This window comes from Cryobacterium sp. 10C3 (assembly GCF_034314285.1).
Lineage (GTDB): Bacteria > Actinomycetota > Actinomycetes > Actinomycetales > Microbacteriaceae > Cryobacterium > Cryobacterium glucosi.
The window spans coordinates 342536-400206 of the sequence record NZ_JAVIWF010000002.1; the positions used below are offsets into that span (position 1 = coordinate 342536).

Sequence of the window (57671 nt, forward strand, 5' to 3'; positions counted from 1 at the left end):
AACGCACCGCCTCGGCGACGCGCTCGTCGCTCTTCAGCACCCCGGCATCCGTGAAGGCGGCCAACTGGGCGGCGAGCTCTGCCGCCGACCGCGGCGGGTTCTGCACTCCCACCAGCTCGCCGGCCTTCGCCCACTCGCGCACGTACCCGTCAGCGCCACCCGGGATGCTGCCTCCCCACAGCTTGTGGGACTCGAGGAAGGCATCCGTGAAGACGATGTGCACCCAGGAGAGCAGCTCGGCGTCCCCGGCGGCGTAGGGCCGCGAGACTCCCGCCGCATCGAGGTAGGTGCCCGTCACCCGGTCGTGGAAACGCCCGACCCGCGTCGACTCGTCGGTCGCGACGGTCGTGTCGGCGAAGGTGACCGTCACGAGCCACTGGATCGTTCCGGAGAGGCGCCCGAGCGGGTCCTCCCGGTACCGCGACCAGTCGTGCACCCCGGCCATCGCGCCCGGGTGCAGGGTCTGCATCAGCAGCGCGCGGATCCCGGCGACCATCGTCGCCATCCCGCCGTGCACCGCCCACGCGGCCGACCCCGGTCCGAAGAAACCGGCGTCCTCGCCGAGTTCCATCTTCTCCACCCACGAGGGCCGTCCCTCGGAGTTCCCGGACAGCGTCGAGAGGAGATGCGACCGCCAGCTGTCCGTGAACCTGCCCATACCCGAGGTTAACCGGCGCCGGCTGGGCATCCGCCCCGAACCGCGGGCACGGCAGGGGCGCACGGGCACTAGGTTCGAGGGAACAGGTGACCCCGAACGCAGCCCGCACTACGCAGCCCCGCACTACGCAGCCCCGCACTACGCAGCCCCGCACTACGCAGCCCCGCACATCGAGGAGAGCACATGAAGATCGAGAACATCGAATTGCGCAGGGTGCGCCTGCCGCTCGTCAGCCCGTTCCGTACCTCCTTCGGCTCGGTGTCCGAGCGCGAGGCCCTCCTCGTGCACGTGAGAACGGCGGATTCCGAGGGCTGGGCCGAATGCGCCGCGGAGGCCGAGCCCCTCTACAGTTCGGAGTTCCTCGACGGCTGCGAACTCGTGATCCGCGACCACCTCGCCCCGCGGCTGAACGCGGCCGGCGAACGCCTCACCGCCGAGCGGGTCGCACCGGCGCTCGCCGCGGTCAAGGGCACCGGATGTCGAAGGCCGCCCTCGAGACCGCGATCCTCGACGCCCAGCTCCGCACCTCGGGAGTCTCGTTCGGGGCTACCTCGGAGCGGTGAGCGACCTCGTCCCCGCCGGGGTCTCCGTCGGGATCATGGACTCGATCGACCGGCTCCTCGCCGCCGTCGAGGGCTACCTCGACGAGGGGTACCTCCGGATCAAGCTCAAGATCGAGCCGGGCTGGGATCTCGCCCCCGTGCGTGCCGTGCGCGAGCGCTTCGGGCCCGACGTGCTGCTCCAGGTCGACGCGAACACCGCATACACACTCGCTGACGCCCGCCACCTCGCCAGGCTCGACCCCTTCGACCTGCTCCTGATCGAACAGCCGCTCGCAGAAGACGACATGCTCGGGCACGCCGCCCTCGCGACCCTCATCCAGACCCCGGTCTGCCTCGATGAATCGATCGAGTCGGCCAGGGACGCCGCCGCAGCGATCACCCTCGGCGCGTGCAGCATCATCAACGTCAAGCCCTCCCGGGTCGGCGGCTACCTCGAGGCCAGGCGGATCCACGACGTCGCGGCCGCCCACGGCGTTCCGGTCTGGTGCGGCGGCATGCTCGAGACCGGCATCGGCCGGGCGGCGAACGTGGCGCTCGCCGGGCTGCCCAACTTCGTTCTTCCGGGGACACCTCCGCCTCGAGCCGCTACTACGCCCAGGACCTGACGAAGCCGTTCGTGCTCGAGGACGGCCACCTCCGGGTTCCGACCGGGCCGGGCATCGGCGTGGAGGTGCTGCCCGACGTGCTCCACGACCTCACCGTGTCGAGTTCGGACATCCGTTTCTGATCCAGCGGCACGAGAAGTCCTCGACCTGCGCGGTCAGGCGGAGTAGCGTGAAATCGGTGGCGGGTCCACTGCCCCAGAAGTCGGAGTCGCCATGTCCTCGCTCTCGAACTACGGGCAGGTGATCGCGGCCACGACTGTGGCGCTCCAGTCGATGCTCGCCGGGTCGCCCTTCGGACTGAACGTGACGGCGCGCAGCCTCGACGTCGCACGCACCGGGGTCACCGGGTCGTCGATCAACCTGTTCCTCTACAGCGACAGCCTGATCAGCTATCGCGAGGCGAGCGCACAGCATGGGCCCAGCCGGGTCATCGCGGAGTTGCGCTATCTCGTGAGCGCCTTCGCGGCCGACATCGAGGACACCGACGCGGCAAGCCACCGCGACTTCGGCACCGCACAGGCCGCGATCGAACGGCATCCGGTACTCACGGTTCCCGTGACGTCGAGCGAGAAACTCCAGGTCTGGCTCACCCCTCTCCGCTCACGACCGAGGTGCTCACCTCGCTCTGGCAGGCATCCGCCGCCCCCTGCGCGTTTCGTTCGCGGTGATGGCGTCATTCACACTCGACACGACGGAACGGGTCACGAAGCTCGGAACGATCCGGGACGTCGTGAAGCTCGCGGGCGCCGGGGCGATCGCCGTGTTCAGCGGCACGGATGCCGGTGCGAAGGCCGCGGCGGCGGCATCCGCTGCGAGCGAGCTCGGCAAGGCCCTCGTCACCGTCGGGCTCGACAGTGTCGTCGCGTCGTCCCCCGAGGAGACCGATGCGACGCTCGATCGGCTGTTCGAACGGGTGAAAGAAGAGGGCGCCGTACTCCTGGTCGACAACGCCGACGCCGTCTTCGGCGTGCGCCCCGAGGAACTCGACCCCGACGACCCGTACGCCGCGATCGACGTGGGAGCGGTGCTCGACCGGCTCGGGAACGCCCCGAGCGTCGTGATCATCGCGCTCACGGATCTCTCCGGCGACGAGCTCGCCGATCGCGCCCGGGTCGAGGTGCGGTTCCCCGCTCGCTGAAGCCCCGCTTACGCTGAGGGAATGCCCTCGTTCCGGATCACCATGACCATCGGCAGCCTGCAACCCGGGGTCGCCCCCGACTCCGTCCTGCCCGCTGCTGCGGCCGCCGCGGCCGAGCTCACGACCGTCGAGGCGTCCGACCTGGCCGTCGTGGCCGGTTCGGCGCGCGCGACCGTGCGCTTCACCGCGGACGATACGGCCTCAGCGGTCCGAATCGGCGCGCACACCCTCGCGGGCACCCGCGTCCGCGCGGGAGTGATCACGTGGCAGGTCACCGAGCGCGTCCACGGCCGCTGGCTGCCCGTCCACTGACCCCGCTAGATCAGGGTGCGGAGCGCATCCTCGACCGTCAGCCCGAGGCGCGCTGCGTGTGCGGTGAGCCGGGCGTGCTGCTCTGCGGTGAGCGTGAGGGAGACCTCATGCGCGGCGGCGGGGTCTGTCGCGTCGTCGAACGAGAACAACTCCGGATGCGCCGCGCGCGCAGGCGGAGCCGCAACGGCCCGGCGCACGGCCGGCTTCTGCTCTCGCGAGCCGGCACCGGCTGCAGGGCCGACCGCAGGAACCGCAGGGGCCTTCTGGGCCGCCGGTGCAGCAGGGGTGCCGGCGCGCACGAACCCGGGACCCTTCGGGATCGGCCCACCGCGCTGGTACGCCTCGGAGACGGCCCTGGCCCGGGCATCCGCTGCCTCGTTGAGCGGGTGGTTCGCGTGTCCCTTGACCCATTCGAACCGGTAGCGACGGCCCGCGAGCGCCGCGTCGATCTCCTGGAGCAACTCGAGGTTCAGCACCGGCTTGCCGTCGGCCTTGCGCCAGCCCTTGGCCTTCCAGCCGCGCATCCACTTGGTCACCGAGTTGATCACGTACTGGCTGTCGCACAGCACGAGGAGGTCCTCGTCGAGGTGCGCGGTCGCGCGGAAGAGCTCGAGGACGGCCTTGAGCTCGCCCTGGTTGTTGGTGGCGTGCTTCCAGCCGCCGGCGTCCCAGCAGGAGTCGTCGACGTACCAGGCCCAGCCGGCCGGTCCCGGGTTGCCGAGGGCCGAACCGTCGGCGGCAGCGGTGATGGTCATGGTGGCCTCTCCTCGGGGAGCGGTCTCGCTCCCCGGTGTTCTTCCCTATTTTCGCATTGACCGGGTGGAGCTAGCCGACGACGCAGTGCCCGGGCTCGACGGAGTCTGTGAGTGATGCGGCCTCTGCGGCGACGGGGGTGACGGACTCCATCGCGAGGGCGTAGCCGATGTTGGCGGTGACCGTCGACTTCGCGAAGACGACGCCGACGACCTTGCCGTCCTGATTGAGCAGCGGCCCGCCGGACTCGCCGTGCTGGATGTCCGCCGCGAGCGTGTAGATCGACCGGGAGGTCGGATTGTCGCCGTAGATGTCACCGACGACAGCCGGTGCGACCGCGACGACCTCCGCGGGTCCGGTTTCGAACGGTCCGCCGTACGGATAGCCGTCGCTCACGGCCAGGCTTCCCGTCGCGAGGTCCGCACCGAGGCCGAGAGGTTCGGCATCGAGCCCAGCGACGGCGATGACGGCGAGGTCGGCCGCCGGGTCGAAGTACACGACGGTTCCCGCGCGGGCCGTGCCGTCAGCCGACTCGACGACGGGCTCTGAGACGCCCGCGACGACGTGCGCGTTGGTCAGCACCCGGCCCGGCGCGATGACGAAGCCGCTCCCGGACTGGTTCTGCCCGCAGGCATATGCCGTCCCGACGATCTTGAGCACGGAATCCTGCGCGGCGAGCAGTTCGGCGCTCGTGCCGGTGACGACGGGAACCGTGGGCACCGGCCCGTTGAAGGCCTCGATGACCCGAGGGATGCCCTCGGTGACGACCATCGCACGCAGCTGGGCGAGGAAGGCCTTGACCGGATCGGGCGTGAGCGAGTCGATCGACCGCACCACCGTCGACGAGGCGATCGCGGGCGACAGGACCGGCACCCCGAGCGACCCGATGCTGAAGGCGAGCATCGACACGATGCTCGCTGCGACGACGACGGCGATGCCGGCGCCGAACACCCGGTCGACGACGAGCAGCCGTCTTCGGGCCGCTCGGGGACGGAGCACCCTGCCGAGGGTTCCGCCGATCGACAGGCCGCCGAGCAGGAGGACGGCGGCGGTGGCGAGGGTCGCTGCGGTGCGCCACTCCGCTGCAGGCACCCAGGCTCCGACGAGCGGAACGAGGAAGTATGCGGCGATACCGCCGGCGACGAGGCCGGCGATGCCGCTCAGGCTGCCGATCAGGCCGCTGCGGTAGCCGGAGACGACATAGCCCAGCAGGAGCAGGACGAGGAGGACGTCCACGATGGTCGAAATGGGCATAGCTCCAAGACTACGTGGGGAGTTATGCACAGGTTGCGTTCCTTGCGCGAGTTATGCACCGATCCCCAGCGAGCGCACCCGGGGAGGGAACGCCCCGGGAGAGTGTCCGCATGACACCGACCATCGTGAAGACCAAGGAAGCCCACGACTTCCTCGCCCTCGTGCCACAGCTCGCCGGGTTCCAGCCCGAGCGCAGCGTGGTCCTCGTCGCCTTCCGCGGCAACCGCACCTGCGGAGCCCTGCGCTTCAACCTGCCGGAACCCGACCTCGCACGCACGGTCCTCCGCCGCGTCGCGACCACTCTCGTCGGCACGCTGTGCAAGATCGAGGGGGTGGACGCCGTCGTACCCGTCCTCTACACCGACGAACGGTTCGCGGACGTGCCGGGCATCCCCGGTGAGCGCTTCGCGGAAATCCTGGGCCGCCGGGCCGAACTGTCCGGCTTCCTCGTCCGGGATTCCCTGTGCGTCGCCGCAGACGGCTGGGGTTCCTATCTCGACCCCGCCTGCCCGGCGGGCGGGCGGCCGCTGTCCGAGATCGCGGAGTCCCCGGTGAACCGCGACCTGCCGCCGGAGGCCCGGCGTGAACTCGGGCACCTCGTGAGCCGGGCCGACCTGCCGAAGGTCGACCTCGCGCTCCGGGACCGCTGCGCCAGGAGGCTGACCCGGTACGAATGCCTCGGGTCCCAGGTTCCCGACGCGCCCGACCTGCCCGAACTCGTGGCCATGGTCGGGGACATCCTCGACCCGGTGTCGACAACGGAGGCCGCGCTCGAACGGGACCCCTCCGCTCTCGACGCCGAACAGGCAGCAACCCTGCTGTTCCTGCTGAAGAGCCCGGCCCGGCGCGACCAGGTCATGCTGCAGATCGCGTTCGGCGAGGAGATCGGGCGGGTGACGCACGAACTGAACGAACGGTATGCCGCGATCCAGCGCGAGACCGGCCGCAGCATGGACGACATCGTCGCAGAGGAGCAGGCCGGATCCGGCGCAACAGGGGACCTCGCGCAGACCGGCGACCTTATGCTCGGATCCGTCTCGCAACGTCCTGACCCTGAACGGATCGAACGCGGTATCGACCTCCTGAAGACACTGGTCGCGCTAGCTCCGAAACGGGTGCGCCCCGCGCCACTGTGCATGCTCGCCTGGCTGTCGTGGGCGCTCGGGCGCAGCTCGGTCGCCGGGATCTTCATCGACCAGGCCCTGGCGATCGACCCGGAATACGGCATGGCCAGGCTGCTGCTCACCGTCGTCTCCGCCGGGCACCTGCCCGAGTGGGCGTTCGCGGTGCCGGCGGAGGACGCCGGTGACACCTGATCGACCACGCGAGCGGCACTGCGGGGTCGAACGCGGGTGCTCCGCCGTTCCGCCGGTGGTGCACCACAAGCGAAACGGCGGAACCCCAGCGCTCGGTGTCCTGCCCGCGACTCCTACAGGTACTTCGGGGCCTCCGCGAGCACACCGTAGAGGATGTCGCCGATCTCGCGGAACTCGGACGGACCGATGGTCAGCGGGGGAGCGAGCTGCACGACGGGGTCGCCGCGGTCGTCGGCGCGGCAGTACAGCCCGGCGGAGTAGAGCGCCTTGGACAGGTAGCCGCGAAGCAGGCGTTCGGATTCCTCGTCGCTGAACGTCTCCTTCGTGCCCTTGTCCTTGACGAGTTCGATCCCGAAGAAGTAGCCCTCGCCGCGCACGTCGCCGACGATCGGCAGCGCGAGCAGCTTCTCGAGCTCGGCGCGGAAGATCGGCGAGTTCGTGCGGACGTTCTCGTTGAGCCCTTCTTCCTCGAAGATGTCGAGGTTAGCGAGCGCGACCGCGGAGGAGACCGGGTGCCCGCCGAAGGTATAGCCGTGATAGAACGTCGTGTCGCCGTGCTTGAACGGCTCGTAGATGCGGTCGGAGACGATCGTCGCGCCGATCGGCGAGTAACCGCTCGTCATGCCCTTCGCGCAGGTGATCATGTCCGGTTCGATGCCGAAGGTCGTCGAGGCGAACATGTTCCCGATCCGGCCGAACGCGGTGATGACCTCGTCGGCGACGAGGAGCACGTCGTACTTGTCGCAGATCTCGCGCACGCGCTTGAAGTAGCCGGGGGCGGCGGGAAGCATCCGCCGGAGTTCTGCACGGGCTCGAGGAACACGGCCGCGACCGTCTCAGGCCCCTCGAACTGGATCATCTCCTCGATCCGGTTCGCTGCCCAGAGGCCGAACTTCTCGATGTCGTCGCCGAAGCCGGAGCCCATCTCGTCCGCCCGGTAGAAGTTCGTGTTGGGCACCCGGAGGCCACCTGGGGTGACCGGTTCGAACATTTCCTTCATCGCGGGGATACCCGTGATCGCGAGGGCTCCCTGCGGCGTGCCGTGATAGGCGACATTGCGGGAGATGACCTTGTGCTTGGTCGGGCGGCCCTGAAGCTTCCAGTAGTACTTGGCGAGCTTGAACGCGGTCTCGACGGCCTCGCCGCCACCTGTCGAATAGAAGACGCGGTTGAGGTCGCCGGGAGCGAACGAAGCGAGCCGGTCGGCCAGCTCGATCGCGTTCGGGTGCGCGTACGACCAGATCGGGAAGAACGCGAGTTCCTCCGCCTGCTTGGCGGCCGCCTGGGCGAGGCGCTTGCGCCCGTGCCCGGCATTGACCGTGAAGAGGCCGCTCAGGCCGTCGATGTACTTCTTTCCGTTCGAGTCCCAGATGTGGTGTCCGAGGCCCTTCGTGATGATCGGAACGCCCGCGCCGGATTCGACGACCGACTGGCGTGAGAAATGCATCCAGAGGTGGTCCTTGGCCTTCTGCTGCATGGCCGCGTTCTCGGCGTCCGTGTAGACGGTGGGCCCGGTATCCTCCGGCGTAGCGGCGGCATCCGCACCGGTCGCGTCAGCGCTGACGACCGCGGGCGAAGCGGGAACGGATTCGAGCAAGGGTTCTGAGAGTGTCATTTTTTACCGTGTTCCCCAGTTGTAGAACTGTTTGTGGAGTTTGAGATAGACGAATGTTTCAGTGGACCTGACCCCGTCGAGGTTGCGGATCTGGGAGTTGAGCAGGTCGAGGAGTTCATCGTCGTCCTCGCAGACGACCTCGACGAGGATGTCGAAGGAGCCTGCTGTCAGCACGACGTAGTCAACGGCCGGCATCGCGGCGAGCAGTTCCGCCAGTATCCGGGTGTCTCCCGAGGCACGGATGCCGATCATGGCCTGGCGGAAGAAACCGAGCTGCATCGGGTCGGTGACGGCCACGACCTGCATGACCCCGCCATCCGTGAGCTTCTGCACCCGCTGGCGCACGGCGGCCTCGCTGAGTCCGACGGCCTTGCCGATCTCCGCGTACGACCGGCGCCCGTCGACCTGCAGCTGCTCGATGATTTTCTTCGAGACGTCATCGAGGGGTACCGGCTTGCCCGGCGTGGTACGTCCGTTTGCGACCATCCAGCGATTATGCCAGCGAGACCCTGCCCCGGCAAGCGATTCCGCAGCTTTTTACGGCAAATGCTGCGGATTCCATATCTCGGAGGGTTTTGCCGGTGCGTGGGGTCTCCCCGCGCCGCACGGCGGATCCGCGTACTCGGGATACGGTGAAGATCCTACGAGGACGAAGGGAGTCCCATGGACCCAGAGTGGATGTTCGTGGCCGGCCGCTCCTTCGTCGCCGCGGTCCCAACCGACGCGCCCCGTGGCCTCGTCACGGCGCTCTCGAGCAGGGCCGGAGACGCCAGCGTCTCGGCAGAGGCCCTCGTCGGACTGTTGCCGCTCGGTGGCTCCGATGCACTCGAGTCCTTCGCGCTCGTGATCCGTGCAGCAGCGGATGAGTCCGCCGTGACCGTCGTCGTGCGCGGACAGATCGCCGTCGACGTGTTTTCGGTCGGCGGATCACGACGCTTCACCGACCAGGGCATCCGGCCCTGGAACCTCGCCGATTTCTCCGCAGTGACCGTCGTCGTGATCGGTTCCCCGGACACGGCGGCACCCGCCGCCGTACCCGCTGGAAGCGGAACCGGGAACGAACAGGGCACAGTGGTCGGCCGGACGGCGCGCTGGTCGCCAGGCGGCCTGGCGGCAGATACGGACGACACCGCGATGCGCCTGCCGAATGACACGGTGATCCGCAGGCCGGACGACACGGTGATCCGCGGGGTGGACGACACGGTGATCCGCAGGCCGGACGACACGGTGATCCGCGGGGCCGGTGACACCGTGATCCGCCAGCTCGAGGACACCGAGGAGACCGAGGACACCGAGGACACCGAGGACACCGATGACACCGAGGACACCGAGGACACCGCGACCGGCGCAGCCCTCCGTCCGCCACTCGCCCGGTTCCGGCTGTCCGACGGCCGTGAGTTCCCTCTCGACCGTCCATATCGGCTGGGCAGGCGCCCTGCACAGCCGCGCATCCCCGTCGGGCCGGGCATCACTCTCGTGGCCGTCATCTCTGCCGGCTCGCTCGTGTCCGCGACCCACGTCGACATCCGGCAGGTGGGGGACGTCATCGTCGTCACTGACGCGGGCTCCCGGAACGGCACCATCGTGGTCTCCGCGGACGGGCGCAGGGAGCGGCTCCGTCCCGGCGATTCCCGAACTGTGCCTCCTGGTACGAGAATAGACATCGGGGACGATAACATCATCGAGATCATCCCGGCGAGCGGCACCGAGTCGGCTCCGTATTTCCCAGCACATCGTGGAAGGCACCACCCGTGACCCAGATTGGTCAAGGCTCAGGCGGATTCGAGGTCGCTTTCCCCTCGGTGAAGAAGACGGTCTCGCTCGCGTGGGCCGCACTCACCGACACCGGGCATCGCCGCGAAGTCAATGAAGACAGCCTGATATCCGCGCCGCCCATATTCGCGGTCGCAGACGGCATGGGCGGGCATTCCGCCGGCGACGTCGCGAGCGCGGCCGTCGTGCACCGGCTCGCCGAACTTGCCGGGCGGGACTCGCCGCAGAATGCGGCCATCAACGCGGCACTCGGCCTCGCGGTCACGGACATGGCGTCCGGTGTCGGCGTGACCGACCTCGGCACCGGGACCACCGTGACGGGAGCCGCACTCACCCTCGTGTCCGGCGCTCCCCAGTGGGTCGTCTTCAACATCGGCGACTCCCGGGTCTACCTGCTCACCTCCGGTGTGCTCGAACAGATCACCATCGACCATTCCGTCGTGCAGGAACTCGTCGACGCCGGCCGGATCACCCGCGACGAAGCGGATGTCCACCCGCACGGCAATATCATCACCCGCGCCGTCGGGTTCCACGAGGCGCCGATCCCCGACTACCGTGTGCTGCCTGTGCACCCGGGGATGCGCCTCCTGATCTGCTCTGACGGGTTGACCAAGGAACTCACCGCATACGGCATCCGGCATTTCCTGATCTCGAACCCGGACCCGGACGACGCCGCGAAGGCGCTCGTCGAGGCCGCGCTCGAGAACGGCGGTCGTGACAACGTGACGGTGATCGTCCTCGACGTCCTCGATATCGAAGACAGCGAAGACAGCGAAGACCGTGAAGAGGACATGGGAACCGGCGGCCCGTCCGCCTCGCAGGACGCCGACACCGGCCCGCTCGACATCGGCCATCTCGACACGCACTGATTTCGACACCCCCTGAGTTGGGGGAGCACTATCCCGGACACGTGCGGGGCAACTGCCTAAACTTGAGTGACGCCAGTCGTGATACCCGTTCGATGCGCGTTCACGGACCAGTCCAGGGACCATTGGCGAGAGCGAGACGGGGAGGCCGCGATGCAGCGACGATTACCGTCGACGCCCCCGAACCTGCCGGGGTTCTCCTACCTCCGGGTGCTCGGCTCCGGAGGCTTCGCCGACGTCTTCCTCTACCAGCAGGACCTTCCGCGCCGACGAGGTCGCGGTCAAGGTGCTCCTCGCCGAGGTCGTCAACGACCAGGTCCGGCAGCTGTTCCAGGCCGAGGCCAACCTGATGGCCTCGCTGAGCTCGCACCCGTCGATCCTGACCGTTTTCCAGGCCGGCGTCTCGGCCGACGGACGCCCATACCTCGTGATGGAACAGTGCTCTCCCGCGCTCAGCCAGCGCTACCGCACAGAGCCTCTCGGCGTCCCTGAAATGCTCCAGGTCGGCATCACCATCGCGAACGCCGTCCAGGCCGCGCACCAGGCCGGCATGCTGCACCGGGACCTCAAGCCCTCGAACATCCTCGTCACCCGCTACGGGCATGCCGTTCTCGGCGACTTCGGCATCGCGGCCACGGTGAGCGAGGCCAGAAACGTCGAAGCGGTCGGGCTGTCCATCCCCTGGTCCGCTCCGGAAGTCCTCCTCGACGAGGTCTCCGGCTCCGTCGCCTCCGAGGTCTGGTCCCTCGGCGCCACCCTGTACTCGTTCCTCGCCGGTCATTCGCCGTTCGAGATTCCCGGTGCCGAGAACAGCTCTGCCCAACTCATCTCCCGCATCAACAAGGCCAGGGTCCCGGCGATCGGCCGGGCGGATGTCCCGGGCAGGCTCGAGCTCATCCTCCAGCGCGCGATGTCCCGGCGTCCGGAGTCGCGCCAGGGCAGCATGCTCGAGCTCATCAGGGAGCTGCAGTCCGTCGAGGCCGAACTGGGCCTCCTCCCCACCCGGCTCGAGGTCGCCGACGAGAACTGGGCCGCTGAGAACGGCGTCGACGACGACGACCGCACCCGCATCTCGGCCGTGAATTCGATCAATGCGTATCAGGAGCCGCGCCGCCGCCGGGTGCATCAGGCGCCACGAGGGCGCCGTTCGGCGGCCGGCGCGCTCGCCGACACCTCCGGCGCGCGCAGCCCCTCTGGTTTCGACGGTTCGGCGGGGACTGCGGGCAGCGCGGGCACGGCCAGGGGCAGGTCCCGCGGCACAGCCAGGGGCTCGGTGTCGGGGGGCTGGCGGCGTTCGGTGCTCGTCTGGGCGCTCGTCGCGGCATCCGTCGTCATCGTCGTTCTCGCCGTCGTTACGGCGTCGGCGCTCTCGCACCAGTCGACGCCAGGACTGCCGACCGTGAGTAATGTCTCCGGGGAGCTGCGGGACGGCATGGTCGTGTTCGACTGGGCTGACCCGGGCATCGCCCGGGGGACAGCTACGTGATCACACTCCGCACCGGTGAGAGCAGCATCCAGAAGGGCACCGAGTTCAGCGTCGACCCGCACGGACAGGCCAGGGTCTGCGCAAGCGTCGCCGTGAACCGGGACGGGCGCACCGGGGGCGCGAGCGGCGAGAAGTGCGTCGACGCCGGGGGTCCGTGACCGGAAGCACGCACGGTGACCTGACCAGAGGCGGCGACGCTTCGTGATCCGTCTCTGGGTCTCCCGCCAGTTCGCTGCGCACCGCTCGGCGTGGGCGACGGCCCTCGGCGGAACGCTCGTCCTGGCCCTCGTCGTGACGACCGCTGTCGTGTCCGGCGGGTACACCGCCCAGCGTCTTGACCTCGGCGATGCCGCCGTCTGGGTCACCAACGAGACCCGCCAGGCTGTCGGCCGGGCGAACACGGCGGTCATGGAACTCAACACGGTCGTGACGAGCGAGAGTTCCAATCTCGACGTGCTCCAGTCCGGAGCGACGGTCCTCGTGCTCGACACCGGCAACAGCTCCCTCGACATCCTCGACCCGGCCACGGCAACGATCGTGCGCAGCGTTGCACTGCCGCCCCGGGCGCCCGCCGTGTTCCTCGCCGGCACCCGCACCCTGATCGCCTCGAACGGCGAGGTCTGGGAGACCCCGACGAGCCGGCTCGCGAGCTTCGACACGGCAACCCCGCCGACGCTCTCCCTCGGCGCCGGCTCGGTCGTGAGCGTCGACGACACCGGAACCCTGGTCTCGTTCACGCCCGCGACGGGCGCCCTCGCCCAGGCACCCTCCGGAAGCGGAACGGTCACCTCGAGCCAGACGCTCAGCGCAGGATCGCCGGGCGACGATTATCAGCTGACGAGCGTGAACGGCGCCTGGGCGCTGTTCAACGCGACCTCGCGGCACCTGTTCCTCGATGGCAGGGACGTCGACCTGTCCGGGTTGATCGCCGACGGCGGCGCCCCCGCCCTGCAGCAGCCGAGTCTCTCCGGCTCCCGCGTGCTGATCGCTCACGAGCAGGGACTCGTCGCCGTCCCCCTCTCCGGCGGCGCTCCGACCGTGCTCGTCAGCGGCCGGAACGGCACAGCGGCGGCCCCGGACACCGCCGGACAGTGCGCCTATGCCGCCTGGTCGGATGGCACGGCCTGGCGCGACTGCGGCGACGCCGGGTCCGGCGGCTCGGCGTCGGGAGCGTCCGGAGGCTCCCGTGGAACGCAGTCCGGCACGACGACGACACTCACCGGGCTCAACGACAACGCCAGGCTCGCCTTCCGGCGCAACGGCACCGGGCTCGTGCTGAACGATGCGCACAACGGTTCGACCTGGGCGGTCCAGCGCGACAACCAGCTGATCGACAACTGGGCCGACCTGATCGACACGACCCCGGACACCCAGCGCATCGAGACCAACGGCGATGACACCCCTCCGGTCTACGACAAGGTGCAGGCCCCTCCCGTCGCCGTGGACGACTCCTTCGGAGCCCGGCCCGGCCGGATCGTGACCCTCCCCGTGCTCCTCAACGACTCCGATCCGAACGGGGACGTGCTCGTGATCGAATCGGTCACACCGATCGACGCGACCGACGGCCGGCTCGACCTCGTCGGCAACAACCAGCAGGTGCAGCTCACCGTCGCGGAGGCGGCAACCGGTCAGCTTCGCTTCGGCTACACGATCAACGACGGCCGTGGCGGGAGCGCATCCGCAACCGTCACCGTCACTCTCAGGGCGCCGGGGGAGAACTCCGCTCCCCAGCAGGTGCGAACCACCCACGCGACCGTGCGTGCCGGCGGCCGGGTGACAAGCCAGGTGCTCGGCGACTGGATCGACCCCGACGGCGACCCGGTCTACCTCGCCTCAGCGTCCGCCGCGGGCCCCGACCTGCTGAGCTTCACCCCCGCAGGCGCCGTCGTCTTCACGGATGCCGGCACGAACGCCGATGACAAACGGGTCGGCCTGAGCGTCTCCGACGGCCGCCTGCTCGGCACGGGCTCGCTGACCGTCTCCGTGCGCGCGAGCGGCGCCGTGCCGATCGTCGCTGACTCCTTCATCGTGCTCGCGACTGCGGGGGCCGAAGTCTCGGTGTCCCCGCTCGACCACGCCCGCGGCGGGTCGGCGCCGCTGCGGCTTTCGAGCGTCCCCGCCAAGCCGGATGCCACGATCACCCCCGACTTCGCCTCCGGTGCGTTCCGGTTCCTGAGCAGCACCCCGGGGGTCCACGAGATCGAGTACTCGGTCACCGACGGGCAGCTCACCGCGACGGGAAGGGTGCGCGTCGACGTCGCTCCCGCCGCCGACGCCAACAGCACCCCCGTCACCGTTCCCCACACGGCCTTCATCCGAGGCCAGCAGGCCACCCTCGTCGACGTGCTCGCGAGCGACTTCGACCCTGCGAACGGGGTGCTGCTGATCACAGGGACGATGAACGTGCCGGCGTCCAGCGGCATTCGGATCGAGATCCTCGACCAGCGGATCCTCCGGGTCACCCTGACCCGTCCGCTGCCGGACGGCGGGCTCAGTTTCGGGTACCGGATCAGCAACGGGCTCGCCGATGCCGACGGTACCGTCACCGTCGTCGAAATCCCCGCGCTCGGTCAGAAACAGGCCCCGATCGCCGTTGCGGACACCGCGACCGTCCGGGTCGGCGACACCATCGACATCCCGGTCCTCGCGAACGACGAACAGCCGGACGGCGACTCGCTGACCCTGGACCCCGTCCTCGCCTCCGGCCTGTCCCAGGGCGCGGGCCTGCTCTTCGCCGCGGGCACCGTGCTGCGTTACCTTGCGCCGACCACCCCCGGCACGTATACCGCGGTGTACCGGGTGAACGCCCCCGACGGCCAGTATGCCAACGCGGAGGTGCGCATCTCGGTGCGCGAAGCCGACCCGAGCACCAACAATCCGCCTGTCCCGAAGACGGTGACCGCGCGGGTGCTCTCCGGCGGCACCGTCGAAGTGTCGATCCCGCTGACCGGGATCGACCCTGACGGCGACTCGGTCCAGCTCGTCGGCCAGGAGACCAACCCGGAGAAGGGATCCGTCACCGCGGACGGAACGGACACGTTCCGGTACCAGGCCGGGGAATACTCCGCGGGAACCGACACGTTCAGCTACGCCGTCGTCGACGCCCTCGGCGCTCGGGCGATCGGCACCGTGCGGATCGGGATCAGCCCGCGCCTCGACGGCGCCCGCAACCCTGTCGCGGCCCCCGACGACGTCGTGGTGCGTCCAAGAAGCACCGTCTCCGTTCACGTGCTCGCCAACGACTCGGACCCCGACGGCGGCCGGCTCACGATCAGCGCCGTCGAACCGAGCGGCACCCCTGCCGACCTCGCGGCCGACCACGGCACGGCCATGATCGCCGGGGACACCATCGCGGTCACGGCTCCCGCGACACCCGGCCGGTTCGGCTTCATCTACGAGATCAGCAACGAGCGCGGCGGCACCAGCTCGACATTCCTCACCGTCGTCGTGCGTGCGGATGCCCCGCGTGCCAGGCCAGAGGCCAGGGACACCCACCTGACCCTCTCCGACGTGCTCGCGGGCGGCACCGTCGACGTCGACGTTCTCGCCAACGTGACCTTCGCCGACGGGCCGGCCCGCGGCCTGGCGCTGAGCGTCCCCGAGTCCTGGGCAGACTCCGCGAGGGTCACAGACGCCAAGCGCGTCCGGGTGACCGTGCACGCCACGAGCCAGATCATCCCGTTCCAGGTCGCGAACCCCGACGACGCGAGCATCACCGCCCTCGCGTTCATCTGGGTGCCGGGGTACACCGACGCCCTGCCGCAACTGCGGAAGGGCGTTCCCGCGCTCACCGTCGCGAGCGGCGCCAACCTCACCATCCCGATCAACGACTACGTCGTCGCCGTCGGCGGCAAGCAGGTGCGTCTCACCGACCGGAGCCTCGTGCACGCCACCCGGTCCAACGGTGCAGACCTCGCCACCTCGGACACGAGCATCGCCTTCACGAGCGCGGACCAGTACTACGGTCCGGCCTCGGTGTCGTTCGTCGTCACGGACGGCACCGGCGCAGGAGACCCGAATGGCCACACGGCCACGATCGTTCTCCCGATCACGGTGACGCCGCAGGCGAACCAGCCGCCGGCCTTCGACGGCGCCGTACTCGACTTCGAACCCGACCAGACCAAGGTCATCGACCTGTCCAAACTGACGTCCTACCCGTACCCGAACGACCAGGCCTCCCTCGTGTACTCGGTGCTCGACCCGAAACCGGTCGGATTCGACTACTCCCTCGATGGCCAGCAGCTGACACTGCACGCCAGGACCACGACGCTGCCGGCCTCGGGTGGGCAGGGCGGCCACGGGTCCATCACGATCGGCGTCTCGGCCGGCGGTACGCCCGGTCGGGCCGGGCGCATCGAGATGAGTGTCGTCGCGTCCACCCGGCCGCTCGCCATCCCGGCGGCGGATGTCGCGATCGCCCCCGCGGCCAGACGACCGTCGTCGACGTGCTCGCCAACGACGGCGCGGCCAACCCGTTCCCACAGGTCCCGCTCCGGGTCGTCGCCGTGCGCGGACTCGGCGGTGCCGGGATCCCTGCCGGGGTCAGGATCACCCCGAGCGCCGACAACAGCACACTCAGCGTGCAGGTCGCAGCGAACGCCGATGCGGCGGACACGAACCTCGAGTACGAGGTCGCCGACGCGACGAACGACCCGAACCGGTACGCCTGGGGCACCGTGCGGATCTCGGTTCAGGACCGGCCGGACCCGGTGACGAGCCTCTCCGTGACCGGGTTCTCGGACACCCGTCTCGCGGTCGCCTTCAACCCCGGCGCCGCCAACAACTCCGCCGTCACCGGCTACGAGATCACCCTCGTGAATGCCATGACGGGCGCAGCGATCAGCACCACCACCTGCCAGGCGACCTCGTGCACGGTCCCGACCGGCGGCAACGGGCGGGCCAACGCTGTCCGCGTCTCTGTCGCAGCGCGCAACGGCCTCGGCCTCGGCGCGACGACCGCCCTCGCCGACACCGTCTGGTCCGATGTCGTGCCGTCGGCGCCCGGAAATCTCGAGGCCGCGCCGCTCAACGGCGGCTTGACGATCAGCTGGGCACCCGTTCCGAATGGTGCGGGTTCCCCGATTACGGACTACCTGGTCACCGTCAACGGCACGGCCCAGCCCGCCGTGAACGCGACGGGTCCTGGCTGCGGGGCCACCCGGTGCTCGCTCACGGTGAACGGCCTCGCCAACGGCGCGTTCGTTCCGGTGAGCGTGAGCGCCCGCAACGAGTCATATCCCGCCCTCTCAGCGTGGACATCCGCTTCGACCCAGGGCACGCCTTACGGTGCGCCGACGGCCGGCGCGGTCTCCGCATCGGCCGGTGCCGCCGGCACCGTCCACGTCGCCTGGGATACCTTCTCCGGTTCCGGCGACCCCGTGGGCGGATACTTCGTGCAACGCCTCACGAACGGAACGGTGCCGACGGGGAACCAGGCGTGCACGGTCACTTCCCCGGCCCCCGGCACCGTCGTCGTTCCCCACACCGGCGCGAACGTCGCCGAGCTCAGGAACCTCGGAGCAGGCGCCACGAGCGTCGACTTCACCGGACTCACCTCGGACACCGCGTCGTACTCCTTCGTGGTCTGGGCATACAACAGGGCCGGCTGCACCAACAGCCAGGTCACCACCGTTCAGGTGCAGTCGACTCCCGGCGCGGTCACCGACCCGGGAGCCTCGATGGGGATGCACGACACGGCATACGACCTGCAGATCACGCCGGTGAGCCCGGGCGCAGGCGTCACGGGCTATGAAGTCCGGTCCGTCGACGCCGCGACGGGGACCCCCGGCGCGAGCGCGACCTTCACCGCGACCGCCCTGCCACGCCAGCTGCTGACCCCGACGGTCTTCGGCGCACCGTTCAGCTACCAGGTGCGCGCGTGTGACACCACGTCCACCTGGGGCACCTGTGGGGCCTGGTCTGCGACGATGACGGCACCGGCGGCATCCGTCAGCCTCGCCGTGACCGGCCTGGCCTACGACCCGGCAACCGGCGCCTTCGGCTGGACGAACGGCCCGGACAACGGCGCATACACGACCGGATACAGCTGTTCGGTGCCGACGGACCCGGGCACTGCGCCCGTGGCAGGTGGCCCCACCAGCTGCACTCTCGCCGTTCCCGCAGCAGCAGGCACGGCTCGCCTCGCTGTTTCCGTCGACCTCGGGCTCGGCTCGGGCAACCCGGTGTACAACTACGACCGATGAGATCGATGAAACTGTTGAGACTTTTCCCATGAAGACCCGAAAGACGCTGAGATGACTATCCCAAGGACCGGCCCGATGAATGCCCCGACGAACTCGACCGAGCAGGCGGCCGCCGCCACGATGACCGCAGGGGAGGCCGCGCAATTCGCCGAGGCCTTCGAACGGCTTGTCTCCGGGGTCGAACGGGTGCTGCTCGGCAAGCACCACGTCATCCGGATGGCTTTCACCGCGCTGCTCAGCGGCGGTCACCTGCTGCTCGAAGACGTGCCTGGCACCGGCAAGACGAGCCTCGCCAGGGCGATCGCGCAGAGCGTCCAGGGCACCAGCAACCGGATCCAGTTCACCCCGGACCTGCTCCCCGGCGACATCACCGGTGTCAGCATCTATGACCAGCGCAACGGCGCCTTCGAATTCCACCGCGGTCCCGTGTTCGCGAACATCGTGCTCGCCGACGAGATCAACCGCGCGAGCCCGAAGACCCAGGCGGCGCTGCTCGAGGTGATGGAGGAGGAGCAGATCACCGCGGACGGGGTGACGCACCCCGTTGCCGAACCGTTCATGGTGATCGCCACCCAGAACCCGATCGAGCAGGCGGGCACCTACCGGCTGCCGGAAGCCCAGCTCGACCGGTTCATCATGAAGGCCTCGATCGGCTATCCCGACCACGCCTCGACGATCCGGATCCTCGAGGGTGCCGGACGGCGTGCGCACGCGGTCGTCATCCCCGCCGTCGTCTCTGCCGCGACGGTCGTCGAACTCGCCGCGCTCGCAAGGACGGTCCACGTCGACCCCTCGATCAACGACTACGTCTCCCGCCTGATCGACGCGACGCGCACGACCACCGAGGTGCGCCTCGGCGCGAGCGTGCGCGGGGCGCTTGCCCTCATCCGCACAGCGAAGACCCTCGCCGCGGCCAACGGGCGGCACTATGTCATTCCCGACGACGTGAAACAGCTCGCAGAGGCGGTCCTCGCGCACCGGCTCCTGCTCGATCCGGAGGCCGAGTTCGACGGTGTCACACCCTCGAGCATCGTTGCGCGCATCCTGATCGAGACGCCTCCGCCGGGAGACCGGCAGGCCGCGTGAGCGATCTGGGCGGCGCACGTCCGAACGGCCTCGGCGAGGACACCGCCGACGGTCGTCTCGCCGTGCTGCTCGTGCGCTCGGTCCGTGCCGTCCTGGCGACCGGTGCGCTGCTGACGATGACCTGGCGGCTCGCCACTGCCGTCGTCACGGTCCTCGGCTGGAGCGTGCTCGCATCCGCCGCCGTCGCCCTCGCGACCGGCTACCTGCTTGGCTGGACCGAACTCGTGGTGCTCGGCTGGGCTGGACTCGCGCTCGTCCTCGCTTCCTTCGGCTTCCTGTTCGGGCGGACCGCGTACCAGATCCGGCTCAGGGTTCCCGTGGACCGGGTCGTCGTGGGGGAACGGGTTCCCGGTGAACTGATCGTGCGCAACCCGACCGGCCGCCGGCTGCCTGGCGTCGGGGTCGAGGTTCCCGTCGGCCTCGGCCTCGCCGAGTTCGCCATGCCCGGGCTCGCCAAGGGCGCAAGCTTCGAGGACGTCTTCATCGTCCCGACCGTGCGGCGCGGGATCATCCCGATCGGGCCGGTGCGGACGGTGCGCGCGGACCCGGTCGGCCTCGTGCGCCGGGAACTCGTCTGGGCGGAACGGGTCGATCTCTTCGTGCACCCGCGCACCCTCCCGATTCCGAGCATGAGCACGGGGTTCATCCGTGACCTCGAGGGAAACCCCACCCGTGACCTCACCAACCTCGACATGTCCTTCCATGCCCTGCGCGAATACGTGCCGGGGGATGAACGGCGCAGCATCCACTGGAAGAGCACCGCGAAGACCGGCCGCCTCATGGTGCGCCAGTACGAGGAGTCCCGGCGCAGCCACCTTCTGGTCGCACTGAGCCTCGCCGCAGACGACTACGCCGACGACGAGGAATTCGAACTCGCCGTGAGCGTCGCCGGTTCGCTCGGGGTGCGGGCGATCCGCGACGCACGCACGGTGTCCGTCGTCACGAGCACCGTTGCACCCGCCGCAGCCCGCACGGGTGCGGCCGGCCGGGATCAGGTGCAGCACCGGCCGAACCGGGCAGGCACGAAGCGGCGTCCCGCCGCCGAAAGGCTCAGCACCCTGACGATCACCCGCCTGCTCGACGACCTGTGCCGAGTGGATCGCACGGCGGACGCGTTGCCGCTCGGCGCGCTCGCGCAGTCCGCAGCGGATGCCGTCGCCGGTGTTTCCGTCGCCTTCCTCGTGTACGGCTCAACGGTGAGCCTCGCCGAGCTGCGCGCAGCGGCGACGCATTTCCCCGGCGGGGTCGAAGTCGTGGCCGTCGTCTGCGCGACAGAGTCCGTGCCGAGCCTCCGGCGCGTCGCCGAGCTCAGCGTTCTCACCGTCGGCTTCCTCGAAGACCTGCAGCACAGCCTCGCCAAGGGGGTTGCCGCGTGACCGGGAGAGTGAAGCCCCGCGCATCCGCCGCCTTCATCGTCGGGAACACGGCCGCGCTGCTGCTCGCGACGATGGTCGCGGCCGTGACTCTCTGGCCGGTCTACGGGAACCGCGAATTCGTGGTGCTCGTCGTCGTCACCGCGTTGCTCGGTTCGGGCATCGCGATCCTCGGTACGGTGTTCCGCTGGCGGGCGTGGCTGGTCTCGCTGGTCACGATCGCGGTGTATTTCCTGGTCGGCGTGCCGCTTGCGATCCCTGGCGAGGCGACCGGGGGCGTCCTGCCGACCCTCGCCGGGCTCGGGGACCTCGCCGCGGCGACCGCACTGAGCTGGAAGGAGCTCGTCACGATCGTGCTCCCGGTCGGCTCGTACCAGGCCCTGTTGGTTCCGGCCCTCATCCTCGTCCTGTCGAGCACCGTCGCCGGACTCTCGATCGCCCTCAGGGCACGGGTCGGCGAGCTCGGCGCACTCGGTCCGATCGCGCTCTACGTCGCCGGGATCGGCGTCGGACCGACCGTCGGATTCGCGCCGATCGAGACCGGTCTCGCTCTCTTCGTCGTGCTGCTGTTCTGGCTGCTCTGGCAACGCGCGGCACGCCGCCGGGCGCTCCTCGCCCTCTCCGGTGCCCGGCAGTCCGCGCGCACCCGCGAATCGCGGGCCGGTCGCCGGCTCACCGCGGCCCGCGGGGTGCTCTCGGCCGCGCTGATCGCCGCCCTCGCGATCGGGGTCGGCACCGCGGCGGCCGTGGCCTTCCCTGTGCAGGTGCCCCGGGATGTCGTGCGGGCCCGCGTGCAGCAGCCCTTCGACCCGAATGATTACCCGAGCCCGCTGAGCGAATTCCGCAGTTACCTGCAGCCCGGGCGGTCCGATGCCGTGATGCTGTCGGTGACCGGCCTGCCGGCCGGGGGACGGCTGCGACTCGCGGCCCTCGATTCCTACAACGGAATCGTCTATTCCCTCGACGGCGCAGCGAACTTCTTCACCCGCCTGCCCGACCGGCTCGACCAGAGCGGGGTCTCCGGCGACCCCTCGTCGATCGACGTGACCATCGACGATTACGCGGGCGCCTGGGTCCCGGGTACCGGGCAACTCGAACGCATCCGCTTCAGCGGGGAGACCGGGACGGCCCGGGCCGATGCGTTCTACTACAACGACGGCACGGGGACCGCTGCCGTCCTCGGGGGCTCGCTTCCGGCGACACCTACACGGCCACCGCGGTCGTGCCACGGGTGCCCGGGTCGCTCGCGACGCTCACGCCGGGCACGGCCGCCCTCCCGGCCCTCGAAGCGCTACCCGACTCCGTCGAAGGGGCGCTCGCGGGATACGTTCGCGCCGGGGACCCGCCCGGCGTGCAATTGCAGGCCATGCTGGACGGGCTGAAGGCGAATGGTTACGTGAGTCACGGCATCGGTGAGGACGAGCCGGTGAGCCGGTCTGGCCACGGTCTGGACCGGATCAGTCAGCTTTTCACCGATGAGCCCATGCTCGGGGACGCCGAACAGTACGCCGTCGCGGCCGCGCTGTTGGCGCGGCGGCTGGGGTTCCCGGCCAGGGTCGTCATGGGATTCGCCCCCAGGCGCTCGGAGCCGCCGACGCGTCGGAAACGCCGGTGATCGTGCACGGGGCCGACGTCTCCGCCTGGATCGAGGTCCAGACGGCAACGGAGGGCTGGGTGACGATCGACCCCACTCCCGCCGTGCGCGACGTGCCGGAGAAGCAGCCGGACCGGCCCCAGATCGTCTCGCGACCGCAGACCGTCGTGCCGCCGCTCGTCCCGAGTGTGACGGAGCAGCGGGATCCCGCCGCTCCGGAGGATGCCGCGGAGACGCCGCCGGCACCGCTGTCGCCGTTGCTGGCGCTGCTCGTCACCGTGCTGACGATCACCGGTTGGACGCTGCTCGCCGCCCTCGTCATCGCCGGCCCGTTCCTCGTCGTGATCTTCGCGAAGGCCCGTCGGCGCAGGCTCCGCCGCGGGAGGGGCTCAACGCTCGACCGGGTGCGCGGCGGCTGGCGCGAATTCGCGGACACCGCGGCGGACTTCGGCATCGATGTGCCGGTCGGCGCGACCCGCCTCGAACTGGCCGAGGCGGTCGGCGGGGAGCCGCCTGTTGCGGTGGCGGTCGCGGTGGACCGGGCTGTTTTCGCGCCCGGACGGCCGAGCGACGGCGTCGCTGACCAGATCTGGAGAATGGTCGAAGACCTGCGGTCCGCGCTCGCCGCGGGACGCACCCGCAGGGACCGGTTCCGAGCCCTCATTTCGCTGCGCTCGTTCGCTCGCTACGCTGGAAGGGCATCCGTTCCACCTGCGAATCGGGGCACGCCGAGCGGGCACCGGGTTTCCACACCCGACCGGGACCGGCGAAAGGAAGGAGTCGTTTCGTGAATTGCCTGATCTGCGGGGCACCGCTGAGCGCGGGCGCCATGTTCTGCGGTGAGTGCGGCAGTTCGACGAAGGCGACCCCGAAGACCCGCAAGCGTCACGACCCGCGTCCGAACGACACGACGATCATCCAGCCGCTGCGAACCCGCCCGACCGTTGTCTCGATTCCGGTGACCACCGCTGCGGCCGGTCCCGGCGTGCTCGGTGAGCCTGGAGTGTCCGGCCCGCCCGTCGCCGTTCCGGCACCCGAAGCCGAAGCCGAAGCCGAAGCCGAAGCCGAAGCCGAAGCCGAAGCCGAAGCCGAGATCGAATCGTCGTCGCCGTTCGCGCCGGGCCGTCGCCTGCACCCCGTTACCCCCACGCGTCCGTCCCGACAGGGCGCGCACACCCACGGTTCCCACGTCGCCCTCACCGGCGGTGGCGCCCCGACAACGGGCGGCGCCTTCGTGCTGCAGTTCAGCACAGGGGAGGACCTCGAAGTGCGCGGCACCGGCCTGATCGGACGCCGGCCGATGCCGCAACCGAGCGAGCACTTCGACCGTCTTGTGCAGATCATCGATCTTGGCATGTCGGTGTCGAAGACCCACCTCGAGTTCGGCCAACATGACGGCGAGCTCTGGGTCAGCGACCGCTTCTCCGGCAACGGCACCATCATCCGCCGCCCCGACGCGACGATGGTGCGGTGCGAGCCCGGCCGCCGCTACCTCGTGCCGCGCGGATCGCGCGTCGAGATCGGTGACCAGTACTTCCAGGTCAGCTGAGACGTCCGGCCAGTCCGGCCTCTCCGGCCTGTCCTCGACGCTCCTCACCACCCGGGCCATCCGGTCCCCGGTGCACGGATGCGGTTGGTCGCCTGTCCTGATCGCGTTCCGGTGCTCTGCTACCCGGGTGACCGACTTCTTCCTCGCCGACGAACCGCTGTCGCTGCCCGCGTCCCCGACGGAACCCGCTCCCGCCGCGTTTCCCCTGATCGCCTCGCTGGCACCCCTCGTGGCGGCCGGCGTGATCTGGCTCGTGACCGGTTCAGCGTTCGTGCTGGTGTTCGCCGTGCTCGGCCCGGTGATCGCCGTGGCGAGCGTGGTCGACGGGCGCCGAGCCGCACGCCGCACCCGCCGCCGCGATGCCGCCGCGCACTCCGCGGCTCTCGCCGAGCTGCGGAACGCGGTCACCGAGCGCCACACCGAGCTGCGGCTGCGGCACCGGCAGGAGACCCCGTCGGCGGCACAGCTCCTCGAGACGCCGGACCGGGCATCCCGCTGGAGATCCCGGGCCGGGGGCGCAGTACCCGTGGTGCTGGGATCGGGTAGCACGGCGAGCGGTATCCGTCTCGAGGGAACCGGCTCGGAGCGGGAGCTGCGAGCCTGGGCCGCCACGCTCCTGGACGCACCCGTCACAGCGGATGCCTCTGGCGGCGTCGCGCTCGTCGGGCCCACCGCCCTCGTGCGCGCGTTCGCCCGGGCGCTGCTCGTGCAGCTCGCATTCGCCCTGGCACCCGACCGTTTCGCCCTGGAACCGGTCGTTTCGGATCAACCGGACGACGACTGGGCGTGGACAGGGGCCCTGCCGCACACGACCCGGGCGGGCGGCGTGGCAGACGCGGGTCCCGCGGAGACCGTTGGGCCCGCGGACCGCAGAGGCCCCGGGGAGGCAGCCCGGAAGGTCGTGCTGCTTCGGTTCACCGACATGCCGGTCGCAGGCAACCACGCTCCCACCGTCGAACCGCGACAGGGACACCGGCGGGTGCCGTGGCTGCTGCTGGCCACGGACCTCGTCGACGTGCCGCCCGGTTGCGCGACGGTCGTGCGTCTTCACAGTGCAACGAAGGCCGAGGTGCTCTTCCTTGCGGAATCCGAGCACCCGGGGAGCCCCGGGAGCCCGGGGAGCTCCGCGGGTCAGGGGTCTCGTCGGGGGTCGTCCCAGCGCCCGGACTTCCGGCCTGAGTTCGTCACGAGGGAACAGGCGATCGGCTTCGCCCGGCTGCTCCGAGAGCGTGCGGCAACGGCGGGTCTTCTCGGTGGGCATCGTTCGCTGCCCGCCCGGGTGACGCGCGCCGAGCTGGCCGCGATCACCGGGCATCCGCTCGCCGCGGTGGCGGCGGACCGGGACGGTCTCGCGTGCGCGATCGGTATCGGCGCCGACGGGCCGGTCACGCTCGACCTCGTCGGCCAGGGTCCGCACGCCGTTGTCGGCGGCACCACCGGGAGCGGCAAGAGCGAACTGCTGGTCAGCTGGGTCAGCCAGATCGCCGCGGATCGCTCGCCGGACGAGGTCACCTTCCTGCTCATCGACTTCAAGGGCGGTGCCGCGTTCCGCCCGCTCGCTGTTCTCCCGCACTGTGTCGGGCTGGTCACCGACCTCGACGGGCACCGGGCGGAGCGCGCCCTCGCGAGCCTCGCAGCGGAGCTTCGTCACCGCGAGCGGGTGCTCGCCGCAGCGGGTGCGAGGGATCTCGCCGAATGGCGTTCGCTCGGCGGGCCGGCGTCGCCGGAGAGGCCCGCGTTGCCGCGGCTCGTGATCGTCGTCGACGAGTTCGCGACCATGCTCGCGTCGTTTCCGGAACTGCACGCGCTCTTCGTCGATATTGCGGCCAGGGGACGCTCGCTGGGTGTGCACCTCGTGCTGTGCACGCAGCGCCCCGCCGGAGTCGTACGGGACGCGCTGCTCGCCAACTGCACGCTCCGGATCTCCCTGCGCGTCAACAACGCGGCGGATAGCCAGGCGGTGCTCGGGACAGATGCCGCGGCCGCCATCGCCGCCGCCGTTCCCGGTCGCTGCCTGATCGCGCTGGGGGATGGCGGCCCAGAGGCCTGCCAGGTCGCCGTCACCTCGGGCGCGGAGATCGAGGCCCTGGCTGCGGTCGCGGGCTCAGCCAGGGACGGAGGCGTCGTGCCGCCCCGGCACCCTCGCCGACCGTGGCTCGATCCGCTCCCCGCCGTGGTGGCCCTCGCCGACCTCGCCGACCTCGAGGGGCTTCCGGACCTCGGCAGGCCCGATTCGGAGCTCCATGCGCCGGACAGGACCCCGGGCGGCGAACCGGAATTCCGCTTCGGACTGGTCGACGAGCCGGACCGGCAACGGTACGGCGTGGCCCGGTATGGTCCAGGGGACGGCAACATGTTCGTCCTCGGCGGAGCGCGCAGCGGCAAGACCTCGGTGCTCGCCGTTTTCGCGTCCCAGGCACGCGCCGCGCACTCGTGGGTCGGTTGGCCGAATCCCGACGTCGAAGCGGTCTGGGACGCCCTCACCGAGGCGCGCCGCTGGATCGACCGGGGAGGCGCGGGCCGGGTTCGCACCGCTCAGGCCGGTGCAGGCCCGGACCGCCGCGCCCGCTCGAGGCTCCTGTTCCTCGACGATTTCGATTCGGTCTGCGCCCGCTGGGAGCCCGACCACCGGCAGGCGGCGCTCGAATGCCTCGCGAGCCTTCTTCGCGACGGACTGCCGGTCGGACTGCGCGTCGTGGTCACGGCGCAACGCCTCACCGGGCCGCTTCAGAACCTGGCGGCGCTGTGCCAGGAACACCTGTTGCTGCGCCTGCCCGACCGGGCCGAACACCTCGCCGCAGGGGGACAGGCGGCCCAGTTCGACCCAACCCTCCCTCCCGGCGGCGGACACTGGCGTGGCCGGCGCATCCAGGTGCTCGCTCCACAATCTCCTGTCCCGCACACGGCTGCATCCCCGGTCGCCGGCAGACCGGACCGCGCAGTCCCCGGCCCTGACGCGCGCCCGACCGCGACCGTACTCGCTCTCGCAGCGGGCACATCGATCATCCACGTGAGCGGGTCCCCGGCCCGCTCGGCCGCTCACCTTCGAGCGGATGCCGCGCACCCGGACGTTGTGGAGCTGACCGCCGGTGCCGGTGTGGCGAAACCGGAGGCAGTCCTGGCCCGGCATGGCGCGGCGACCGTCTTCATCGGGGATCCCGAGACCTGGCAGGCCAACTGGTCGCTCCTGGCCGCGCTTCGGGTTCATTCGCCCATCGTCTTCGACGGCTGCACCCTCGCCGATTACCGCATGCTGACCCGCAGGCGGGATCTCCCGCCACCCCTGGCACCCGGCCGCGGCCATCTCTGGTCCCTGTCGCCCGAAGGCGACCTCAGCAGGGTGGCCTTCGGTGCGGCGTGATTCCGGTCGGGCCTCGGGCGCCACCCGACCAGCGCAAGCGCCCATTTCGAGTGTCAAACGACGCCGAGACCACTGATTTCGTGACAAGTGCGTTACGTAATCGATGATTTGGTCACTCAGCCGTGACTAACGGCCCGCGCTGTGCGAGTATCTAGCAACTCACCCGTCGTCGTGTGGGTGTTCGCTCGCTGAAACGCAAGGAGACCCCAGACATGATGCCGAGGCCGTTGCCCGCCGACCCGATGATCCGCCAGCTCGTCCGCCAGGCCCAGCATGCCACCCTGGGTCGTCGCACCCTGCTCGCCGGAGCGGGCGCCGGGGCCGCGGCCCTCGCCCTTGCTGCGTGCTCCACCGGTGGAGCAGCCAAGCCCTCCGCGGCCGCCGACGTCTCCGATTCAGACAAAACCATCCGCTGGGACAACTGGGCGCTCTACATCGATGTAGACGACGCCGGCAGCTACCCCACGCTCGCGGCGTTCACCGCCGAAACCGGCATCAAGGTCGCGTACACGGAAGCCGTCGACGACAACAACACCTACTACGGCAAGGTCAAGGACCAGCTCGCCCTCGGCAAAGACATCGGCGCCGATGTCGCGTGCCTCACCGACTGGATGGTGGGCCGGCTGATCCGCTTCGGTTACACCCAGGGCCTCGACCACGCGAACATCCCCAACCTGAGCAACCTGCTCCCGTCCCTCAAGGACGTCGACTTCGACCCGGGTCGCGCGATGAGTGTGCCGTGGCAGGGCGGCTTCGCCGGGATCGCCTGGAACAAGGAAAAGCTCCCCAACGGCTTCACCTCGGTCTCCGAGCTGTGGGACCCGAGCCTCAAGGGCCGCATCGGCGTCCTCTCCGAGATGCGGGACACGATGGGCCTGATCATGCTCGACCAGGGCGTCGATATCTCCGGGAAGTGGGGCGACTCCGAATTCGGCGCCGCGATCGACGAGTTCAAGAAGCAGGTCGCCAACGGCCAGGTCCGCAACATCAAGGGCAACTCCTACAAGGAAGACCTCGTCAACGAGGACACCCTCGCCGCCATCGTCTGGTCGGGCGACATCGTGCAGCTCAACGCCGAAAACGGCGACAAGTGGGGCTTCGCCGTGCCCGAGAAGGGCGGAACGCTCTGGAACGACAACTTCATCGTTCCGATCGGGTCCCCGCGCAAGAAGAACGTCGAAAAGCTGATCAACTACTACTACGAGCCAGAGGTCGCCGCAGAGGTCGCCGCGTACGTGAACTACATCACCCCCGTCGCCGGTGCGAAGGAAGCCGCGATGGCGATCGACCCCGAGCTCGCGAACAACCAGCTGATCTTCCCTGACGCCTCGACCCTCGCGAAGGCGCACGTGTTCCGCACCCTCGACGGGACAGAGGAACAGAAGTACGGCGCCGACTTCCAGTCGATCCTGCTGGGAGCCTAGGGTGGCATCCGGCACCTTCGCCGATTCGGGTGCCGACCTCGAACTGGTCGGAATCCAGAAGCGTTTCCCCGGCTTCACGGCCATCGAACACCTCGATCTCTCGATCCCGGCCGGCTCCTTCTTCGCCCTGCTCGGCCCGTCCGGCTGTGGCAAGACCACGACGCTCCGGCTCGTCGCCGGCCTCGAGGAGCCGACCGCCGGCAGCATCCTGATCGGCGGGGCGGATGTCACGCAGCAGAAGGCCTTCCAGCGCCCGGTCAACACGGTGTTCCAGAGCTATGCGCTGTTCCCGCAACATGACGGTCCTCGAAAACGTCGCCTTCGGACTCCGCCGCCGGAAGATCGCCGACCCGGTCGGCAAGGCGCACGAGGCGCTCCGGCTCGTCGAGCTCGACCACCTCGCCGCGCGCAAGCCGCAGCAGCTGTCCGGCGGGCAGCAGCAGCGGGTCGCCCTCGCCAGGGCGATCGTGAACAAGCCGGCACTCCTGTTGCTCGACGAACCGCTCGGCGCCCTCGACCTCAAGCTGCGCCGCCAGATGCAGCTCGAACTCAAAACCATCCAGGAGGAAGTCGGCCTCACCTTCCTGCATGTCACCCACGACCAGGAGGAGGCCATGACCATGGCCGACACCATCGCGGTGATGAACAAGGGCCGGATCGAACAGATGGGCGCGCCCGAGCTGCTCTACGAGCTGCCGAAGACGGCGTTCGTCGCGAACTTCCTCGGCCAGTCGAACCTCTTCACCGGGCCCGTCATCGGCAGCACGAGCACCTCGATCACCGTCGACATCGCCGGGCACCGGGTACTGGTCCCCGCCGACCGGGCGCACCGCCACGCCGGCGAGGTCACGATCGGCGTCCGGCCGGAGAAGATGTGGCTGCATCGCAAGGCGCCCGTCGAGGCCGCCGACCGCAATGTCATGGGTCCCGGCCGGGTGATCGACGTGTCATTCAGCGGCGTGAGCACCCAGTATCTCGTCGCCGTGCCGTACATCGGCACCCTGATCGTCTTCGCCCAGAACATGGCCTTCGGCCCGGTGGCGGATGTCGGCGACGAGGTCTGGCTCGACTGGCACGTCGAGCACGGCTTCGGCCTCGAAGACGAACCCGTTCCGGGAGCCGGGCCCCGGTTCGCCGCGGACACCGACACCCGGAGCATCGCGGCGCAGCGCCGCGAGTCCCTCGTCACGGAGCTCGAGGAGGCCTAGTGGCGTTCGCGGCCTTCGCCACCACGACTGCGCAGGCAGACCCGGCCCCGCGGCGACGCAGCCGGGTCGCCATCCTGTTGCTGTTGCCCGGCATCCTCTATCTCGTTCTGTTCTTCCTGACCCCGCTCGTCTCGCTCCTGATCACCTCGTTCCAGGCCCCTGCGGAATTCGGGGACATCGGCCAGTACACCTACGCGTTCAACTGGCAGAACTACGTCGACGTCGTCACCGATTACTGGCCGCACATCGTGCGGTCCTTCGCCTTCGCCCTCGCCGCGACGGTGCTCGCCCTGCTGTTCAGCTACCCGCTCGCGTACTTCATCGGTGTGACCGCGCGGCGCTGGCCGCTGCTGCAGAGCCTGATGCTCGTGCTCGTGATCGCCCCGTTCTTCATCAGCTTCCTGCTGCGCACCCTGGCCTGGAAGCAGCTCCTCTCCGACGAGTCCTTCGTCGTGACGAGCCTCAAGGCCGTCTCGCTGCTGGCACCGGATGCCCACCTCACCGGGACCCCGATCGCCGTCATCTTCGGGTTGACCTACAATTTCATCCCGTTCATGACACTTCCGCTCTACACGACTCTGGAGCGGCTCGACCTGCGCTACCTCGAGGCGGCGAGCGACCTGTACGCGCACCCGTTCGAGGTGTTCCGCAAGGTGACGATTCCATTGTCGATGCCAGGGATCGTCGCGGGCACCCTGCTGACCTTCATCCCCGCCGCCGGCGACTATGTCAACGCGAGTCGCGACTTCCTGGGCGGACCGGACAGCCAGATGATCGGCAACGTGATCGAGGCCAACTTCCTGGTCCTGTTGAACTACCCGGCGGCCGCGGCGCTCTCGATCATCCTGATGAGCGTGATTCTCGTGATCGTCGGAATCTACGTCAAGCGCGCGGGCACGGAGGAACTGCTGTGAAAATCTCCCTCGGCAGATGGCTGCTGCCGGTCTACTCCGCCCTCGCCCTGCTGTTCCTGATGGTTCCGATCGCCTACACGTTCGTCTTCTCGTTCAACGATTCGCTGAAGTCGAACATCACCTGGCGCGGGTTCACCTTCGACAAGTGGCTCAACGTCTGCGCCGTGCAGAACGGCGCGGTCTGCGAGGCGTTCGGAAACAGCCTCGTGATCGGCTCGGTCGCGACCGTGCTTGCGACCGTGATGGGCACCATGATCGCGATCGCCATCGTGCGCTACCGGTTCCGGTTCCGCTCGGCGACGAGTCTCCTGCTGTTCCTGCCGATGGCCACCCCCGAGGTCGTGCTCGGCGCGGGACTGGCCGCGCAGTTCCTGTCGCTCGGCGTCGCCAAGGACATGACCACGATCATCCTCGCGCACACGATGTTCTGCATCAGCTTCGTCGTCGTGACCGTCAAGGCCCGCGTCGCGAGCCTCGACCCCGCGCTCGAGGAGGCCGGGCGGGACCTCTACGGCTCGTCGACCCAGGTCTTCCTCAGGGTGACGCTCCCGCTGCTGGTCCCCGGCATCCTCGCCGCCGCCCTGCTGTCCTTTGCGCTGAGCTTCGACGACTTCATCATCACGAACTTCAACTCGGGCGCGGTGACGACCTTCCCGAAGTACATCTACATCTCAGCGGCCCGCGGCATCCCGGCCGAGGCGAACGTGATCGCCTCCGCCGTCTTCATCTTCGCGCTCGTCGTCGTCGTCACCGCGCAGGTGTCCTCCGCGGCACGGGCGAAACGGCTCGCCCGGCAGGGGTAGTGGGTGAGTCGTCAGCGGTAGCTCGCGTGAATGCGCCCGACCGGGTGGCCGCCGCCGTACACGGCGAGGCCGAGGTCGGGGAGCAGCGCCTCGACATCCGTGTGTGCGATCGCGCCGGCGTCGGCGAGCAGGTTGAGCGCCACGAGCGTCGCCGCGCGCAGGCTGCCGTCCAGGATCTTGAGGGCGACCGTCGTTCCGTTCGGGGCGGCCGCGACCATGATGCCTTCAGCGCCGCCCTTCACGAACAGGCCGAGCCGATCGATCACGAGGGTGTCCGACTTGCCGGGGCCCGCGACGACCCAGCCGTTCTGGCGAACGGCCTCGGAGAGGAAGCCGGCCTCGCGGTAGATCGCGAACGGCGAGTTCGACTTGGACGAGGCGATCCGGCCGATACCGCGCGCCAGCCCGGCGAGGGAGAGCGCGTGCACGGGCGCGCCGCAGCCGTCGACACCCGAGGCGGCCGGGCGTTCGCCGGTGAAGCGTTCGACGACATCGAGAATGCGTTTCTGCAGCGGATGCTCCGGCTCGAGATACCCGGTCAGCGGCCACTCGTTCTGCACGCACGCCACGAGCATCGCCGCGTGCTTGCCCGAGCACTCCATGTAGATGGGGGCCTGGCCGGCGCCGAGGCGCACGAGCGCGTCGCGGGTGGCGTGGTCGATCGGCCAGGCCGGCGGGCACGCGAGCGCGGTCTCCGGGATTCCGGCCCGGGAGAGCAGGCCGCGCACGAGGTCGGCGTGCCGCTGGGTGCCGGTGTGGCTCGCCGTCGCGATCGCGGCGTCCTCGCCGCGCAGGGTGACGCCGCTCGCCATCACGGCGACGGCCTGGAACGGCTTCATCGACGAGCGCGGGAAGACCGGACTCGTCACGTCGCCGAGGGAGCGGAGCACAGCGCCCTCAGCCGTGAGCACGACGGCGGAACCGGCATGCCTCGATTCGACGAAGCCGCTGCGTTCGACGACGGCGAGTTCGACGGCATCCGTCACGGCGAAGGTCTGCACGGGGTGCGGGAGCTGGGTGTGCCCGATTGTGTCCGCGAACGACACTAGAGCGCGGCGATCGCGTCGTCGATGACCGAGAGGGCATCGAGGAGCAGGACGTCGGTGACGGCAAGGCTCGGCAGGAAGCGGAGCACGTTGCCGTAGGTGCCCGCTGTCAGCAGCAGAACGCCGTGCTGGGCGGCGTATGCGGCGATCGAGTTGACCGCGGCGGCGTTGGCGACCTTGGTCGTCGCCCCGGTGCCCGGCTGCACGAGCTCGATCGCGATCATCGCGCCACGACCACGGATGTCCCCGATGATGTCGTACTTGTCCTTCAGCTTCCCGAGGCCCGCACGAAGGGTCTTCTCGATCCGCTGTCCCTCCGCGAGGAGGTTGTTCTTCTCGATGGCCTCGAAGACGGCGATCGCGGCTGCGCAGGAGACCGGGTTGCCGCCGAAGGTGCCGCCGAGGCCGCCGGTCTGGGAAGCGTCCATGATCTCGGCGCGTCCCGTGACCGCCGCGAGGGGAAGCCGCCGGCGATGCCCTTGGCCGTCAGCACGAGGTCGGGGACCCAGCCGAAGTGCTCGCTCGCGTAGTAGGCGCCGGTGCGGGCCATGCCGCTCTGGATCTCGTCGGCGATCATGACGACGCCGTTGGCGGTGCACCACTCCTGCAGGGCGGTGAAGTACCCCTCTGCGGCGACCATGAAGCCGCCTTCGCCCTGGATCGGTTCGACCACGAGGCAGGCCAGGTCGGACGCGCCGATGACCTTGTCGAGGTAGGCGATCGTGCGTGCCGCGGCATCCGCCCCGCTGAGGCCGTCGTGATAGGGGTAGGAGCTCGGCACGTGGTAGACGTCGCTCGCGAGCGGGCCGTAGCCGGTCGCATACGGCATGGCCTTGTAGTTCATCGCCATCGTGAGCACGGTGCGGCCGTGGTACGCGTGGTCGAGCACGGCGACGGCGCGGCGGCCGGTGAACTTGCGGGCGATCTTCACGCCGTTCTCCACGGCTTCTGCACCCGAGTTGATCAGCACCGACTTCTTGGCGAAATCACCAGGGGTGTGCTCGGCGAGGAGCTCGCAGACGCGCACGTATTCCTCGTACGGCGTGACCGTGAAGAGGGTGTGGATGAAGTCCTCTGCCTGCCCGACCGCGGCGGCGACGACGCTCGCCTCGGTGTGGCCGATCGTCGTGACGCCGATGCCGGCGCCGAGGTCGATGAACTGGTTGCCGTCGACGTCGACGACGATGGCACCGTGGGCCTTCACGATGTACACCGGGAGAGCGGAGCCGACGCCGCCGGACACCGTCGCGAGGCGGCGCTTCTGCAGTTCGACCGAACGCGGGCCCGGGACGGCCGTGACGATGCGTCGCTCCTGCGTGACCGAGGGAGCAGTGGACGTGGGGGTCGAGGGCGTCAGCGTGTCAGTCATGATGCGTCCAGTTTACCCAGTGTCGTTTCCCGGTTGGGGTAGCGCCCTGAGAGAATCGGGGAATGAAAATCGAGCACCACTACGACGTGCGGGTGGCCTGGACGGGCAACCGCGGAACGGGAACGAGCGACTACCGGGCGTACGGTCGCGACCATGTGGTTTCGGCGGAGGGCAAGCATCCGCTCGAGGGGTCGTCTGACCGAACGTTCCACGGTGATGCCGACCGCTGGAACCCCGAGGAACTACTGCTCGCGGCCCTGAGCCAGTGCCACATGCTGTCCTACCTGCACGTGGCCGCGCGGAACGGTGTCGTCGTGGTCGGCTACACCGACGACGCGACCGGCACGATGGTACAGACGAGGGATGGCGGCGGTCACTTCACCGAGGCTATGCTGCGTCCGCGGGTCACCGTGGCCGATCCCGGCCAGGTGGAGCTCGCTCACTCGCTGCACGCCGAGGCGGCCCGGGAGTGCTTCATCGCAGCTTCCGTGAACTTCCCGGTGCGCCACGAACCCGAAACCGTCGCCGTTCCCTGACCCTCGGGCCAGGGAACGGGCGAGGTTCACACGCCGGAGAGGGCGCGGAGGGTTTCCTCGATGACGGATGCCGCGTCGTCGATGAGTTCCTCGGAGATGACGACGGAGGGCATGATCCGCAGCACGGAGTCCCAGCTGCCGGCATCGAGCACGATCACGCCGTGCGAGGTCGCGTGCTTGAGGATCGCGGTGAGCGCCTCGGGGTACGGCGTGGTCGTTCCGGGGTGCACCAGCTCGACGCCGAACATGGCGCCCTTGCCGCGCACCTCGCCGACGACGGAGAACTTCTCGGCCCAGTCGCCGATGCGGGCCCAGAGGGCCTTCTCGACGCGCCTGGCTTCGCCGAGCAGGTCGTCGCGTTCGATGATCTCGAGCACCTTGAGCGCTGCCGCGGTCGAAACCGGGTTGCCGCCGAAGGTTCCGCCGATGCCGCCGGGCTGGACGGCATCCATGATGTCGGCGCGACCGGTGACGGCGGCGAGCGGGAAGCCGCCCGCGATGCCCTTTGCCGTGGTGACGAGGTCAGGGACGACGCCGTGGTGCTCGATCGCGTACCAGACGCCGGTGCGGGCGATGCCGGCCTGGATCTCGTCGGAGACGAAGACGATGCCGTTCTCGGTGCAGAACTCGCTGATCCGCTTGAAGTAGCCGGGGGCGGGGATGACGATGCCGCCATCGCCCTGGATCGGCTCGACGAAGAACGCCGCGATCTCGGTGGCGCCGATGTGGGTCGTGATGTAGTCGATCGTCTTCTCGGCGGCTTCCTCGCCGGTCAGGCCGTCGCGGTACGGGTAACTCGTCGGGACGCTGTAGATCTCGCCGGGGAACGGGCCCATGCCGGCGCGTTCCGGCCAGGGCCGGTACGTCATCGTCATGGTCAGGTTGGTGCGGCCGTGGAAGGCATGGTCGAGCGCGACGATGGCGCGGCGCCCGGTGAACTTGCGGGCGATCTTGACCGCGTTCTCGACGGCCTCGGCACCGGTGTTGACCAGGATCGACTTCTTCGGGAAGTCACCGGGGGTGATCTCGGCGAGCTTTTCGGCGACGGCGACGTAGTTCTCGTACGGCGTGACGGTGAAGAGGGTGTGGGTCAGCTTCGCGGCCTGCGCGGCAGCGGCCTCCGCGACCTCGGCGTTCGCGTGCCCGATCGTGGTGACTCCGATGCCGCAGCCCATGTCGATGATCTGGTTGCCGTCGACGTCGACGAGGATCGCGCCGGCTCCGTGGTCCATGTAGATGTTGACGAGCGTGCCGGCTCCGCGGGACACCGAGTTGACCCGGCGTTCCTGCAGTTCAATGGACTTGGGGCCCGGCAGGGCGGTGACGAGTTTACGTTTTTGGGGGACCGAGTACGAAGCAGACATGGGTCCAGCTTAGTTTGCGGCGATTTCCCCGGTGTTTCCGCGCGCCGGTAGCTGCTGAACCCGGCTAGACGCGTTCTCGCGGGAAGACCTTGTCTGCGAGCCCGTGCAGCCCGGGGCGGGGTGATTCGTTGTACCGCCCGGCGAGCTCCTGGCCGGAGAGCTGGTGGATCGCGGCCATGATCTCGTCGGTGGCCTGGCGCCTGGCCCGGCCTGAGGTCGCGGGCCCGTGGCGGCTCACGTCGATCGGTTCGCCGAAGTTCACGGTGATCTTCCGCACGCGCGGGATCCGGGTGCCGACGGGCTGGATCTCCTGGGTGCCGATCAGGCCGACCGGCACGACGACGGCACCCGTCGTGAGGGCGAGCCAGGCGACGCCGGTGCGCCCCTTGTAGAGCCGTCCGTCGAGGGAGCGGGTGCCCTCTGGATAGATGGCGAAGGCGCTGTCCGACTCGAGGATGCTGCGGCCCGCGTCGAGCGCGTCCTGTGCGGCCTGGCCCGCGCCGCGTTCGATCCCGACAGCACCGATCGACTCGAACCAGGTTCGGGTGAGATAGCCCTTGATTCCCGTCCCGGTGAAGTACGTCGACTTCGCAAGGTACTGCACCCGACGCGGCGTCACGAGCGGGATGACCATGCTGTCGATGAAGGAGAGGTGGTTGCTCGCGATGATGACCCGGCCGGAGCGGGGGATGTTCTCGGTCCCCGTGATGACGGGCCGGAAGATGATCCGGGCGATCGGCGCCATGACGCCGTAACTCAGGTAGTAGACGAATCCGGGACGACGGGTCCTGGGGAGATCCGAGGCGGTCTCCGCGACCTCGTCGGGCTCCTGGATAAGGGGTTCCTGGGGTTCGTCCTTGGCTCCGGTCACTGCTCGACCCTACCGCCGTGACACCCGGTACCACGAAAGCTAGCATGAGGGAATGCGCAGACGAGTAGTAATTCTCGGGTCCACCGGCTCGATCGGAACCCAGGCCCTCGATGTGATCCGGGCGAATCCCACCCGGTTCGAAGTGGTCGGACTCTCGGCAGGCGCCAACCGGGAGATGCTCGCGCAACAGGCCGAGGAATTCCAGGTCGACGACACCGCGCTCGGCGCCGACGAATCCGAACAGCTCGTGACGGATGTCGACGCCGACGTCGTGCTCAACGGCATCACGGGCTCCGTGGGGCTCGGTCCGACCCTCGCGGCGCTCAGGGCCGGGCGCACCCTCGCCCTCGCGAACAAGGAATCCCTCATCGTGGGCGGCGACCTCGTCACGGCGCTCGCCGCACCCGGGCAGATCGTGCCGGTCGACTCTGAGCATTCCGCGATCGCGCAGGCGTTGCGCTCGGGGACGGCACGTGAGGTGTCCCGGCTCGTGCTGACGGCATCCGGTGGCCCGTTCCGGGGCCGCACCCGCGAGGAGATGCGGGCCGTCACCCCCGCCCAGGCGCTCGCGCACCCGACCTGGGACATGGGGCTCGTCGTCACGACGAACTCGTCGACCCTCGTGAACAAGGGCCTCGAGATCATCGAGGCTCACCTGCTTTTCGATGTCGCCTACGAAGACATTGACGTCGCCGTGCACCCGCAGTCGATCGTGCACTCGATGGTCGAGTTCATCGACGGCTCGACGATCGCCCAGGCGTCGCCGCCCGACATGCGCCTGCCGATCTCGCTCGGCCTCGACTGGCCGAACCGGGTCGCCGCCGTCGGTGTTCCCCTCGATTGGACGAAGCCGCAGACCTGGACCTTCGAACCGCTCGACACCGTTGCGTTCCCGGCCGTCGCGCTCGCGAAGCAGGTCGGCCGTGCCGGTGGCACATACCCGGCCGTGTTCAACGCGGCCAATGAGCAGGCCGTCGCCGCGTTCCACGCCGGCAGGATCGGATTCCTCGACATCGTGGACACCATCCAGCGGGTCGTCGAGACCCACGAGCAGGACGGCCCGCTCACCCGGGAGTCCCTCGCGGCAGCAGAGACCTGGGCGCGCGCCGCCGCAGACAAGCTCCTCTCGGCGTAGCCCGCTCCGGCGCCCCGCCAACCCAAAACGTCCGGTCAGAATCCTATTCAGCGGATACTGTGAGATCACAACGGCAATGGGGGACAACGGCGTGGCGATCAAGATCTGTGTGAAACGCGCCGTTCCGGCGGCCATGCTCTGTGGCATTCTCGCCTTGATGCTGACGGCGTGCGTCGGTGCGGACGGGGCGAGCCTGCCGGCCGCCGTGCCGTCGGTCTCCCCGTCGACTGCGGCGACGGATGCCGCGACCGCGCCGACGAGGACGCCGATGGCCGACCCTGCGTCCGATCCGACCACCATCGTCGTGCATTCTGACCGGCTCGAGGTCGTCGATGCCGCGGGCGTGCCGCGAGGTTCTGTCGACTACACGGAACCCATCGCGAAGGCCGTGGCTATCCTCGTTGCAGCGACCGGGACCCAGCCCGTCGTGGCGCCGTCCGCCCACGTTGCGGAGTCGGACCCGGGCACGTCCTACAGCTGGGAAGGGATCACGCTTACCGACCCTGTCACCACGGTCGAGTCGGCGTGGCAGTTCGACTGGTACGCGCAGGTCGACGGGCCGTCATCCGGAGGTCTCTCGATAACCACGGCTGCCGGTGTGCGGGTCGGCCAGACCAAGGCCGACGTCGACGCGCGCGCCCCGGGTGTTCTGACGCCTGTCGATGTCACTGGAGGCACGGCATACGACGCAACATTCGAGGAAAGGAGCGTCGCGACGGGCGCGAGCGGCGAGGAGATGACGTATTCGGTGCGGGTACGGGTGGGGACCGCGCCGGCCGTCGTCACGACGTTCGTCGCCCCAGCTCAGAACTGGGGCGGCTGAGCGGTCAGGCGCGGTAGCTGTCCGCCGTCGTGGTGAGCGCGTCGAGCCACGGGGTCGCGACGACGCCGAGCTCGCGTTCGGTCTCCGCAGAGTCGATGATGAACGGCGACGTGAACTGGTAGCTCGAGGTGTAGACCTCGCGCATCAGGGGGTTGGCCAGGCCGATGCTGCGCAGCACCCACTGTGGGTAGCCGGAGACCGAGCCCGCGCAGTCGTAGCGTTCGTTCAGCTCGGCCGCGATCTCCACGCGGCTGGCCGACGCACTCGGCACGTGCCAGATCCGGCCCCAGTCCCCGGCGTAGTCCGCGGCGGCGATCAGGGTCGAAACGATGTCGGGCAGGTAGCTCCAGCTGTGCGGGAGCTCGGGCCTGCCCACGACGCGCGCGGTCTTCGAAGCCAGGATCGCGGTGAAGAAGTCCGTGCCGAGGTGCGCGGTACCGGTCGCTCCCGGCCCGAAGTAGTCGCTCGCGCGCACCTCGACCGCCCGGATCTGCCCGGCCTCGTGCGCCGCACGCACCCGGCGCCACCCCTCCCTGCGAACCAGGCCCTTGCGCTCGGTCGTCGTCTCCGGCGTGTGCTCGGTCATCGCGCCGCGCGGTGTGCCGTAGGGGTAGAGGTTCCCCATCACAACGAGGGAGGCGCCACTCGCCGCGGCGGCTGTGATCGCCGCGCCGATGATCGGCGGCCACTGCGCGGCCCAGTCCGTGTATGGCGGGTTCGTGCAGAGGAAGATCGTCGAGGCCCCTGCCGCCGCGGCGGAGAAAGCGTCCGGGTCGCTCGCGTCGAGTACCAGCGGGGTCGCGCCGGCCGCTGCTGAGCCTGAGCGCGTCGCGATCGTGACGGTGTCCCCGCGCGCCGCGAGCCGTTCGGCGACGGGACGGCCGATCAGACCGGCCCCGACTACAAGATGGTGAGTCATATGTCCTTCCGGCCCATGACGAGGGTCACCCGTCGCAGTTGTCCTTTTTCGGATTGCACTTGTCCTTCTTACCGTTGCCCTTGTCGTTGCCGCTGTCAACGGAAGGAGCCGGGACCGGGACGGCGGACGGAGGAGCGGAACTGAGCCTGGCCGCCTCCTCGAGCGCGGCGAGGTCTGCGGTCACACTGTCGATCGCAGCCTGGATCTCTGTCGCGCGGGTCCCCGTGACCTGGCCGGTCGCGGCCGCCGTGAGCAGGTCGGCCTGCACGGCGTCGAGGGCGGCAGAGGCGCCCGGGTAGTCGCCTGCCGCAGCGGCCTCCGTCACCGAGAGCACGCCGGACTGCAACTGGGTCGCCGTCGACGGCTGAACGGGGGAGCTGTCGGAGGCGCACCCCGTGAGGGCGGCGGCCACGAGCAGTGCGCCGCCCACGAGCGCGGCGAGGCGGCCGCGGATGCCGTTGGCGCCGGTGCCGGTCCTGGTGCGCATGCCGATGCTCACGGTGCCACGCTTTCCTGGAGCTGTCGCAGGTGGTCGCCGAGGGTTCCGGCGACGTCGGGGTATGCCGTGGTGCTCGTGGACGGACCGGCCGGGGCATCCGCCTGCGCAGCGGGGCGCAGCGTGAAGCCGAGCACGACGATCGTGATCAGGGCGACCGCAGCGACGGCGAGCACGGCGAGACCGGTCCTGCCTGTGAGCACGCGAGGCCAGGCCGTCGACCGGGGTGGGCGAGCGGATGCGGCCGGCGCCCCGGCCGCCTGTCGTGGCTCCCCAGCACCGAAGGAAACCGTCTCGGCAGTGAACCCGGCACTGGCGAAGACGGTGGACTCGCCGGGAAGGACCCGGGTCGGGGTATCCGCCGGCGCGAAGGCGCGTGTCGCCGCATAGGCCGCCGTCGGGTCCAGCGCCTGCGTCGGGGCATCCGCCGCCGGGAGGACGCTCGCCGGGGTGTACGCCTCCGTCGTCGCGCCGGCATCGGGTGACACTGTCGCCTCCGTCGTTCCCGCGATGGTTTCCGCCGCCGCCTCGGACTGCGCCAGCAGTCGCAGCCGCACCGCGGCATCCGCCGGTCTGAGCCGCTCGTCCGGTTCGCGGCGGGTCATGCCGCCGAGCACGTCTGCCCAGGCCCGACCGAAGGTCGGGGAGATCTCCGGGTCGCGCTGCAACCGCGCCATCGCGGACTCGATCGCCGTTCCCGGGTATGCCCGCTCGCCGGTGAGGCATTCGAGCAGCACGAGACCGAGCGAGTAGACGTCGCTCGGCGCTCCGATCGTCGTGCCGAGCGCCTGTTCGGGGCTGAGATAGCCGGCCGTGCCGAGGAAGGTGCCGGTCGCCGTGAGGCGGGTCGCGTCGACGAGGCGGGCGATGCCGAAGTCGGCGAGCTTGGCGTGCGACGCGCGTCCGGGGAACCCGGAGGCGGCGAGCAGCACGTTCGCCGGCTTGATGTCGCGGTGGATGATCCCGCGTTCGTGCACGTAGTGCAGCGCTTCGGCGAGGTCTGCGCCGAGCGTTGCGACCTCCGAGCGCGGCATCGGGCCGGCGGCGATCCTCGTTCGGAGGTCGGTTCCGTCGACGAGCTCCATCACGATGAAGGTGCGCGCGGTCCCGTCGACGACCGCGGTGCCTGCGTCGAAGAGCGTGACGAGGGCGAAGTGGTTGAGGCTCGCCAGCACGGCGACTTCGCCGCTCTGCCGTTCCGAACCCGCGTCGTCCGTCGTGTCGAGCCGGAAGAGCTTGACCGCGACGGTGCGTCCGAGGGCGAGGTCGGTCGCCTCATAGACGACGGCCATCCCGCCGACGCCGATCAGGCGGTCGATCCGGAAGCGGTCAGCGAGGCTGACGCCGATGAGGCCGTCAACGGGGCGGGGACCGCCGGAGGAAAGCGAAGGCAGGGGAAACTCCATTCGGGTTCGGTACCCCCAAGCAAACCACACCCCGCATAGCGAACCGCCAGCGGCCTGTCAGCTTCGGGTGGGTAATCTACGACTGTGGAAACCGTGCTGCTGTACATATTGGGCGTCGTGATCGTCGTCGTCGGACTCGCCCTGTCCATCGGCCTGCACGAAATCGGCCACCTGCTGCCGGCGAAGGCGTTCGGCGTCAAGGTCACCCAGTACATGATCGGCTTCGGCCCCACGCTCTGGTCGCGCCGCAAGGGCGAGACGGAATACGGCGTGAAGGCCATGCCCCTCGGTGGCTATATCTCGATGATCGGCATGTTCCCGCCCGCGAAACCCGGGGAGAAGCCGCACCCGAACAGCACGGGCTTCTTCAACCAGCTTGTGCAGGAAGGCGCTCCTGCCCAGGACCCGACAGCCCAGGACCCGAGCGCGAAGAAGCCGGGGGCCCTGACGAGCCTTGTCGAAGATGCCCGGCAGTCGAGCGCCGACACGATCGGCGCCGGCGAGGAACACCGCGCCTTCTACCGCCTGGCGGTGTGGAAGCGCATCATCATCATGCTCGGCGGGCCCACCATGAACCTGCTGATCGCGGTCGTGCTCTTCGCGGTCCTCCTGATGGGCTTCGGCACCGCGCAGGCGAGCACAACGGTCGGCAGTGTGTCCGCGTGCGTGCTCCCCGCGACGAGCACCCAGACGACCTGTGCCGCGACCGACGAGAAGTCCCCGGGCGCGGCGGCGGGCCTGCAGCCCGGCGATCGCCTCGTGAGCATCGGTGGCACCGCGATCACGAGCTGGGACCAGTCGACCGGGATCATCCGCAGCTCGCCCGGCACCCCGCTCGCCGTCGTCGTCGACCGCGCCGGAACCGACGTGACTCTCACGATCACCCCCAAACTGACCGAACGGTACGTTCTCGACGCCGCGGGGAAGGTCACCACGGATGCCGACGGTAAGGCCATCACGCAGGAAGTCGGCTTCGTCGGCATCGGCCCGGCAGGCGAACTCGTCCAGCAGCCCGCCACGGCCGTGCTGCCCGCCGTCGGCGACAACGTCGGCGCCGTCGTGCACATGATCCTGAACCTCCCGCAGCGGATGGTCGACATCGTCAACGCCGCGTTCGGTCCCGGCGAGCGCGACCCGAACGGTCCGATCAGCGTCGTCGGGGTCGGCCGCGTCGCCGGCGAGATCGCGAGCATCAACACCATCCCCGTCGCGAGCAAGGCCGCGAGCCTGATCGGCCTGCTCGCCTCCCTCAACGTTGCCCTCTTCGTGTTCAACCTGATCCCGCTGATGCCGCTCGACGGAGGCCACGTCGCCGGCGCACTCTGGGAGGGCCTGCGCCGCCGGGTCGCGAAGCTCTTCAAGCGCAAGGATCCCGGCCCCGTCGACATGGCCAGGCTGATGCCGCTCACCTTCGCGGTCGTCATCCTGCTCGGCGGCATGAGCCTCCTGCTCATCTACGCCGACATCGTCAAGCCGATCAACCTCTTCGGCTGAGCCCGGCACCTTTCCGGTCGAGAGTGACCTTTCCGCGGGTCACTCCCGACCGGAACGGTCACACACAGGGGCCGCCCAGGGCCTGAACGCGCACGGGCACGTACTCCCGGGGGCGGATGCCGTGGGTCGTTCCGGCACGTAGCATCGGAATATGCCGCCACACTGGGATACCGACGCGCCGTGGTTCGCCCATGAGCGCTCTCTTCCCGGCGGCCCAGGCAGCCGGATGCCCCGCGCGGGCCGCGTGCTCTTCCCCGCGATCTTCTCGTTCCTGGTCCAGGTGCCCGCCACCGTGCTGCTCGCCCGCTACGGCCGCGACTTCGGCCATGCCGGCCACGACCTCGGTGGTGAGCTCGGCGCGCCCCGGCCCGGCTGGTTCCTCGCGGTCGCCCTCGCCCTGATCGGCCCGATCGCCCTCCTCGGCGCACGCCGTTTCCCTGGCCCTGTCGCAGCCGTGTGCGCTGCGGCGGCCGGCGCGCTCATCCTGCTCCGCCCGGACGTCGGCCTGCCCTACGTCGCCCTGGGTTTCGCGATCGTGCTCGGGATCGTGCGCGGCGCGCGGGTCTGGGTCTACGCATCCGTCGCCGTGGCCTGGACGGCGACGATCGCGCTCGCCGGGACGCTCGGAGTGCCGCTTCAGCCCGCCCGTGTCGCGCTCACGACCGTCGCCCTCGCCGTGCTCTGCGCGATCGGAGAGACGGTACGCACCCGGCGCGAGCAGATGCGCGAGCTGCGCCGCCGAGCGGATGCCCGCCGCCAGTCCGCGGAACAGCGCGAGCGGGTGCGCATCGCGCGCGAACTCCACGACGTGCTCGCACATTCGCTGTCCCTGATCAACGTGCAGGCCGGAGTCGGGCTGCACCTCATCGACAGCCAGCCCGCCAAGGCGGCAGAGGCCCTCGCGAACATCAAGCTCACGAGCAAGAACGCGCTCGACGAGGTGCGCACGGTGCTCGGCATCCTGCGCGCGGACGCCGAGGGGAGACCGGTGAGCGTGCCGGGGGAGCCGTGCCGCTCACCCCCGAGCCCGACCTGTCCCGGCTTCCCGCCCTGATCGACTCGTACAGCGCCCAGGGGCTGCACGTCGAGCTGGTCGGGCAACTGGCGCCCGTGACGGAGGCCACGACCGCCGCCACCCAGCTCGCGCTCTACCGGATCTGCCAGGAGGCACTCACCAACGTGCTGCGGCACTCGCAGACGCTCTCCGCGACCGTCCGGCTCGACCTCGACGACGGTGACGCCGTGCTCACCGTGACCGACGAGGGCTCGACAGAGCCGCTCGACCCGGCCATCGTTCCCGGCGGCGGCCTGCTCGGTATGCGCGAACGTGCGGAACTCCTCGGCGGGAGCCTGCGGGTCGAACGACCCTCGCCGGGCGGGTTCCTCGTCGAGGCGCGCCTGCCCCTGCGGAGGAGCCGGTGATCCGCGTCGTGATCGCAGACGACCAGCAGCTGATCCGGGCCGGCTTCCGTTCGCTGCTCGAGTCCGAACCGGATCTCGAGGTCGTCGCAGACGCCGCGACGGGGACGGAAGCCGTCGAGCAGGTCACCCGGCTCCGGCCAGACGTCGTGCTGATGGACATCCGGATGCCCGGCGGCGACGGCCTCTGGGCGACAGAGCAGATCGTCGGCAACCCCGAGCTCGGGGGAACGCACATCGTGATCGTGACGACCTTCGAGCTTGACGAGTACGTCGTCCAGGCGATCCGGGCGGGCGCGAGCGGCTTCCTCGTCAAGGACACCGAACCGACCGAACTGATCCGGGCCGTGCGCGTCGCGGCGGCGGGGGACGCGCTGCTTTCGCCCGGCGTGACCCGGCGACTGCTCACCCGGCTCGAGACCGGGCTGCGGCGCCCGAGCGATCCGGCGGCGCTGGCCGTGCTCACGGACCGGGAGCGCGAGGTGCTCGCGCTCGTCGGCCGGGGGCTCACGAACACCGAAATCGGCGTTCGGCTGTTCCTGAGCCCGCTCACCGCGAAGACGCACGTGTCGCGGATCATGTCGAAGCTCGCCGCGCGCGACCGTGTGCAACTCGTGATCCTTGCCTACGAGACGGGCCTCGTCAGCGACGGCTGGTGACCTGCACCCGGGGGAGTAGTCCAAGTGCCTCCTCCAGGCGGATGCCCCGGCGAGCGGGGCCGGAAAGAATCGGATCATCGGTTCTTCCCCACCGAGGCCCCGCAGGGGGTCCTCACACAGATTGGACTCACCATGCTTTCGACAGCGGTTCTCACCGGGTTCGCCACCCATATGGGCTACGGCCCCGGCTGGGGCGGCGGGCCGGTCTGGTTGTTCTTCCTGATCCCCTTCTTCGGCCTGCTCCTCGTGGTCGCCCTGTTCGCGATCCTCAGCAGGCGCTGGCGTCGTCACGGCGGACCCGGATTCTCCGGCCACCCCGGCTGGCAGGCGTGGCAGGCGGCCCAGGCCGGGCAGGCCGACGGCACCCGCAGCGCCGAGAAGACCCTCGCCGAGCGCTTCGCCCAGGGCGACATCGACGAGGTCGAGTATCGGGCCCGCCTCGAGGTGCTCCGCGCCAACCGCGCGGACCCCACTCCCGGCGCCCCACTCCCGCCCCAGTAGCGGCGCGACCGGTTCCCGGCTCCTCCGGGCGAGCGCGCCACTTGCGCCGCTTTGCTGCAGGCACGCCTGTCGCGTAGCGGCGGAGCCGGCGCGCAACGGCCGGCCCGGTGCGGAAATCGCCTGGGCCGGGCATCCGCCCAGTCAGGGCACCTAAGATATTCGCGTGGCTGCAATCAATTTGGGAATGCCCAAAGTACCTGAAATCCTCGCCCCCCGGCGCAAGAGCCGGCAGATCAAGGTCGGCAAGGTCCTCGTCGGCGGTGACGCCCGTGTGAGCGTCCAGTCGATGACGACGACCCCGACCACCAACATCAACGGCACCCTGCAGCAGATCGCCGAACTCACGGCGAGCGGATGCGATATCGTGCGTGTCGCCGTCCCGAGCCGTGACGACGCAGAGGCCCTGCCGATCATCGCGAAGAAGAGCCAGATCCCCGTGATCGCGGACATCCACTTCCAGCCGAGTTACGTGTTCGCGGCGATCGACGCGGGCTGCGCCGGCGTGCGGGTCAACCCGGGCAACATCCGCAAGTTCGACGACCAGGTCGGCAAGATCGCGGCGGCGGCCAAGGCCGCCGGCGTCTCGATCCGGATCGGCGTCAACGCCGGCTCCCTCGAGCCGAGCATCATGCAGAAGTACGGCAAGGCCACCCCTGAGGCGCTCGTCGAGAGCGCCGTCTGGGAGGCGAGCCTCTTCGAGGAACACGACTTCCACGACTTCAAGATCTCGGTCAAGCACAACGACCCCGTGATCATGGTCAAGGCGTACCGCCTCCTCGCCGAGCGCGGCGACTGGCCCCTGCACCTGGGTGTCACCGAGGCCGGCCCCTCCTTCCAGGGCACCATCAAGAGCGCGACGGCCTTCGGCATCCTGCTCGGCGAGGGCATCGGCGACACCATCCGCGTGTCGCTCAGCGCCCCTCCCGCCGAAGAGGTCAAGGTCGGCCTGCAGATCCTCCAGTCGCTCAACCTCCGCGAACGCAAGCTCGAGATCGTCTCCTGCCCGAGTTGCGGCCGCGCCCAGGTGGATGTCTACAAGCTCGCGAACGACGTCACCGACGGCCTCGAGGGCATGACCGTTCCTTTGCGCGTCGCCGTGATGGGCTGCGTCGTCAACGGACCGGGCGAGGCCCGCGACGCCGACCTCGGCGTCGCATCCGGCAACGGCAAGGGCCAGATCTTCGTGCGCGGCGAGGTCATCAAGACCGTGCCGGAGTCCGAGATCGTCGCGACCCTGATCGAGGAGGCCAACCGCCTCGCCGCAGAGATGCCGCCGTCCGAGGACTCCCTCGGCGCCCCCGTGGTCACCATCTCGCGGTAGCGCGACCCGCCGCAACCGCCGCATTCCCGCGGAAACTGTTGCCGTTGCGGACAACTGAGCCTGCTCTGCCGGCCACGGTTGTCCGCAACGGCAACAGTCGTGTCCGGCGCGCGCCGTAAAGTAGGGGGTGCCTACACGTCTGTCGTCTTATTTCCTCCGTACCCTTCGCGAAGACCCCTCGGATGCCGAGGTCACCAGTCACCGACTCCTCGTCCGGGCCGGTTACATCCGCCGCCAGGCCCCCGGCATCTTCGCCTGGCTCCCGATCGGCCTCCGCGTCAAGAACAAGATCGAGACCATCGTCCGCGAGGAGATGGCCGAGGCCGGCGCCTTCGAGGTGCACTTCCCCGCCCTGCTCCCGCGCGAACCCTACGAGGTCACCGGCCGCTGGGACGAGTACGGCGAGGGCCTCTTCCGCCTCCAGGACCGCAAGGGAAGCGACCTCCTGCTCGCGCCGACCCACGAGGAGGTCTTCACGCTGCTCGTCAAGGACCTCTACAACAGCTACAAGGACCTGCCCCTGTCGATCTACCAGATCCAGGACAAGTACCGCGACGAGGCCCGTCCCCGCGCCGGCCTCCTCCGCGGCCGCGAGTTCACGATGAAGGACGCGTACTCCTTCGACTACACCGACGCCGGCCTCGACCTGAGCTACCAGGCCCAGCGCGACGCCTACGAGCGCATCTTCACCCGTCTCGGCCTCGAGTACGTCATCGTCAAGGCGGATGCCGGCGCGATGGGCGGATCCCGGAGCGAAGAGTTCCTGCACCCCACCCCCATCGGCGAAGACACCTTCGTGCGTTCGGCCGGCGGGTACGCAGCCAACGTCGAGGCATTCACGACCCTGGTCCCTCCCGTCATCGACTGGACGGCGCTTCCGGCCGCCGAGGTGCACGACACCCCGGACACCCCGACCATCCAGACCCTCGTCGACAGCGCGAACGCGAACCACCCGCGCACCGACGGCAGGGAGTGGACCGCAGCGGACACCCTCAAGAACATCGTGCTCGCCCTGACCAACCTCGACGGCACCCGCGACCTCGTCATCGTCGGCGTTCCGGGTGACCGCGACGTCGACCTCAAGCGCGCCGAGGTCGCCTTCGCCCCCGCAGAGGTCGAAGCGGCGAACGCAGGCGACCTCGCCAAGCACCCGGGTCTCGTCACGGGCTACATCGGACCGTGGGCCCTGGCCGGTGCAGTGCTCGGCGAGAAATCGGCCACCGGCATCCGTTATCTCGTCGACCCCCGCGTCGTCGACGGCACCGCGTGGATCACCGGAGCGAACGAGAACGGCCGCCACGTCTTCGGCCTCGTCGCCGGGCGCGACTTCGCCGCCGACGGAACCGCGGAGGTCGCGAACGTTCGCGCCGGCGACCCGGCGCCCGACGGCTCCGGCCCTGTCGAGCTCGCCCGCGGCGTCGAGATCGGCCACGTCTTCCAGCTCGGCCGGAAGTACGCGGAAGCGCTCGGACTCAAGGTCCTCGACGAGAACGGAAAGCTCGTCACGGTCACGATGGGTTCGTACGGGATCGGGGTCACCCGCATCCTCGCCCTCCTCGCGGAGCTCAACAACGATCCGAAGGGCCTGATCTGGCCGGTGTCGGTCGCCCCGTTCGACGTGCACGTGATCGCAGCAGGGCGCGACGAGATCGTCTTCGAGACCGCCGCCGCGGTGGCCGCGACCCTCGAGGCGACCGGGCGGGACGTCATCTACGACGACCGCCGCAAGGTCTCGCCCGGCGTCAAGTTCGGCGACGCCGAACTGATCGGGGTTCCGCAGATCGTGATCGTCGGACGCGGAGCCGTCGACGGCATCGTCGAGCTGTGGGATCGCAGCACGGGAGAGCGCACCCAGTGCGCTGTGGACAACCTCGGGACGCACTTCGCCTGAGAACCGCCCAGAAAGTCCGTCTGGAACAGGCGCCCGTCCCCTTCGGGGTGACGGGCGCCTGTTCCGTCGGGTACCGTAGATACCAGCCCGCTGCGCAGTTTCGCGGCGGCAGAATCTGAATAGAGGAGGCCGGCCATGGACATCGACCTCAGCGTGTTGCGGCAGTTGGAGCGCGAGAAAGAGATTCCCTTCGAGGAACTCGTGCAGATCATCGAGCAGGCGATCTTGACGGCATACGTCAAGCACACCCACCAGGGTGAGACAACGAAGCAGGCCGTCGAAGAAGAGCCGGAAGCGCGTGTCGTCCTCGACCGCAAGTCCGGCCATGTCGACATTTTTGTACCAGAGCTCGACGACGACGGCAACGTCATCGGCGAAGCGATCAACAACCCGACCGACTTCGGCCGGATCGCGGCCTTCGCCGCGAAGCAGGTCATCAACCAGCGTCTCCGCGACCTGGCCGATGACGCGGTGCTCGGAGAATTCAAGGGACGCGAGGGCGAGATCGTCGCCGGCGTCATCCAGCAGGGCCCGAACCCGCGGATGATCCACGTCGACCTCGGCACGATCGAAGCGATCCTTCCGCCGGAAGAACAGGTCCCCGGCGAGACCTACGTGCACGGAGCCCGGATCCGGGTCTACGTCACGGCCGTCGGCAAGGGCCTCAAGGGGCCGCAGATCACCGTGTCGCGCACCCACCCGTCCCTCGTCCGGCGCCTGTTCGCCCTCGAGGTCCCCGAGATCGCGAGCGGTGTCGTCGAGATCGTCTCCCTCGCCCGCGAGGCCGGCCACCGCACCAAGATGGCCGTGCGCGCGACCGAGCCCGGCGTCAACGCCAAGGGCGCCTGCATCGGCGAACTTGGCCAGCGCGTCCGGGCCGTGACGGCTGAGCTCAACAACGAGAAGATCGACATCGTCGACTACTCGCCGGACCTCGCGACGTTCGTCGCGAGCGCCCTGTCGCCGGCTAAGGTGACGAGCGCCTACGTGATCGACCAGTCGATCAAGGCCGTTCGCGCCCTCGTTCCCGACTACCAGCTCTCGCTCGCGATCGGCAAGGAGGGCCAGAATGCCCGTCTGGCCGCCAAGCTGACGGGTGCCAAAATCGACATCCAGCCGGACAGCATCCTGGAGGACACGGAATAGGGGGTACGATGGAACCCGTTAGAACGTGCATTGGATGCCGTTCGCGCGCTCCGCGTGCCTCTTTACAGAGGTTCGTAGCCCGAGACTCGGAACTCGTGGTGGATCAAACCGCCACTCTGCCCGGTCGAGGCGCGTGGCTGCATCCCAGCATCGAATGCTTCCAAGACGCACTGCGGCGACGCGCTTTCGGGCGTGCCCTTCGCGTGACCAGTCCTCTGGACGCGAAACAACTAGAGAACAGGCTGAACTGGCTAATGGACAACTAATGAGCGGCTCGAAATGAGACCCGTCCGTTACTAACGGTCTGCCCCTTTCCGGGTGCAGACCCGGAATTGGAGAATTGTGGCTGCGAAACCACGCGTACATGAGATCGCTAGCGAGCTCAATGTCGACAGCAAGGTAGCCCTTGCGAAACTGAAAGAGATGGGCGAGTTCGTCAAGGGCCCGTCCAGCAGTGTTGAACCCCCGGTAGCCCGTCGTCTGCGCGCGGCTCTGCTGGCCGACGCCGCTTCCGGCGCCGGAACCACTGCCCCGTCAACCACCCCGGGTGCCGGCGCAACGCCGGGTGCCCCCACAGGCGTCAAGCCCGGCGCGCGGCCCTCACCGGCCCGCCTCGCGGTCAAGCCGGGTGCACGCCCGAGTGCGGCTCCTGCCGCGCCCGTCGAAGCCCCCGCAGCGGATGCCGCACCGCATCCCGTCGCGCCCCTCACCGTCGCAGAGCGCCAGACGGTCGCCGTCGAAAAGGCCGCAGCCGCTGAGAAGTCCGCGAGCATCGAGAAGGCTGCCGAACAGGCTGCCGCAGCAGACCCGACCGCCCCGAAGACGGCCACCCCGGCGGCCAAGTCCGACCGTGGTCCGTCCACGGGCGCCAAGCCCGGCGCGAGCGTTCCGCGCCCGCCGTCGGCACGTCCGGGCAACAACCCCTTCGCCAGCAACCAGGGCATGGGCAAGACCCCCACGCCGCGTCCGGGCAACAACCCGTTCGCGAGCGCACAGGGCATGGGCCAGCGCCCGCCGTCCTCGACGGCGCCGAGCAACATCCCCCGTCCCGCCGCACCCCGCCCCGGCGCACCGCGTCCGGGCGGACCCGGCCAGGCTCCGCGCCCGACCGGTTTCGGCCAGCGTCCCGGCGCGTTCCAGCGTCCGGGCGGCGCCGGAGCCGGCGGAGCACGTCCCGCCTTCCAGCGCCCCGGTGGCGCGCCCGCCGGTGCCCCCGGCTTCGGCCCGCCGCGTCCCGCCGGTGGCGGCGGCGCAGGTGGCCGCGGTCGCGGCCCCGGTGGCGGAACCGCTGGTGCGTTCGGTCGCGGAGGCGGCAAGAACAAGGCCCGCAAATCCAAGCGCACGAAGCGCGCCGAGTTCGAGCTGCGCGAGGCTCCGTCGCTGGGTGGCGTCAGCGTCCCCCGCGGCGACGGCGGAACCGTGGTGCGTCTGCGCCGCGGCGCCTCGATCACGGACTTCGCCGACAAGATCGACGCGAGCCCCGGAAACCTCGTCACCGTGCTGTTCCACCTCGGTGAAATGGCGACGGCGACGGAGTCCCTCGACGAGGCGACCTTCGATGTGCTCGGTGAAGAACTCGGTTACAAGATCCAGATGGTCTCGCCCGACGACGAAGATCGCGAACTGCTTCTCGGCTTCGACATCGACATCGACCAGGAACTGGCCGAAGAGACCGATGACGAGCTCAAGGCCCGTCCGCCGGTCGTCACCGTCATGGGTCACGTCGACCACGGAAAGACCGCGCTCCTCGATGCGATCCGTAACGCGAAGGTAGCCGCTGGCGAAGCCGGCGGAATCACCCAGCACATCGGCGCGTACCAGGTCATCACCGAGCACGAGGGCATCGACCGCGCCATCACCTTCATCGACACACCGGGCCACGAGGCGTTCACCGCCATGCGTGCCCGTGGTGCCCAGGTGACGGACATCGCGATCCTCGTGGTCGCGGCGGACGACGGCATCATGCCCCAGACCATTGAGGCCCTCAACCACGCCCAGGCGGCCAATGTGCCGATCGTGGTCGCGGTCAACAAGATCGACAAGCCAGGCGCCAACCCGCAGAAGGTGCGCCAGCAGCTCACCGAATTCGGGCTCGTCGCCGAAGAGTACGGCGGAGACGTCATGTTCGTCGACGTGTCTGCGAAGCAGAAGATCGGCATCCAGGAAATCCTGGAGGCCGTCCTCCTCACCGCGGACGCCGGACTCGACATGCGCGCCAACCCCGACAAGGACGCCCGTGGCGTCGCCATCGAGGCTCGTCTCGACAAGGGCCGCGGCGCGGTCGCAACCGTGCTCATCCAGTCGGGAACGCTGCACGTCGGCGACTCGATCGTCGCCGGAACGGCCTATGGCCGCGTTCGTGCGATGGCCGACGAAAACGGCGTTGCCGTGCTCGCCGCGACGCCGTCGCGCGCCGTGCAGGTCCAGGGCCTCTCGAGCGTTCCCCGGGCCGGTGACACCTTCCTCGTCATCCAGGAAGACCGCACCGCCCGTCAGATCGCCGAGAAGCGCGAAGCCGCCGAGCGCAACGCCCTGCTGGCCAAGGCCCGCAAGCGCATCAGCCTCGAAGACTTCACCCGTGCACTCGAAGAGGGCAAGGTCGAATCGCTCAACCTCATCATCAAGGGTGACGTTTCCGGTGCCGTCGAGGCCCTGGAAGAGTCGCTCCTCAAGATCGAGGTCGACGACTCCGTGCAGCTGCGCATCATCCACCGCGGTGTCGGTGCGGTCACGGAGAGCGACGTCAACCTCGCCACCGTCGACAACGCCATCATCATCGGCTTCAACGTGCGCCCGGACACCAAGGCCCGCGAGCGTGCAGCCCGCGAGGGTGTCGACGTGCGGTTCTACTCGGTCATCTACAACGCGCTCGAGGACATCGAGAACTCCCTCAAGGGAATGCTCAAGCCCGAGTTCGAAGAGGTGCAGAGTGGTGTCGCCGAGATCCGCGAGGTGTTCAGCTCGTCCAAGTTCGGAAACGTGGCCGGCGTCATCGTCCGCTCGGGTGTCATCACGAGGAACGCCAAGGCGCGGGTCATCCGCAACGGCGTCGTCGTGGGAGACAACCTCGGCATCGAGTCGCTGCGTCGTTTCAAGGACGACGTCACCGAGGTTCGTACGGACTTCGAGGCCGGTATCGGTCTCGGCAAGTTCAACGACATCCAGATCGGCGACGAGATCGAGACGATCGAACTGAAGGAAAAGCCGCGCGTCTAACCAGGCCGCGTCTGATCGACGGGTCTCCGGCTCCTCTCCGTGAGGGGCCTGAGGCCCGTTGGTCGCTCAGCACGACAGCTTCTCGATTCACCAGATTTTCCACGCATCGACGTAACGCAGTACCGAAGCAAGAGGAGTGAGACCATGGCAGATCCGGAACGCGCCAGAAAAATGGCCGACCGCATCAAGGTCATCGTGGCAAAGCGGCTCGAACGCGGCCTGCGTGACCCGAGGCTCGGCTTCGTGACCATCACGGACGTCAAGGTGACGGGTGACCTGCAACACGCATCCGTTTTCTACACCGTCTACGGCTCCCTCGAGGAGCGCACCGACAGCGCCGCGGCGCTCAAGGCGGCCACCGGGCTGCTGCGCAGCGAGGTCGGCAAGAACATCACCGCCCGGCTGACCCCGTCGCTCGAGTTCATCGCGGACGCGATCCCCGAGAACGCCGCCCTCATCGACGACCTTCTCCGCGAAGCGCGGGAGCGCGACAGCCAGGTCGGCGCGCTCGCACAGGGCGCCCAGTACGCCGGCGACGAAGACCCCTACGTCAAGCCGCGCGAGTTCGAGGGCGACGACGATGACGACGACGACGAGGACGAGACTCCCGCCGTCGGTCACCACGCCGAATAGCGGTTGCCTCCAGCGGACGCTGACGCAGCGCACCTAGCGAGGGAGACCGGGGAGAACTACGCTTAAAAGCGCTTTCGTTCCCCGGAAAGCCCATCTCACTGTGGAGGTACCCCATGGCCGGCATCGCAGCCAAGCTCGACAAAGCATACGAAACGCTCCCTCTGGAGGAGCTCGCGAAGGCGCCGGTCGCGGCGCTCCAGGGCGTCAGCGACAGCGATGCCGAGCACCTCAAGGCGGCGTTCGGCATCGACACGATCGGTGACCTCGGCACCAACAAGTTCTTCCTGTGGGCCCAGGCGATCGCGACGCTCGCGAAGTAGCCGCGTCGCAGCGGTCGGGGTCTCAGCTCCCGAATCGCGAGGCCAGGCCGCTCGCATTCCGGACCGCGTTTCCACCGCCGTCGTTGTTGAAGTAGACGAACACGTCCCGTCCTGTGCCCTGCCAGTCGCGGATGCGTTCCGCCCACCAATCGAGGTCGGCCTCCGAGTACGAGCCTCCGTACAGGTGCTCTCGATCGGGGCCGTGCATCCGCACGTACACGAACGGTGCGGTCGCGCGCAGGACACACGGCAGGTTCGCGCCGCTCAGCACGCAGTATGCGGCGCCGTGCCGCTCGAGGATCGCGAAGACCTCCTCGCACAGCCAGCTGTCGTGCCGGAACTCGACGGCGACCCTGATCCAGTGCGGCAGGGCGGCGAGGAAGAAGTCCAGCCTGGCATCGTCGCGCTCCATCGCCGGCGGCAGCTGCACGAGCAGGACGGCGCGCTTGTCGCCGAGCTCGTGCCAGCACGCGGCGATCCGTGCCGCCCAAACCTCGGGAGCATAGAGCCTCTTCGCGTGGGTGAGCCCACGGGGCGCCTTCACCGAGAGCAGGAATCCCTCGGGAAGGCGGCGTCTCCAGCCGGCGAACGTCGACTCCCGCGGCCAGCGGTAGAAACTCGCGTTGAGTTCGACGGTGTCGAAACGGGAGGCGTAGACCTCGAGCCGCCGGGCGGCGGGGAGCCCGGACGGGTAGAGCACCCCGTCCCAGTGCTCGTAACTCCAGCCGGAGGTGCCGATCCGGATGCTCACGGTCGCGCCTACTCGTGGGGGAGCGAGTATGACCCTGCAGCGACGCGCACCGCGAGCCCGTCGGACAGGAGGCCGGACAGGGCCCGACCGAGCTGGGCGGGGTCCGGCCAGAGCGTGGCGATCTCGGCATCCGTCACCGGGTGCCTCGTCGAGCGCAACTCGGCGAGGATCAGGCCGCGCACCTGCCGGTCGCTGCCGGCGAACTTCTTCTGAACGGTCTTCTTCTGACCCTGGTACTCCGGGTAGCCGGCCGCGCGCCAGGCGCAGAGCGCGGCGAGCGGGCAGTCCGCGCAGCGCGGGCGTGCTGACGTGCAAACGAGCGCGCCCAGTTCCATGGCGCCGGCGTTGAAGACGGCCGCGGCACGGACATCCGCCGGAAGGAGCGCGTTCATGGCCGCGAGATCGCGGGTGCGGCTCGGCGGCGCGGGTTCGGCCTGGCCTGCGACGCAGCGGGCGATGACCCGGCGCGTGTTCGTGTCGACGACCGGATGCCGGTGGCCGTACGCGAACGCGGCGACCGCCCGCGCGGTGTAATCGCCGATCCCCGTCAGAGTGAGGAGCACGCCGACGTCCTGCGGCACGATTCCGCCGTGGTTCTCGGTGATCTCGACGGCCGCGGCGTGCAGCCAGAGCGCGCGCCGCGGGTAGCCGAGCGTCGCCCATGCCCGCACGGCCTCGCCCGGCGGAACGGCGGCGAGGTCGGCGGGTGTCGGCCAGTGGGTGAGCCACGCCTCGAGGTGCGGGATCACCCGGGTCACGGGCGTCTGCTGCAGCATGAACTCGCTCACGAGCACGCCCCACGCGCCGAAACCGTCGCGACGCCAGGGCAGGTCGCGAGCGTGCAGGCCGAACCAGGCATTGACGAGGCTCGCGATCTCACCGGTGCCCTCGGCCTCGAGGGCAGACCCGGTGGCTGGCACTCCCCCGGATTCGATGGGCGCGATGACGGTTGCATTCACCCCACTAACCTAGGCTCGATTCATGACGCTTGTTTCGACACCACGCCTCGATTTCCTCCGCGACCTCGCAACGGAGATCCTCAGCCTCTACGGCCGAGGCCGCACGATGGTCGCGATCGACGGGACGGACCCCATCGCGCGGGCCGCCTTCGCCGACGACCTCGCAGCGGCCTTCGCCGCGACCGGGCACGCCGTGTCCCGCGCCTCGCTCGCCGACTTCGAGCGCTCCACCGAGGAGCAGACGGCCTTCGGGCCGGCCTCGCCGGAGCGACTGTTCCGCCACCGCGACGACTTCGACCTGCTCCGCAGGGCGCTCCTGGTCCCGTTCCGCGTCGCCGGCGCGACGGGGCCTGCGGACGACACCCTGATCTTCGACGGGGAGTTCCTGCTCAGGAAGGAACTCCGCGACGGCTGGTCGTACAGCGTGCTGACCGAGACCGCAGCGGATGCCTCGTCGACCGGCGCTTTCATCGACCTCGCCGCTGAGCTGAAGCCCTCCGGGGAACTCGGTGATGCTGCGGATACCACGACAGACCCTGCACTGGGTGGTTCCCCTGTTCCCGACGACCGGGCCATCGCCAACCGGCTCTACCGGGCCGAGGTCCGGCCCAGGTCGTGGGCGACGGCCGTCGTCGACCTCGCCAATCCGGCGGATCCCCGCCGTCTCTTCTTCGACAGCTGCTGAGCCGGCGCCGCGAGGCCTACCGCAGTCGGAGCGGGGCGAAGCGCACGAGCACCTCGGCTCGTGTGAGCGGGTGTCCTGTGGCCTCGACCTCATGCACAAGGGCAGTCAGCAGGGTATTGACCGGCGCGGCGACGCCTGCCGCCGCGGCCTCCCGCACGACGACCCCGTTGAGGTGGTCGATCTCGGTCAGCTGCCCCCTGCGGAGGCTCTGCAATGTCGAGCCGAGGTTCGGCACGTCGCCCATCCTGGCCCGCATCAGGCGCGGCAGCAGCTGCCCGATCGAGAGCGGAAGGCCGGCGAAACCACGCAACCGGCGGTCGCCGAGCCCCTGCAGCGCCCCGAAACGCACCCCGCGGGCGACGCCGACGCGCACGGTCTCCCGCATGCTCGCGGTCAGGACCCGACGGAGCCCCGCATCGTCGACGACCTCCTGCACGCTCAGCCCGGTCACTGCCGGGAGCGCGTTGAGCATGTTGACCACGAGCTTCGTCCACTGGGCGCCGACGAAGTTCGAGGTCGCGATCGTCGGGAATGCCGCGTCGAGCACACCCTGCCAGGCGAGCGTTCCCGCGTCGATGTCACCGGTATCGTGCCCGATGTACGTCGGTGCCGGCGTGGTCACGGTGACGAGTCCCGGCGCCGCATAGTTCGCGGCGATGATCGAGAGCGCCCCGAAGCAGTCGGAGTTCGGCAGGATCCGTCGCGCCGTCGCGACGCCGTCGAGCCCGTTCTGCACGACGATCACCGGCGAGCCGTCGAGGACCGCCGCGTTGGCCGTGATCGCGGCGGCGGCATCCTGCGCCTTGGTGCAGACGAGTGTGAGCTCGGGAGTCTCGGTGAGCAGTTCGACCGCAGCC

The 57671-nt window shown here is 69.4% G+C and carries 49 protein-coding genes and 4 pseudogenes (2 of these 53 running past the window's edge); 36 read left to right on the plus strand and 17 right to left on the minus strand.

Annotation, left to right across the window (positions count from 1 at the left end; all coding sequences use genetic code 11):
- On the minus strand, positions 1-658 hold the 5' portion of the coding sequence (locus RGU41_RS02150) for an oxygenase MpaB family protein (protein ID WP_322135400.1). 293 nt of this gene lie to the left of the window's left edge; 658 of the gene's 951 nt are visible here — the first part of the coding sequence; it begins with the start codon at positions 656-658; its stop codon lies beyond the left edge, outside the window.
- A 183-nt stretch (positions 659-841) separates the two neighbouring features.
- Here RGU41_RS02150 and menC point away from each other — a divergent pair.
- Positions 842-1948, plus strand: a pseudogene (gene menC, locus RGU41_RS02155) (o-succinylbenzoate synthase).
- A gap of 108 nt (positions 1949-2056) precedes the next feature.
- On the opposite strand, the gene RGU41_RS02160 reads toward menC, so the two are convergent.
- Positions 2057-2185, minus strand: coding sequence for a hypothetical protein (locus RGU41_RS02160; RefSeq protein ID WP_322135401.1), 129 nt, complete (start codon positions 2183-2185; stop codon positions 2057-2059).
- Positions 2186-2269: 84 nt separating this feature from the next.
- Positions 2270-2416 (minus strand): hypothetical protein, encoded by a 147-nt coding sequence (locus RGU41_RS02165; RefSeq protein WP_322135402.1) that lies wholly within the window; start codon positions 2414-2416, stop codon positions 2270-2272.
- 77 nt (positions 2417-2493) lie between these two features.
- On the opposite strand from RGU41_RS02165, the gene RGU41_RS02170 reads away from it, so the two are divergent.
- Both RGU41_RS02170 and RGU41_RS02175 read left to right on the plus strand, forming a co-directional pair.
- Positions 2494-2964: an AAA family ATPase gene (locus RGU41_RS02170; RefSeq protein WP_322135403.1), complete on the plus strand. Its 471-nt coding sequence runs from the start codon at positions 2494-2496 to the stop codon at positions 2962-2964.
- A gap of 21 nt (positions 2965-2985) precedes the next feature.
- Positions 2986-3276: a hypothetical protein gene (locus RGU41_RS02175; protein ID WP_322135404.1), complete on the plus strand. Its 291-nt coding sequence runs from the start codon at positions 2986-2988 to the stop codon at positions 3274-3276.
- 5 nt (positions 3277-3281) lie between these two features.
- Here RGU41_RS02175 and RGU41_RS20685 read toward each other — a convergent pair whose 3' ends face one another.
- Together RGU41_RS20685 and RGU41_RS02185 are read right to left on the minus strand one after the other, a co-directional pair.
- A complete protein-coding gene (locus RGU41_RS20685; RefSeq protein ID WP_416172949.1) occupies positions 3282-4031 on the minus strand; it encodes an RNase H family protein in 750 nt (249 codons plus the stop codon).
- A 70-nt stretch (positions 4032-4101) separates the two neighbouring features.
- Positions 4102-5283, minus strand: coding sequence for a MarP family serine protease (locus tag RGU41_RS02185; RefSeq protein ID WP_134445886.1), 1182 nt, complete (start codon positions 5281-5283; stop codon positions 4102-4104).
- 110 nt (positions 5284-5393) lie between these two features.
- Here RGU41_RS02185 and RGU41_RS02190 point away from each other — a divergent pair, with 110 nt between their 5' ends.
- A complete protein-coding gene (locus tag RGU41_RS02190) occupies positions 5394-6599 on the plus strand; it encodes a DUF4192 domain-containing protein (protein ID WP_322135405.1) in 1206 nt (401 codons plus the stop codon).
- Positions 6600-6712: 113 nt separating this feature from the next.
- On the opposite strand, the pseudogene RGU41_RS02195 reads toward RGU41_RS02190, so the two are convergent.
- Positions 6713-8076 (minus strand): annotated as a pseudogene (locus RGU41_RS02195) (aspartate aminotransferase family protein).
- 141 nt (positions 8077-8217) lie between these two features.
- On the minus strand, positions 8218-8700 hold the full coding sequence (locus RGU41_RS02200) for an Lrp/AsnC family transcriptional regulator (RefSeq protein WP_134445884.1): 483 nt from the start codon (positions 8698-8700) through the stop codon (positions 8218-8220).
- A 177-nt stretch (positions 8701-8877) separates the two neighbouring features.
- Here RGU41_RS02200 and RGU41_RS02205 point away from each other — a divergent pair, with 177 nt between their 5' ends.
- The 16 genes and pseudogenes from RGU41_RS02205 to RGU41_RS02285 all read left to right on the plus strand — a co-directional run bounded on the left by RGU41_RS02205 (position 8878) and on the right by RGU41_RS02285 (position 31854).
- Entirely contained in the window at positions 8878-9969 is a 1092-nt protein-coding gene (locus tag RGU41_RS02205; RefSeq protein WP_322135406.1) for an FHA domain-containing protein, read from the plus strand.
- Positions 9966-10856, plus strand: a complete 891-nt coding sequence (locus tag RGU41_RS02210) for a PP2C family protein-serine/threonine phosphatase (protein ID WP_322135407.1) — start codon at positions 9966-9968, stop codon at positions 10854-10856. Before RGU41_RS02205 ends, RGU41_RS02210 begins: the two co-directional genes overlap by 4 nt.
- Before the next feature lie 283 nt (positions 10857-11139).
- Complete coding sequence (locus RGU41_RS02215; protein ID WP_322135408.1) at positions 11140-12339, plus strand: serine/threonine-protein kinase; 1200 nt, start codon at positions 11140-11142, stop codon at positions 12337-12339.
- Positions 12336-12497 carry a hypothetical protein gene (locus RGU41_RS02220; protein ID WP_322135409.1) on the plus strand — a complete coding sequence of 54 codons (162 nt, stop codon included), beginning with the start codon at positions 12336-12338 and terminating at the stop codon, positions 12495-12497. Before RGU41_RS02215 ends, RGU41_RS02220 begins: the two co-directional genes overlap by 4 nt.
- 43 nt (positions 12498-12540) lie before the next feature.
- On the plus strand, positions 12541-17052 hold the full coding sequence (locus RGU41_RS02225; protein WP_322135410.1) for an Ig-like domain-containing protein: 4512 nt from the start codon (positions 12541-12543) through the stop codon (positions 17050-17052).
- A gap of 1565 nt (positions 17053-18617) precedes the next feature.
- Positions 18618-19628 (plus strand): MoxR family ATPase, encoded by a 1011-nt coding sequence (locus tag RGU41_RS02230; protein ID WP_322135411.1) that lies wholly within the window; start codon positions 18618-18620, stop codon positions 19626-19628.
- Complete coding sequence (locus RGU41_RS02235) at positions 19625-21004, plus strand: DUF58 domain-containing protein (RefSeq protein ID WP_322135412.1); 1380 nt, start codon at positions 19625-19627, stop codon at positions 21002-21004. The genes RGU41_RS02230 and RGU41_RS02235 overlap by 4 nt, the downstream gene beginning before the upstream one ends.
- Positions 21001-22383, plus strand: a complete 1383-nt coding sequence (locus tag RGU41_RS02240) for a hypothetical protein (RefSeq protein WP_322135413.1) — start codon at positions 21001-21003, stop codon at positions 22381-22383. Before RGU41_RS02235 ends, RGU41_RS02240 begins: the two co-directional genes overlap by 4 nt.
- A gap of 14 nt (positions 22384-22397) precedes the next feature.
- Complete coding sequence (locus tag RGU41_RS02245; protein ID WP_322135414.1) at positions 22398-22616, plus strand: transglutaminase domain-containing protein; 219 nt, start codon at positions 22398-22400, stop codon at positions 22614-22616.
- Entirely contained in the window at positions 22613-23386 is a 774-nt protein-coding gene (locus RGU41_RS02250; protein ID WP_322135415.1) for a hypothetical protein, read from the plus strand. The genes RGU41_RS02245 and RGU41_RS02250 overlap by 4 nt, the downstream gene beginning before the upstream one ends.
- Positions 23383-24144 carry a hypothetical protein gene (locus RGU41_RS02255; RefSeq protein ID WP_322135416.1) on the plus strand — a complete coding sequence of 254 codons (762 nt, stop codon included), beginning with the start codon at positions 23383-23385 and terminating at the stop codon, positions 24142-24144. Before RGU41_RS02250 ends, RGU41_RS02255 begins: the two co-directional genes overlap by 4 nt.
- Positions 24119-27505 carry an FtsK/SpoIIIE domain-containing protein gene (locus RGU41_RS02260; RefSeq protein ID WP_322135417.1) on the plus strand — a complete coding sequence of 1129 codons (3387 nt, stop codon included), beginning with the start codon at positions 24119-24121 and terminating at the stop codon, positions 27503-27505. The genes RGU41_RS02255 and RGU41_RS02260 overlap by 26 nt, the downstream gene beginning before the upstream one ends.
- A 212-nt stretch (positions 27506-27717) precedes the next feature.
- Entirely contained in the window at positions 27718-28929 is a 1212-nt protein-coding gene (locus RGU41_RS02265; protein WP_134445876.1) for an ABC transporter substrate-binding protein, read from the plus strand.
- A 1-nt stretch (position 28930) separates the two neighbouring features.
- Positions 28931-30137, plus strand: a pseudogene (locus tag RGU41_RS20690) (ABC transporter ATP-binding protein).
- A complete protein-coding gene (locus tag RGU41_RS02280) occupies positions 30137-31051 on the plus strand; it encodes an ABC transporter permease (RefSeq protein ID WP_134445874.1) in 915 nt (304 codons plus the stop codon). Before RGU41_RS20690 ends, RGU41_RS02280 begins: the two are co-directional and overlap by 1 nt.
- Positions 31048-31854: an ABC transporter permease gene (locus tag RGU41_RS02285; protein ID WP_174774623.1), complete on the plus strand. Its 807-nt coding sequence runs from the start codon at positions 31048-31050 to the stop codon at positions 31852-31854. The genes RGU41_RS02280 and RGU41_RS02285 overlap by 4 nt, the downstream gene beginning before the upstream one ends.
- Before the next feature lie 11 nt (positions 31855-31865).
- On the opposite strand, the gene RGU41_RS02290 is transcribed toward RGU41_RS02285, so the two are convergent.
- The gene (locus RGU41_RS02290; RefSeq protein WP_241975397.1) at positions 31866-32900 is read right to left on the minus strand and encodes an asparaginase; all 1035 of its coding nucleotides are present in this window, start codon (positions 32898-32900) and stop codon (positions 31866-31868) included.
- Positions 32900-34269 (minus strand): annotated as a pseudogene (gene gabT / locus RGU41_RS02295) (4-aminobutyrate--2-oxoglutarate transaminase). Before gabT ends, RGU41_RS02290 begins: the two are co-directional and overlap by 1 nt.
- A 62-nt stretch (positions 34270-34331) precedes the next feature.
- On the opposite strand from gabT, the gene RGU41_RS02300 reads away from it, so the two are divergent.
- Positions 34332-34805, plus strand: coding sequence for an OsmC family protein (locus RGU41_RS02300; RefSeq protein WP_134445872.1), 474 nt, complete (start codon positions 34332-34334; stop codon positions 34803-34805).
- Between the two features lie 26 nt (positions 34806-34831).
- Here RGU41_RS02300 and RGU41_RS02305 read toward each other — a convergent pair whose 3' ends face one another.
- Both RGU41_RS02305 and RGU41_RS02310 read right to left on the minus strand, forming a co-directional pair.
- Entirely contained in the window at positions 34832-36169 is a 1338-nt protein-coding gene (locus tag RGU41_RS02305; protein ID WP_134445871.1) for an aminotransferase class III-fold pyridoxal phosphate-dependent enzyme, read from the minus strand.
- 64 nt (positions 36170-36233) lie between these two features.
- The gene (locus RGU41_RS02310) at positions 36234-37040 is read right to left on the minus strand and encodes a lysophospholipid acyltransferase family protein (RefSeq protein WP_370294610.1); all 807 of its coding nucleotides are present in this window, start codon (positions 37038-37040) and stop codon (positions 36234-36236) included.
- 52 nt (positions 37041-37092) lie between these two features.
- Between RGU41_RS02310 and dxr the strand changes: the two genes are divergently transcribed.
- Both dxr and RGU41_RS02320 read left to right on the plus strand, forming a co-directional pair.
- Entirely contained in the window at positions 37093-38175 is a 1083-nt protein-coding gene (gene dxr, locus RGU41_RS02315; RefSeq protein ID WP_322135418.1) for a 1-deoxy-D-xylulose-5-phosphate reductoisomerase, read from the plus strand.
- Positions 38176-38251: 76 nt separating this feature from the next.
- A complete protein-coding gene (locus tag RGU41_RS02320; protein ID WP_322135419.1) occupies positions 38252-38998 on the plus strand; it encodes a hypothetical protein in 747 nt (248 codons plus the stop codon).
- Positions 38999-39002: 4 nt separating this feature from the next.
- Here RGU41_RS02320 and RGU41_RS02325 read toward each other — a convergent pair whose 3' ends face one another.
- From RGU41_RS02325 to RGU41_RS02335, 3 genes are read right to left on the minus strand one after another with little or no spacing between them, the layout of a single operon-like run.
- Positions 39003-39917, minus strand: a complete 915-nt coding sequence (locus tag RGU41_RS02325) for an NAD-dependent epimerase/dehydratase family protein (RefSeq protein ID WP_322135420.1) — start codon at positions 39915-39917, stop codon at positions 39003-39005.
- Positions 39918-39942: 25 nt separating this feature from the next.
- A complete protein-coding gene (locus RGU41_RS02330) occupies positions 39943-40416 on the minus strand; it encodes a hypothetical protein (RefSeq protein WP_134559506.1) in 474 nt (157 codons plus the stop codon).
- Positions 40413-41819: a serine/threonine-protein kinase gene (locus RGU41_RS02335; RefSeq protein ID WP_134445867.1), complete on the minus strand. Its 1407-nt coding sequence runs from the start codon at positions 41817-41819 to the stop codon at positions 40413-40415. Before RGU41_RS02335 ends, RGU41_RS02330 begins: the two co-directional genes overlap by 4 nt.
- 84 nt (positions 41820-41903) lie before the next feature.
- Between RGU41_RS02335 and RGU41_RS02340 the strand changes: the two genes are divergently transcribed.
- The 12 genes from RGU41_RS02340 (at position 41904) to RGU41_RS02395 (ending at position 54419) form a co-directional block, all read left to right on the plus strand.
- Positions 41904-43313: an RIP metalloprotease gene (locus RGU41_RS02340; protein ID WP_322135421.1), complete on the plus strand. Its 1410-nt coding sequence runs from the start codon at positions 41904-41906 to the stop codon at positions 43311-43313.
- Positions 43314-43464: 151 nt separating this feature from the next.
- Complete coding sequence (locus RGU41_RS02345) at positions 43465-44367, plus strand: histidine kinase dimerization/phosphoacceptor domain-containing protein (protein ID WP_322135422.1); 903 nt, start codon at positions 43465-43467, stop codon at positions 44365-44367.
- The gene (locus RGU41_RS02350) at positions 44322-44735 is read left to right on the plus strand and encodes a sensor histidine kinase (RefSeq protein ID WP_322135423.1); all 414 of its coding nucleotides are present in this window, start codon (positions 44322-44324) and stop codon (positions 44733-44735) included. Before RGU41_RS02345 ends, RGU41_RS02350 begins: the two co-directional genes overlap by 46 nt.
- Positions 44732-45391 (plus strand): response regulator, encoded by a 660-nt coding sequence (locus RGU41_RS02355; protein WP_134561517.1) that lies wholly within the window; start codon positions 44732-44734, stop codon positions 45389-45391. The genes RGU41_RS02350 and RGU41_RS02355 overlap by 4 nt, the downstream gene beginning before the upstream one ends.
- A 132-nt stretch (positions 45392-45523) precedes the next feature.
- Positions 45524-45892, plus strand: coding sequence for a hypothetical protein (locus tag RGU41_RS02360; RefSeq protein WP_322135424.1), 369 nt, complete (start codon positions 45524-45526; stop codon positions 45890-45892).
- 163 nt (positions 45893-46055) lie between these two features.
- A complete protein-coding gene (gene ispG / locus RGU41_RS02365; RefSeq protein ID WP_174774622.1) occupies positions 46056-47213 on the plus strand; it encodes a flavodoxin-dependent (E)-4-hydroxy-3-methylbut-2-enyl-diphosphate synthase in 1158 nt (385 codons plus the stop codon).
- A gap of 127 nt (positions 47214-47340) precedes the next feature.
- On the plus strand, positions 47341-49104 hold the full coding sequence (locus tag RGU41_RS02370; protein ID WP_322135425.1) for a proline--tRNA ligase: 1764 nt from the start codon (positions 47341-47343) through the stop codon (positions 49102-49104).
- A 135-nt stretch (positions 49105-49239) separates the two neighbouring features.
- Complete coding sequence (gene nusA, locus RGU41_RS02375) at positions 49240-50250, plus strand: transcription termination factor NusA (protein ID WP_134445864.1); 1011 nt, start codon at positions 49240-49242, stop codon at positions 50248-50250.
- Between the two features lie 8 nt (positions 50251-50258).
- Complete coding sequence (locus tag RGU41_RS02380) at positions 50259-50516, plus strand: YlxR family protein (protein WP_134445863.1); 258 nt, start codon at positions 50259-50261, stop codon at positions 50514-50516.
- Positions 50517-50592: 76 nt separating this feature from the next.
- A complete protein-coding gene (gene infB / locus RGU41_RS02385; RefSeq protein WP_322135426.1) occupies positions 50593-53466 on the plus strand; it encodes a translation initiation factor IF-2 in 2874 nt (957 codons plus the stop codon).
- A gap of 144 nt (positions 53467-53610) precedes the next feature.
- The gene (gene rbfA / locus RGU41_RS02390) at positions 53611-54099 is read left to right on the plus strand and encodes a 30S ribosome-binding factor RbfA (protein WP_134445861.1); all 489 of its coding nucleotides are present in this window, start codon (positions 53611-53613) and stop codon (positions 54097-54099) included.
- Between the two features lie 113 nt (positions 54100-54212).
- On the plus strand, positions 54213-54419 hold the full coding sequence (locus RGU41_RS02395) for a hypothetical protein (RefSeq protein ID WP_134445860.1): 207 nt from the start codon (positions 54213-54215) through the stop codon (positions 54417-54419).
- 22 nt (positions 54420-54441) lie between these two features.
- On the opposite strand, the gene RGU41_RS02400 is transcribed toward RGU41_RS02395, so the two are convergent.
- Positions 54442-55170, minus strand: coding sequence for a DUF72 domain-containing protein (locus tag RGU41_RS02400; RefSeq protein ID WP_134445859.1), 729 nt, complete (start codon positions 55168-55170; stop codon positions 54442-54444).
- Between the two features lie 8 nt (positions 55171-55178).
- Positions 55179-56045: an A/G-specific adenine glycosylase gene (locus tag RGU41_RS02405; RefSeq protein ID WP_322137283.1), complete on the minus strand. Its 867-nt coding sequence runs from the start codon at positions 56043-56045 to the stop codon at positions 55179-55181.
- Between the two features lie 106 nt (positions 56046-56151).
- Here RGU41_RS02405 and RGU41_RS02410 point away from each other — a divergent pair, with 106 nt between their 5' ends.
- Positions 56152-56814: a hypothetical protein gene (locus RGU41_RS02410; RefSeq protein WP_134559484.1), complete on the plus strand. Its 663-nt coding sequence runs from the start codon at positions 56152-56154 to the stop codon at positions 56812-56814.
- 16 nt (positions 56815-56830) lie between these two features.
- Here RGU41_RS02410 and RGU41_RS02415 read toward each other — a convergent pair whose 3' ends face one another.
- Positions 56831-57671, minus strand: partial view of a 2-dehydropantoate 2-reductase gene (locus tag RGU41_RS02415; RefSeq protein ID WP_322135427.1) — the 3' portion only. Its footprint extends 167 nt past the window's final position; only the last 841 of its 1008 coding nucleotides appear in the window; the start codon falls outside the window, past its right edge — the gene reads right to left on this strand; its stop codon occupies positions 56831-56833.

What these genes read in the sequence shown, in the direction of transcription:
- RGU41_RS02170 (WP_322135403.1), top strand. Translation starts at nt 2,494, where the DNA reads ATGGCGTCATTCACACTCGACACGACGGAACGGGTCACGAAGCTCGGA.
- RGU41_RS02175 (WP_322135404.1), top strand. Translation starts at nt 2,986, where the DNA reads ATGCCCTCGTTCCGGATCACCATGACCATCGGCAGCCTGCAACCCGGG.
- RGU41_RS20685 (WP_416172949.1), bottom strand. Translation starts at nt 4,031, where the DNA reads ATGACCATCACCGCTGCCGCCGACGGTTCGGCCCTCGGCAACCCGGGA.
- RGU41_RS02185 (WP_134445886.1), bottom strand. Translation starts at nt 5,283, where the DNA reads ATGCCCATTTCGACCATCGTGGACGTCCTCCTCGTCCTGCTCCTGCTG.
- RGU41_RS02190 (WP_322135405.1), top strand. Translation starts at nt 5,394, where the DNA reads ATGACACCGACCATCGTGAAGACCAAGGAAGCCCACGACTTCCTCGCC.
- RGU41_RS02200 (WP_134445884.1), bottom strand. Translation starts at nt 8,700, where the DNA reads ATGGTCGCAAACGGACGTACCACGCCGGGCAAGCCGGTACCCCTCGAT.
- RGU41_RS02205 (WP_322135406.1), top strand. Translation starts at nt 8,878, where the DNA reads ATGGACCCAGAGTGGATGTTCGTGGCCGGCCGCTCCTTCGTCGCCGCG.
- RGU41_RS02230 (WP_322135411.1), top strand. Translation starts at nt 18,618, where the DNA reads ATGAATGCCCCGACGAACTCGACCGAGCAGGCGGCCGCCGCCACGATG.
- RGU41_RS02265 (WP_134445876.1), top strand. Translation starts at nt 27,718, where the DNA reads ATGATGCCGAGGCCGTTGCCCGCCGACCCGATGATCCGCCAGCTCGTC.
- RGU41_RS02300 (WP_134445872.1), top strand. Translation starts at nt 34,332, where the DNA reads ATGAAAATCGAGCACCACTACGACGTGCGGGTGGCCTGGACGGGCAAC.
- RGU41_RS02305 (WP_134445871.1), bottom strand. Translation starts at nt 36,169, where the DNA reads ATGTCTGCTTCGTACTCGGTCCCCCAAAAACGTAAACTCGTCACCGCC.
- dxr (WP_322135418.1), top strand. Translation starts at nt 37,093, where the DNA reads ATGCGCAGACGAGTAGTAATTCTCGGGTCCACCGGCTCGATCGGAACC.
- RGU41_RS02320 (WP_322135419.1), top strand. Translation starts at nt 38,252, where the DNA reads ATGGGGGACAACGGCGTGGCGATCAAGATCTGTGTGAAACGCGCCGTT.
- RGU41_RS02325 (WP_322135420.1), bottom strand. Translation starts at nt 39,917, where the DNA reads ATGACTCACCATCTTGTAGTCGGGGCCGGTCTGATCGGCCGTCCCGTC.
- RGU41_RS02335 (WP_134445867.1), bottom strand. Translation starts at nt 41,819, where the DNA reads ATGGAGTTTCCCCTGCCTTCGCTTTCCTCCGGCGGTCCCCGCCCCGTT.
- RGU41_RS02345 (WP_322135422.1), top strand. Translation starts at nt 43,465, where the DNA reads ATGCCGCCACACTGGGATACCGACGCGCCGTGGTTCGCCCATGAGCGC.
- RGU41_RS02360 (WP_322135424.1), top strand. Translation starts at nt 45,524, where the DNA reads ATGCTTTCGACAGCGGTTCTCACCGGGTTCGCCACCCATATGGGCTAC.
- nusA (WP_134445864.1), top strand. Translation starts at nt 49,240, where the DNA reads ATGGACATCGACCTCAGCGTGTTGCGGCAGTTGGAGCGCGAGAAAGAG.
- RGU41_RS02380 (WP_134445863.1), top strand. Translation starts at nt 50,259, where the DNA reads ATGGAACCCGTTAGAACGTGCATTGGATGCCGTTCGCGCGCTCCGCGT.
- rbfA (WP_134445861.1), top strand. Translation starts at nt 53,611, where the DNA reads ATGGCAGATCCGGAACGCGCCAGAAAAATGGCCGACCGCATCAAGGTC.
- RGU41_RS02395 (WP_134445860.1), top strand. Translation starts at nt 54,213, where the DNA reads ATGGCCGGCATCGCAGCCAAGCTCGACAAAGCATACGAAACGCTCCCT.
- RGU41_RS02410 (WP_134559484.1), top strand. Translation starts at nt 56,152, where the DNA reads ATGACGCTTGTTTCGACACCACGCCTCGATTTCCTCCGCGACCTCGCA.